The organism is Bradyrhizobium sp. SZCCHNRI2009, from assembly GCF_032485115.1.
Classification (GTDB): domain Bacteria; phylum Pseudomonadota; class Alphaproteobacteria; order Rhizobiales; family Xanthobacteraceae; genus Bradyrhizobium.
The window spans coordinates 567,745-619,674 of the sequence record NZ_JAUEUH010000005.1 but is presented as its reverse complement, the minus strand read 5'-3'; the positions used below and the strand labels follow the sequence as shown (position 1 = coordinate 619,674).

The following is a 51,930-nucleotide window of genomic DNA, read 5'->3' as shown; positions in this document are numbered from 1 at the left end:
CTTCAGTCCTGCCCACTAGACAGACTGAATCACCGATATCTCTGCGTCGCAACTGCTGACTTTTTCAACGAAATCGGCCAATAGGCGACATGCCGATTGCCGACCTTTTTGGCTAGACGGACATTTGACCCGGGAAAGTGGTCACATTCTACGCCAGCAAAGTACTTCAGCAACGAGATGCTTCTGCTTCAATGTAATCTCGTTAGCGGTGCTTAGAGCCACACCAGCACCGAGGATGTGAGTCCCAGCACCGCTAGCGGCACGGCGTACAGGTAGAAAACGTAGATGTGAGTCCGCTGTTGTCTCTCGAAGTAGAACAAAAGCTCCGTTGCCCTTTTGCTGCCTCGTGTCGCCCAGACGAGCGCCAAGAAGATCAACATGATCAGAAATGGCAGGCCGAAAATAACCCCGGTTAACCAGGCGTTGCGCCACGGCGCGTCCTCACTCCCTATGGCAAGAGCCAACAAGGGAGTGGCAAACCCCAAGCAGCCACTAGCCAACAGGTAACGATAAAGCCGGCGGTTCTGCCGCTGGAGTGTTTCAGCCGGAACTTCGGCAAATTCGCCACCCTGTCGCGCAGGAGCAATCTTAGAAGCGACCTCTGCTGCGAGGCTTCCGAGAATGCCGCTCAGCAATTCATGAGGCATGTGCGGTTACCAGGGTCATACGGACACTGATTAGTGTGCTAAAGTTGCTGCCCGATTAAGCGTTCGGCTCAATTCTGATTAAGTCGGCTTCGGGTCACAAGCAGCCTATCGGTCCTCGGATGCAGATTTCCGGCCCTACCCCGAGAGGGGACATCATCGGCGCCCTCGGGAAGGTCCGGAACGGGCCACAAGCCGACCTGGGCCTTCAAAGGGAGCCGTGCAATCATCCAGATGATCCGGGCATCAGAGGGGAACGATGGCATGAGGATAGTGGCCCGCTTGGCGGCCTATTTTGCCGCGAGCGCAACGTCATCAGCGGTCTTCACCGTTTGGATGGCCTGTCGCGACTCCCGCGATCCGGCAGGAAAAGGGCTGAACCTCATTGAAGTTGGGAGCGAGACCTTGCAGGTTTGGCCCTATGTCTTTGCGTTGGCGCTTTTGCTGATGTTCTTGCCTTGGTGCTTGATCACGGGGATGTCGCGATGGTTGCCTTTTGGAGGACCAGTCTACAGCGCCAGCGGTTCGGCTCTCGCAGCGATCCTCGCTTGGGGTTGCTTGGGAGGCCTATTCCCCGCGCGCGGCCATCCAAGCTTCACGGAAGGCTTCGCGCTGGCCCTAGAGGCAAACGGACTCCCAGTTCTGATTTCTGGCGCGATCGGAGGCTTGATCTATTGGCTGGTCCGCGAACGCGCCGAACACCTCAAAAATACGATGCGATCCGTCGAGCATATTGAGGCTGATGCAAAGGTCCATTGAGTGCTATCAGTCCGCATCTGACCGGGATGTCTGCTCAGGGTCGATTCTGTTGAAAAAGTCAGCAGTTGCGACGCAGAGATATCGGTGATTCAGTCTGTCTAGTGGGCAGGACTGAAGGTCATGATGGGGCATCGGCAAGTCGAACAGGCTGCGTTGTTCTATGAGTTCTCGCTGGAAAGGCACATCCCAGCCGACCACCTCGTGCGGTCGATCGATAGGTTCGTCGACCTTGAGGACTTACGGCGGGAGCTGGCGCCGTTCTACAGCAACATCGGGCGGCCCTCGATCGATCCGGAGCTGATGATCAGGATGCTCTTGATCGGCTATTGCTTCGGCATCCGATCGGAACGGCGCCTCTGCGATGAAGTCCATCTCAATCTGGCATACCGCTGGTTTTGCCGGCTGGGTCTGGATGGAGCTGTCCCCGATCACTCGACGTTCTCGAAGAACAGGCACGGCCGCTTCCGTGAGAGCGATCTCTTCCGTCGCGTGTTCGAGACCGTCTTGCGCCGCTGCATCCGGGAGCGCCTGATCGGCGGCGAAGGGTTCGCAGTCGACGCGAGCCTGATCAAGGCGGATGCCAATCGGCAGAAGGGAATCGAAGGCGATAAGAGGCTTCCGCCGGAGGCTGCGGGTCGAGCGATCGACGAGTATCTTGCCGTTCTTGATGATGCCGCGTTCGGTGCCGCGACGGAGGTCACGCCCAAGTTTGTATCGCCCTCCGACCCGGCGGCGCGCTGGACGGGAGCGCACGGCGGCCAAGCCTTCTTCGCCTACTCGACGAACTATCTGGTCGACGTCGAGAATGCGATCATCGTCGATGTCGAAGCGACCACGGCGATCCGCCAGGCAGAAGTATTGGCCGCCAAGCGCATGATTGAGCGTTCAATCGAAAGGTTCGATCTTTATCCAAGCCGGCTTCTCGGCGACAGCGCCTATGGCTCCGCTGAGATGCTCGGGTGGCTGGTCTACGAGCACGGGATCGAGCCGCACGTGACCGTCTTCGACAAGTCGGCCCGCACCGACGGGACCTTCTCGCGTGAGGCCTTCACCTACGACCATACCAGGGACGTCTATCGCTGCCCCGCTGGCAACCCCCTCACCACTACAGGGACGCTGGTGAACAACGACACGACGGTCCTCTACCGTGCGAGCAAGCGCGATTGTCAAGCATGCTCTCTAAGAAGCAGGTGTTGCCCCAACACCCCGGCTCGAAAAGTGCCGCGCTCGATCTACGAGGGCGCTCGCGACATGGCACGCGAGATCGCAAGCTCATGGGAAGGCCGCACTTCACGCCGGCTCCGCAAGAAGATTGAGATGCTGTTCGCGCATCTCAAGCGCATCCTCAAGCTAGATCGGCTGCGACTAAGAGGGCCGAACGGCGCACGCGACGAGTTCACCCTCGCTGCAGCCGCTCAGAACCTTCGTAAGATGGCCAAGCTGATCCCGATGCCCGCGCTGACGCCCGCGTGAACCACAACGCGCCAATTCGTCCTCGAAACAGATGGCGTTCACGACGAAACTACTGCCGACTTTTTCAACGGAATCGGTCAAAAGCCACCTTCCGGTCGGCCAGTAACTTACGTCCGGTTGTATCCAGCAGTAGGCGTTCCAGGCGCCGGCCCGAAGGTCCCAGATGGGACAACATCAGACGTCGGGCGGGTTCGTATTAGCGGATCAAGCCTTCGCCCGCCGGATCGAAGTCGGTGGACGCTTGTATACCTCAGCAAACACACTGTTGAAACGCCGTAGGCTGCAGAATCCTGATCTAAGTGCGACCTCGGTCATCGGAAGCTTCGTCTCGTCCAAGAGACGCTTTGCTCGTTGAACACGCCCCGTTCGCGCGACTTGGGCGGGACTTGCGCCGACATATTTTTTGAATAGGCGTGATAGATGCCGCGGTCCGATGCCGAGACGTTCTGCGAGTGTTTCGATGTTCGCATCGTCTAGTGCACCACTGCTAATCAGACGTAGGGCGCGCTCAACTGTCGTCCGTGAGCCCTTCCAAGCTGGAGAGAACGGTGCCGTTTCGGGGCGGCATCTGAGGCATGGTCGAAATCCCTCCTGCTCAGCTGCAGCTGCCGAAAGATAAAACGTCACGTTTTCGGCCTTGGCGGGGCGCACCGGGCACACCGGCCTGCAATAGATCCTCGTGGTTCGGACGCCTGAGAAGAACAGGCCGTCATAGCTCTTGTCGCGACTCACTCGGGCACGTTCGCATACAACGGGATCAAGCCTCCCGATGTCCGTTAAAGCCGACGACGGAGTCCGATTCCGGCGAGCCACAACACGCTCCAATTGCTACGACGCCATCAACCTATCAGCATGAGTGAGCGAGACAATGGGTGACGAGCAGCATTTCGTTGGTTGGTCGGTGGCATGGGCTGCCTTTACCTTGGCGGTGCTCGCCTGGGGCATCGGCTTCTATGGTCCTTCGGTCTTTCTTCCGACTCTGCACTCCTCGCGCGGATGGTCCATCTCGGAAATCTCGGCTGCCATTACCTTTCATTTCGTGCTGAGTGCGCTCCTGGTCGCGTATTTGCCCGACATTCATCGCAGAATTGGGATTGCCGGGACGACACTGGGCGGTGCTCTTCTGATGGCCATCGGGTTGATCGGATGGTCCAGATCGTGGGAGCCGTGGCAACTCTTCTTAGCGGCCATTCCGAGTGCGGGAGGTTGGGCCGCTACAAGTGGTGCTGCCCTAAACGCCATTGTCGCCAGATGGTTCGAGCGCGATCGCCCGAAGGCGATGAGTCTGGCGTTCAATGGCGCAAGTGTCGGGGGGGTTCTGTTCGTGCCTTTGTGGCTCTTCTTGATCGATTGGCTCGGCTTTCAAACCGCGGCGCTGGCCGTGTCCATTGTTGCCCTCGGCGTTATGGGTTGGATTTCTATTCGATACTTCAGGCTGTCCCCCACCAGCCTTGGTCTCTCTCCCGATGGCAACGGAGTGCCTACGGTTGTCGCGAAACCGACAACGAGACTATCTCGCTCTAGCATTATTCGTATGCCGGGATTCCTTACGCTTTCGGCGGCGTTTGCGCTTGGCTTGTTTGCGCAGATCGGCCTTCTGTCACACTTGGTCTCCCGCCTCACTCCCGATGTTGGTGCGACAACTGCGGGCCTGCTTCTCAGCCTAGCGACGGCATGTGCAGTAATCGGACGGACTCTGACGGGATGGTGGATCGGAGATCACGACCGGCGGATCGCCGCAGCCATTAACTTCGCGGTTCAGACCGTAGGAGTTCTGCTGCTCATCTTCGGCAACGGATGGATCGTACTGACATTTGGCTGCGTCATCTTCGGATTTGGCATCGGGAATCTTACGACTTTGCCGCCATTGATCGCGCAGAAGGAGTTCGATCGTAAGGATGTGGTGGCGGTGGTTGCGCTGATCGTTGCCATCAATCAGGCAGTATTTGCGTTCGCGCCAGCCATTGTTGGTGCTCTCCGCGATGCGACTTCGGGTTATGGAACGGCGTTCGGGATTGTCGCTTGCATCCAGCTTTTGGCTGCGATGGTTGTGCTCCTTGGGCGTAAGGCCGTGGTCCCGCCGGCGAGGTCAGCTTAGGGTCATTCGCGTCGGCATTGCCATGTCCGCCTCCTGGTCCGCTATCGACAATACCCAACCTTACCGACCGAGTAGGTGTGGATCTCGACCGATTAGGACTGCCGTCCGTTATCGGCCTGACCGTCCGTCAGCTGACGCGACAGCGGCGGCCATGCAGAATGAGCGCTCTCGACCACACAGGAGGCGCGCAATGGAGTTCTTCTGCGGGCTGGATGTCGGCATGGATCGAACCACGATTTGCGTGGTCGACGACAAGGGCGAAGTGCTGCTGGAGGTCGCGGTGATGACCGACCCGAATGCGGTCAGGGGAGCACTGGCGCCATATCTCGGCCGCTTAAGGCGGGTCGGCCACGAGGCCGGGGCGCTGTTGCCGTGGCTGCATCCCGAGTTGCTCAAGCTTCGCCTGCCGGCGATCTGCCTGGAGACCCAGCATGTGCGGGCGGCGCTGAAGGCGCAGCGCAACAAGAGCCCGCGCTGGCGCAGAGCAGGCTGAGGGTGCGCTGGATCGGGCTGGGCCGAGCATCACACCCCAGGCAATCAAAACCTCGCCAGCCAGGCCCGCAAACGCATGAGGACTGACTCGAAGAGCTACCGGCGCGACTACCTCCGCGCGCTCGCCCAACGCGTCGAAGTGGACGCGAAAGAGCTTCGCATCATGGGATCGAAAGCGCGCTCCTGCGCACGCTGGTCGGTGCCTCGGGCGCAAAGACGGCCCAGTTTGGTACCGAAGTGGCGCACGCGACACGATTCGAACGTCTGGCCTTCGCCTTCGGAGCGCACCCGGCATCGGTGTTCAATCCGCCACACGCACGCGCAGCGACAAATCTGCGCGGCGGTCGGGATCGTTCGGCCGTGGCCGCGAAAAATGTTGGCCTTTTCGTTGGCTTTCGTTGAAATCGCACAAAAATACATAAGCTAAGTCAGTAGGATGCGCCTATAGCGAGGCGCCCTCTTGCGGCACCAGCCTCTCCTTCCGTCCCCATCTCTCCTTTCCTGACGCGCCCGCTCGCCGCGCTCCATTTGCGGGTTAAGAATTGCTTAACCCAAATCGCGCCATCGTTCGGCGCGAGCGGCGGGATGAATGCCCGCACTGGCGGCTGGCGGCGATCCGGACGAGCGCGTCCGTCGCGTTCGAATCCCGCAGGTGCCGGTTGCGCTCGGGCGTACGCCAGCGGCCAAGCCGGTGGCGATCAGTATCCAGAGGTCGTGGTGGGACGTCTCTCGCGAGGGCATGGCGCCTGTGCGCGTGACGATTCGACCGGCACTGGCGATGCACCGGCTGCCGGCAGCGGCGCCGGACCAACGGCCGAAGACGCAACGCGAGACAAAGGCGAACCCGCGACATGAGCACGACTGCCCTCGACAGCCACACCCAGTTTCAATCCATCGTCGGCCAGATCCGGACGCTCGCCTACAAATACATCGAGGACAAGGACTTCGTCAGCGCCCAGCTCGCGTTCCAGAAGCTGCTCGAGCTCGACCCCAAGGACATCAACGCGCGCTTCATCTATGCGCAGCTGATCGATGACGGCTCGCACAAGAAGCGCGCCGAGGCGCGCGACATGATGCTGGCGATCCTCGACGAGAACCCTGAGATCTTTGAGCAGGCCACCGAAGGCAATCTGCACCTGATCCGCAGCGCGGCCGTGCGCTGCAGCCATGTCGGCCCGTTCACGCGCTCGATGGAGCTGTTCCGCAAGCTCGCCCGCGCCTCCAACCAGGCCGCCGACTATTTCTCGCTCAGCGAGATCCTGACCCAGGGCAACGAATTCGAGGAAGCGGTCGCGGCGCTGGAAAAGGCGATCAAGCTCAACCCGGCCTATGACAACCCGATCAACCGCGAGACGCTGGAGCTCGCGCGGTCGAGCGCCAAGAAGGGCAAGGCCAAGGAGGCCAAGGGCCGCGCCAAGGTCGGACGCTATCCGGAGACCAAGGACTTCCTCGGCGACCTGCAGACGCTGATCACCAGCCACATCGCGGTGAACCTCGCCGCCGCGCCGAAATTCCTCGACAAGAGCACCCGCTTCTTCACCATGGGCTCGTGCTTCGCGCGCAACCTCTCCAAGAGCCTCACCGACAGCGGCTATGCCAGCCACCACATGGAGATCTCGGAGTACATCAACACGACCTTCGCCAACCGCGTGTTCGTCGACTGGCTGCGCGACGCCCAGATCGATCCGGAGATCCGCGAGCGCATCGTCGAGTTGCTGCCGCCGGGATCGAGCAAGGAGAATACGCTCGCCGTCATCAAGCAGGCCGACGTCTTCATCCTGACGCTCGGCGTCGCCGCGGCGTTCTTCGACCGCGAGACCGGCGCCTTCGTGCTGCCGCGGCCGACCGCGCTGAACTCGCGGGCGCTGGCCGAGAAGTACAAGTTCCGCACCGCCAGCGTGCAGGAGAACGTCGACAACGTGCTCTATCTGATCGAGTTCATCCGCAGCATCCGGCCTGGCATCAAGGTGATCGTCACCGTGTCGCCGGTGCCGCTGCTCACCTCGTTCGAATATGAATCGGTGGTGCAGGCCGACTGCCTGTCGAAGAGCACGATGCGGCTGGTCGCGCATGAGGTCGTCAACAATTCGAACCTCGAGGACATCTGGTACTGGCCGTCATTCGAGGTGTTCCGCTGGGCCGGCTCCAACGCCTCCAGCTTCTTCGCCGCCGATGACGGCGCCGCCTGGCACGTCTCGGAGGACAAGGTGTCCGCGACGGTGCGCGCCTTCGTGCAGACCTTCTCGCCGGCCTGAGCGCGCGAACGGCTGCCTCAGGGCAGCCGCTTCTTCCAGAGGCGGATGACCAGGATGCCTGCCTGGGCGTAGCCCGGCGGCGAACTTTCAGTGCCGAACGGCGTCTTCGAATACAGCGAGCTCGAAACCAGGAAGCCGCCGACATACGGCTCAGGCAGGCCCGACAGCGCCAGGAAGCAGCGGTGCGTGAGCAGGCCGTCCTCCGGCAGATTGCCACGCACCAGCCGGCAATCGCCGATGCCGGTGAATGCGATGCCGTTGAGCTGGCCCTCGGTGTAGGTGCCGAGCAGGGTCGGATCCATCGCCTGGCCGACGCAGACCCGCATCTCGCCGATGCTCTTGTCGCCGGTCTCGGTCATGCGGCCGTCAGCCGGCCGGACCCCGACGGAGTGGATCGAGAGCTGATCCTCCAGCGCCGGCGCGAAGCCGGTCTTGGTCGGCGCGCAGAAATCCGACGGCACGACGCGGCCCTGGCGCACGCTCCGCGCAATGTAGATCTCTTCGACGTTGTCGTCGCCGGACTGCGCCCGGCCCGGCCCGCTGGCGGCCAGCAGCGTCACGGCCGCCAAGAACACTGCAACGATCACCCGGCGCATGCGCGCATCCTTCCCCCGAATCGATCGGTCTCCCTATCGGATTCGGCGAAGCTTCTGAACAGCACCAACGAACAGTACACGTACATACGATCATACCTCAACCCCGGATCTCACCGGCAGCATGGAACACCGCGTCGCTAGGCGGAGCGTGACGCGGGTCACATCGGACGGTCGCACCGGCGCCTAAACCTTCCCGCAGCCAACAAAGGGGAGCTTACTCGATGCGCAAGATGATCCTGATCGGAGCCATGGTGCTCGCATCCGCCACAGTCGCGCAGGCCGAGGGCACACGCAGCCTGTCGCTGTCGTCGAACGACGCCGCCGCGCGGGCGCCGCGTCCGACCTACGTCCAGCAAGCCGGCGAGGTCACCGTCACCCCGGCGCCGGTGCCGGCCGTCGCGGCCGAGGTCCAGCCCGCTGCGCAACCGGTTGCGCCAGCGGCCCCTGCCGCCGCACCGCCGCCGCCGCAGCCCGCCGCCGCTGCGGCGCCGGCACCGCAGCCGGGCTCTGTGCAGCAATCATCGCGGCGGTCGAAATCGGCGCGCTCCGACCGGACGCGCCGCAAGAGCTGGACCGAAGCCCGCATCGTCCGCGAGCTGCATCGCCACGGCATCTATTGGTGAGCATCCGCCAATCGGCGACAAACGAAGAAGGCCGGGCGAATGCCCGGCCTTTCGCGCGAGGAGACCCTGCAGCGAGGCATCACTGCGAGATGGTCTGGATCACGCTCGAGATCGGCCGCGCATTGGTCATCGTCGTCGGCAGCTTCGGATCCTGACCGATCATCGCGTCATATTCCGGCAGCGTGTCGAGCGTGCCCTTCGGCTTCATCGCGACCACCTTGTAGCCGCCGGCCTTGAGCCGCCGCAGCAGGGTCGGCAGCGCCAGCGCAGTGTTTTTCTGGAAGTCGTGCATCAGGATGATGCCCTTGCCCTTCTTGTCGAGCCCGGTCATCACGGTGTTGACGACCTGGTCGGCATCCTTGGAGCGGAAGTCGAAGCTGTCGACGTCGCAGGAGAACATCGCGACATTGCGGCTGCCGAGATAGGCCACGGCAGAGGACCGGTGCTGCAGTTGCGGGAAGCGGAAGAACGGCGCCGGGTTGGTGCCGAGCGCGAACTTGACAGCGCTGAAACCCTTCTCGAGCTCCTCCTTGGCCGTCTCGTCGGTCATCTTCTTGCCGTTCAGATTGGCGTGCGACCAGGTATGAACGCCGACGACATGCCCGGCGGCCAGCACCTGGCGCAGGATCTCCGGATGATAGGTCGCATGCTTGCCGATCGTGAAGAAGATGCCGGTGGTGCATTCGTCGGCCAGCGCCTTCAGCACCGCCGGCGTGTTGACCGGCCACGGGCCGTCGTCGAAGGTCAGCACCACCTCGTGGTCGGCGAGGAAGTCGAACTGCTTGAAATGGTCGAGGCCGAAACCGGGGCCGCCGGTGGTGTCGACCATGACGGTGCGGGAGATGCCGAGCGCGTCCGGATTGGCGCAGGTCGATTTGGGCTGCACGGGCGCCGGCGCGCTTGCCGCCATACGCGTGGAGACGGTACCGGTCGTCTCGACATCGTCCTTCGAGCTGGCCTTGGCGGCGACGCGCGCCGGAGGCGGCGCCGGCTCGGACGGCTTCGCCGCTGCGCTCTGCGCGGCGGCCTTGGCGGCGCTGGGCTTCGATACGTAGTACCAGACACCGGTGATCGCCAACGCCGCGACGACGGTGGCCAGCAGCAAGCCTAACGCATTACGCATGGTTACTCTTCCCGAAAACGCGAGACACTCGATGGCGGACGCAACGCTGTCCGCCTCCTTCAATTAGCTTCCATTAGTGCCAACGATTCCTTAACGCGGTGCCAACACGACCAGGATCGGACAAGATTTCCAGGATGATGCCCGCACCGAAGCGGCCGTTCACCGGAGCGACATGGCGCCGCAGCCATCGGCCTGCCGAAACTGCCGACCAGGTTTGGATCTGGCGTGACCCGCATCACGGTTGCCAACAGGGCATCCCGCCATGATGGGCGCATTGAAACACGCGGCCCCGCCAACGTGCGGCGCCAATGGGAGCCAGCCATGACGAAGTCGACCAACATTCTGGGCAGGGCCGTTCTGACGGCCGCCAGCCTTGCCGCCCTCTCGACCTTCTCCTCGACGGCAAGCTTCGCCTTCAGCGCCGAGGCGCAGCAGATGTGCACCGGCGACGCGTTCCGCCTGTGCAGCAGCGAGATCCCGAACATCCCGGCGATCACCGCCTGCATGATCAAGAACCGCTCGTCGCTCAGTTCCGGCTGCCGCGTCGTGCTCGACCGCGAGATGTCCAAGCGCAGCGGCAAGGTCGCGGATGCCAACGAGGCCAATTGAGAGCGCTTCCGGCTCCCGCCTGCGCACCCCGGCTGCGACCGAGGCGCTTGCGACGGCCGGTTGCGACCACTAAAAGCGCCGCCAAACGTTCAGTCCCGGGAGCGAGGCGCCAGTCATGAACAAACTCTCTCTGATTATCCCTCTGGTCCTGATCGCGTCGAGCGCCTCAGCCCAGCAGCAACCCGGTCAGGACGCGTGCGCGCGCGACGTGTCGCGGTATTGCCGCGCGGTGATGAACAACGGCGATCAGGCGGTGCTGGCCTGTCTCAAGGAGCATCGGGCCAAGCTGTCGAAGGCTTGCGAGAAGGTGCTGACCGAGCACGGGCAGTAAGCGCCTGCTCAGTGCAGATGGTCCGAAGCTACGGCCCGCTGCGAGCCGCCGAGGCGACAGCAGGCGCCTGCTCGGCGGTGCGGTCGATGTCGTCCCTGGCCCGGACCGAGCCGAACGGGCGTTCCAGCATGCGGCGGATGCGCACCGGGTCGGTGCCGATGTGGAAGTCGATCGCGCGCTTGTGCAGCTCGCGCTCGGCGCGGGTCGAGCGGTTGCGCTGACGCAGATAGTCGATCCAGGTCGGGCAGTGATAGCGCTCGGTCCATAATTCGGGGTCGGCGATGTCGCGCGCGATCGACCAGCCATAGGCGCCGTTGCGCTGGCGGCTGAGCTGCACGTCCTGCATCAGGTCGTGAAACGCGCGGGCATTGTCTTCAGCGACGCGGTACTCGATCTCGACCACCAGCGGCCCCGAGCGCGGCGTCAGCTCGAGCTGCACCTCCGGATCGGCCAAGGTCTCGCCGTCCTCGTTGCGGGCCCCGATCGGCGGCATCCGCAGCCACAGGCCGAGCAGCGGCGACACCATCATCAGCGCTCCCGACGCGAGCAGCGCGACCTCGACGCCGGCGGCGTCGGTGAGACGTCCCCAGCCCCAACTGCCGATCGCGATGCCGCCGGAGATCGCGGCCTGAAATGCCGCCAGTGCGCGGCCCGCGACCCAGCGGGGTGCCGAAAGCTGCACGCCGATGTTGAACAGCGCCACCGCCAGCATCCACACCGCACCGGCGATGACGAGCGCCGCCGCCGTCAGGACCGGCGCGGTGCTGAGCGCGACGGCCGCGGTGGCCGCGCCCAAGGTGAGCGCGCAGGTGCGGATCGCGGCCTCGCCAGACAGCCGCTTCCTGATCTCGCCGATGTTGAGCGCGCCGACCACCGCGCCCATGCCGAAGGCGCCGAGCATGATGCCGTAGGTCTGCGCGCCGCCATGCAGCAGGTCGCGCGCGACCAGCGGCATCAGCGCCGAGATCGAGCCGCCGATGATGCCGGTGACCAGCGTGCGGATCAGCACGATCCGGATCGACGGCGAATGGACGATGTAGCGGACGCCGGAGACGATGGCGCGGTTGAGCGGCTCGCGCGGCAGCCGGCTCGGCTCGACCACGCGCCGCCACAGGAACAGCGCCGCGAGCAGCGGCAGATACAGCAGCGCATTGGCCGCGAACGCGGCGACCGCGCCGGCGGCCGCGACCACGACGCCGCCGATCGCCGGACCGAAGCTGCGCGCGATGTTGTAGCTGATGCCGTTCAGCGCGACCGCGGCCGGCAGCGTCTCCGGCGGCACCTGCTCGCTGACGGAGGATTGCCAGGCCGGCCCCATCAGCGCCATGCCGCTGCCGATGACGAAGCACAGCGCGAGCAGGCGCTCCGGCGTCACCAAGCCGTACCATGCCAGCACCGTCAGCGTGGTGGCGCCGCCGAGCGCCACGGCGAGCGCGACCAGCGCGACGATGCGCCGGTCATACATGTCGGCGATGGCGCCGGCCGGCATCGAGATGAACATTACCGGCAGCATCAAGGCGGTCTGCACCAGCGCAACCTTGTCGGCCGACGACGTCATCTGCGTCATCGCCCAGGCGGCGCCGACCGCCTGGATCAGCAGGCCCAGGTTCGACAGCAGGCTCGCCAGCCAGATGCGGCGGAACACCACGTGCCGCAGCGGCGCGGCGATGCTTTCGGCGGCGAACAGCTCACGTTTCTGCGGCGCATTCATGCGGGTCCGTCCACGTCGCCAGTTCGCCTTGAAGCTCGCATCGAACTATCGCTTGATTCCAGCTGGACCTATGTGATGCCTGCGAATGTCCGCCGCTGTCCAGTGCTGCCTGCAAAGGCCGGCATCGGGGATCGCGGCCAACGAACACAAATGAATGAGACCAAAGGGAGACCGCCGATGAAGCTGACGCGCCGCAACATTCTGCAGGGAATGGGAACCCTTCCCTTGCTCACCAGCGGTCTGCCCTTACCGGTACGCGCCCAGAGCGCGGCGGCAACGACGGTGGGCGACATCCCTCCGGTCCTGTTCGTGCACGGCAATGGCGACCACGCGGCATTGTGGATGACCACGCTGTGGCGGATGGAATCCAACGGCGTGCCGCGCACGCGTCTCGCTGCGCTCAACTTCACCGACCCGCTGGCGCGCAACGACGACGCCGTGGCGCAGCCGAACCGCTCGTCGACCGACGATCAGCGCCGCGAACTCGCCGAGGCCATCAAGGCACTGAAGGAGCGCACGGGCGCTGCGCGCGTCGCGCTGGTCGGCAGCTCGCGTGGCGGCAATGCGATCCGCAACGTCGTGAAGAACGGCGGCGGCGCCGATGTCAGCCACGCCGTGCTGTGCGGAACGCCCAATCATGGCGTGTTCGACTGGGAGGACAGTCCCGGCAGCGAGTTCAACGGCCGTGGCCCGTTCCTGCGCGGACTGAATGCCGGCGACACCGAGGTGACCGAGGGCACCGCCTTCCTGACGCTGCGCAGCGACGGGCTCGACAAATACGCCCAGGCCGACGGCCGCCTGGTCGGCAAGCCCGGCGTGCCGACCGGGATCACCCCCGAAGGGCCGGCGCTGAAGGGCGCGACCAATCTCGTGATCGGCGCGCTCGACCATCGCGAGGTCGCGTTCCACCCGCGCGCGTTCCGCGAGATCTACAAATTCATCGCCGGCCGTGAGCCGACGCAGATCGCGATCCAGCCGGAGCAGCAGGTGCGGCTCAGCGGTCTGGTGACGGGAACGCCGGGCGGCGCGCCGACCAATCGCCCGGTCGCGGGCGCAAGCGTGGAGGTCTATCGCGTCTCGAGCGAGACCGGCGCACGCAATGGCGAGCCTGTCTATCGCGGCCAGACCGGCGCCGACGGGCGCTGGGGTCCCGCGGAGGTCGATCCGACGTCCTATCTCGAGATCGTCCTGACCTCGCCGGGCGCGCCGGTCACGCACTTCTACCGCTCGCCGTTCCCGCGCTCGTCCGACGTCGTGCATCTGCGCGCGGCGCGGCCGCTCGGCCAGGCCGATGCCGGCGCCGGAGCGATTCTCATCATGATCAGGCCGCGCGGCTATTTCGGCCTGCCCCGCGACATCGTGCTGCTCGACGGCAAGGAACCAACCGACGTACAGAAGGGAATACCGACCGATGCGGCAACGACATTGCGGCTGCCTGCGGGCGACGTCGGACGCAGCGTCATCGGACTGTTCAACGAGGAACGCATCACCGCCCGTCTTTGGCCAGCATCGGAGAGCAGGATTGCGGTGATCGAGCTGACTAATTAGTTGCTGGAGTATGATGATACATCATAGCCTCGGAGAGGGCGGAAGCGCGCCCCTCTCGCTTGTGAGCGGGACGACAGAGTTACCTCTGGCAGAAGGCCGTCGTTGCGCGACGGCCCGTTGCGGCCCCGCAACCGAGGCTCGGTTGCTCGCGATGCAGCCGATCGGTGGTTCCAGGCTCGTGACAGCGTCGAGAGGCCGTGAATGAGTACCGCCGACGTCCATTATCTGCCGCAGGCACGATTGCCGCTGATACCGCCGACACCGCCGCGGGCGCCTGACAGCATGGGCGCGCTGCGCCGCGTGCTGATGATGGGCGACAACGCGATCGCGACCTGGAGCCAGCGCGCCTATGAGGACGACATCATTCGCGGCCGCTTCTTCGGCAGCTCCAGCTACATTCTCAATACGCCCGACACGATCAAGCACGTGCTGGTCGACAATTGGGAGAACTACGCCCGCACCGTCGGCGCCATCCGCGTGCTGCGTCCGGTGCTCGGCGAGGGGCTGCTGATCGCGGAAGGCAAGGCGTGGAAGCACCAGCGCCGGACGCTCGCGCCGGCGTTCACGCCACGCGCCGTTTCCGGCCTCATCCCGCACATGGTCGCGGTGAGCGACGAGACCGTCGCCAGGCTGAAGCAGCAATGCGGGCAGGCGCTCGACCTGCGCGAGATCATGCAGCGCATGACGCTCGACATCGCCGGCCGCACGATGTTCTCGTTCGAGATGGGCCGCCATGGTGCCACCCTGCGCGATTTCGTCTACGAGTATGGCGCGCGGCTGGCCAGCCCGCATCTGCTGGACATCGTGCTGCCGCTGTCCTGGCCGACGCCGCGCGACTTCGCGCGCCGGCGGTTCCGCAAGCGCTGGACCCGTTTCGTCGCCATGCTGATGGCCGAGCGCCGCGCCGCCGGCAAGCTGGAGGACGCACCGCCGCGCGACCTGTTCGACCTGATGGGCGCGGCACGCGATCCCGAGACCGGCGCGGCGTTCACCGATGCACAACTCGCCGACGAGGTCGCTACCATGATCCTCGCCGGCCACGAGACCACGGCAACGGCGCTGTTCTGGGCGCTGTATCTGATCGCGCTCGACCCGGCCAATCAGGACAAGCTCGCGCAGGAGGCCCGCGCCGCAACCGATCTCAGCGATCCGGATCAACTGCCGTTCACGCGCGCCGTGCTGGACGAGACATTGCGGCTCTATCCGCCCGCGTTCCTGATCGCGCGCGCAGCCAGCGGCCCCGACCGGATCGCCGCGTTCCAGGTGAGGCGCGGCGACGTCGTGCTGATCTCGCCGTGGCTGCTGCACCGGCACGAGAAGCTGTGGGATGCGCCCAACGCCTTCAAGCCCGAACGATTCATGCCGGGTGCGCCGCCGCCGGAGCGCTTCGCCTATCTGCCGTTCGGAGCGGGCGCGCGGGTCTGCATCGGGGCTCATTTCGCCCTGACCGAGGCGGTGCTGGCGCTGGCACGGCTGGTGGCGGCCTTCGACATCGAAATGCTCGACGCCGCACCCGTGATGCCGGTCGGCGTGGTCACGACCCAGCCGGATCGCTCGCCGCTGTTCAAGCTCACGCCCAGGGCGGGCGTCTGATCCCGGCGGCGGCCGGGCCATCGCTTCGTCTCTTGCTTGTGGGTTTGCTAGGCACCATCTTAGCACGCCATGAGCGACATCCAGGCCCAGCTTTCGGTTCTGAAGCAGACCGCCGATCCGGCCGTTGCGGACGCGATCACACGGTTGATTGAGGCGGGTGAAGATCACGAACTCAACCGTATCAATGCCCTGGAGTTCTCGGCGCGCGCCGGTCTCGATGAAGAACGGGTTATTTCCGGGTTCCTGCATGCTGCACGGATCGGCTTGTTCGATCTGACCTGGAACGTGCTCTGTCCTGGCTGCAGCGGCGTGCTGGATGCGCACGCCACGCTGAAATCTCTCCGCCATGACGATTACCATTGCGGACTATGCGCTTGCGGCTACGAGCCTTCCATCGACGAGCAGGTCGAAGTTGCTTTCACCGTGAGCTCCAAGGTCAGGAGCATCGCCGCTCACGATCCGAACACGCTGCCGCTCTGGGAGTATTACAAGCAGGTCTTCTGGAGTTCCGGGATCGACCTCGACCGGGAGACTTTTGCCTCGCTCAGCGAAGAAGTGACGCTTGATGCGCTCGAGCTGCCAGCCGGTGAAAAAGCCGTGCTCTCGCTGCAGCTCCCATCCGATTTCATCATCATCTTCGAACCGGTGACGCATTCTGCGCATTTCATCGACGTTCAGGGCGAGCCCACCAGGGAGCGCCAGCAGCTCGGACTCCTATTCAACAGGGCACATCCTCCGACCGGATCGATCACGTTGCGTCCAGGCCCGCTGCGACTGGCGCTCGACAATCAGGCCGGCGTACGGACGCTGCCGACCGTCTTCGTTGCCGGCGATGCGCTCCACCATCTCCTTGGCAAGCGCCGGCCTTTCCTGACCGCCAAGCGCATATTATCCAACCAGACCTTTCGCGACGTGTTCAAGGCGGACAATCTCAACATCGACCAGCGGCTGAAGATCACCTCGCTGACCTTCCTGTTCACCGACCTCAAGAGCTCGACCGCGCTGTATGAGCGCGTCGGCGATCTCGCGGCCTTCGACCTGGTGCGCGCCCATTTCCGCGCGCTGCTGGAGATCATCAACGCCGAGAAGGGCGCGGTGGTGAAGACGATCGGCGACGCCGTGATGGCGACCTTCGTCAAGCCCGAGCATGCGCTCGCCGCCGGCCTGCGCATGCGCGCGGCGATGCAGCGGCTCAATGCCGAGCGCGGCACCGAGGACCTCGTGGTCAAGATCGGCATCCACGAGGGGCCGTGTCTCGCGGTGATGCTGAACGACCGCCAGGACTATTTCGGCCAGACCGTCAACATCGCCGCCCGCGTGCAGAGCCTGTCGACCGCGCAGGAGATCCATCTCACCGCGCCCGTGATCGAGAGCCCCGGCGTCGCCGACATCCTGCGGGGCGCGAAGATCGCGCCAATTCAGAAGCACGCGGCGCTGCGCGGCATCGCCGACCGCATGATGGTGTACGAAATCCCCTGAGCCTTACCGAAATGTCATGCAGCCCGAAGGTCGCAGCGGATTGCCGGCGCAGCGTGGCATTCGCATATAATGAGCAGTCGCCGGCCGGTTTGCGGTCCACTACGGATCTGACAACGAAAGGACGCCATGCTCGAAGGATTGCGCCAATTCATCGCCGACGTCGTTTCGCCGCACGAGACCCCGGCGTTCGACGACAATGGCTATCAGCTCGCGGCGACGGCGCTGCTGATCCACGTCATCTCGCTGGACGGCGAGCCGAGCGAGATCGAACGGCGCAAGCTGCACGGCCTGATCGAGCTGCGCTTCGGGCTCGACCCCGGCAGCGCCGACCGGCTGATCGCCCAGGCCATGCTGGCGGAGGGCGACGCTGTCGATCTCTATCGCTTCACCAGCGTGATCATGCGCGAGGTCGATGAAGCCGGCCGCCTGCGCATCGTGGAGATGATGTGGGAGCTGGTCTTTGCCGACGGCAAGGTGACGGAGTTCGAGGACAATGTGGTCTGGCGCGCCTCCGAGCTGCTCGGCATCTCCACGCATGACCGCGTCGACCTCAAGCACCGGGTGGCGTCGCGGAAGTCCGGCGCCCCTGCTTGAACCGCCTGGCTCCGGGCGGAACCGACTTCATGCGGAGATGAACAAACTTTAATTTTGTTTCCGACCCCCCCGTTCATGTAAACCCATGTGAATCTGAGGCTATTGCCGCAATCCCGCGCAAGGCCATGGAGCACGGTGTCTTGCATGTTCCCGTCCCGCTATGCTCTCGTCCGCCGCGATTGGATGATGTGCGGATTGTGATCGAAGAGCAGGATCGTGGGTGAACGTGTCACGCTCGTAACAGGTGCCTCGGCCGGGATCGGCAGCGAGTTGGCGCGCGTATTTGCCGCGAACGGGCACCGGCTCGCATTGACGGCCCGGCGCGAAGACCGGCTCGCGGCGCTGGCCCAGGAGATCGCCGCCAAGGGCGGCCCGGCGCCGCTGGTGATCCCCTGTGACCTCACCTCCTCCGACGCCGGCGCGACCATCGAGGCTGCGCTGTCGGCTGCCGGCCTGGAGCTGGAATATCTCGTCAACAACGCCGGCTTCGGCCTGTTCGGCAAGGCGGTACAGCTCGACCGCGCCGAGCAGCTCGACATGATTTCCGTGAACGTTCGCGCCCTGACCGAGCTGTCGCTGCGCTTTTCCGGGCAGCTGATCCGCAACAAGGGCGGCATCCTCAATCTGGGCTCTGTGGCCGGGTTCCTGCCGGGTCCCGGCATGGCCGTCTATTACGCCTCCAAGGCGTATGTGATCTCGTTCACCGAGGCGCTGCGCAAGGAGCTGGCGCCGCATGGCGTCCGGGTCACGGTGCTATGTCCCGGTCCGGTGCCGTCGGAATTCCAGGACCGCGCCGGCTTCAAGCCGGGCGTGGATTCGGTGATCCTCAACGTCTCGCCCAAGGCGGTGGCGGAAGCGGGCTATCGCGGCTTGATGGCCGACAAGCGCGTGGTGCTGCCCGGGCTCGGCATCAAGATCGTGCCGTTCATGCTGCGCTGGTTCCCGCGTGGCTTCATCCTCGCCGCGGTCGGCCGGCTGCAGCTGAAGCGGACCTGATCGCGCTGGCCCGGCGCTTGCTTTGGAATGTGCGCTCGCTCACGCGCCGTTAACCTTTGCTTAGCTATGATCGCCAGGTGATGCTCAGGCAAGACCCTTCGCTCCATCCGAACGGGCCCCAGGCCGACGTTCGGCAGCTCCATCCGAAGCCGGCCATGGCGGCTGCGCCGCAGCGGCCCGTCCTCATCATCCTGCACCAGGAAACGTCGAGCCCCGGCCGGGTCGGCAATGCGCTGCGCGCCCGCGGCTATCCGCTCGACATCCGCCGGCCGCGGTTCGGCGATCCGCTGCCGGAGACGCTCGATGGGCATGCGGGTGCCGTAATTTTCGGCGGTCCGATGAGCGCGAACGATCCGGACGACTTCGTCCGCCGCGAGATCGACTGGATCGAGGTGCCGCTGCGGGAGCAGCGTCCGTTTCTCGGGATCTGCCTGGGCGCGCAGATGCTGGCGATCCAGCTCGGCGCCCCGGTTGCGCCGCATCCAGAGGGGCGCGCCGAGATCGGCTATTATCCGATCCGCCCGACCCGGGCCGGGCGCAAGCTGTGCCCGCATTGGCCCGATCACGTCTATCACTGGCACCGCGAGGGCTTCGATCTGCCCGATGGCGCCGAGCTGCTCGCCGAGGGTGGCGACTTTCCGGTGCAGGCCTATCAATACCAGAACGCGACCGGGCTACAGTTCCACCCCGACGTGACCTACGCGATGATGTGCCGCTGGACCACGCGCGGTCATGCCCGGCTGGACACGCCCGGCGCCCGTCTGCGCCACCATCATTTCGAGGGCCGCGCCGTGCACGATGCGGCCGAGCGGGCGTGGCTGGCGCAGTTTCTGGATGGCTGGCTGATGCGCGAGCCGGTGGCGGCGATGGCCGAGGCGGCGGAGTAGGACGGGCGTCCTGGTCAGTCCAGTGGCTTGGAATGTTCAGACTTCAGCCCGGCTTCGCCAAGAGGCTACGCCGGGCACCACGCTTCGCCTTTCAGGCATTGCGTGGCTGCGCTACGCGTAGCCTGAAAGGCGAAGCGTGGTGGAGCCAGGCGGGATCGAACCGCCGACCTCGTCATTGCGAACGACGCGCTCTCCCAGCTGAGCTATGGCCCCGTAACACGACCGCCTCGATGTTGGGAAAAGGCAGCCGGCAGATCGGGCGCCATTTACAGTGGGTGCCGAGGTCAAGTCAAGAACGGTCACATCGCCCGTTAGCCTTGACGGGCACCGTCCCTTGTTTGCGCGGGAGGGAACAGATATCTAACCGGGTGATATCTCGTTCCAGGAACCCCGGATGATACGCCTCTTAGACTTCGTTGACTGGCTTCTCGGCCTGTACGTGTTCATCCTGGTCGTTGCGGCAATCATGTCCTGGCTGGTCGCGTTCAGCGTCATCAACGTCCGGAACGACTTGGTCCGACAGGTGCTTTACACGCTTGATGCTCTGACAGAGCCCGCGCTCCGACAGATTCGGCGCTTCGTGCCTCCTGCCGGAGCGCTGGACCTTTCGTTTCTCGTTCTCTTCATCCTCATCCAGTTCATCCGGTTCGTGATCATCCCGGCGCTTCAGGGTCTGTTTGTCTAGCGCCTGCGCGCACTGACGTAGACGCGCGGGATTCAAGGGTGCTGCTTGCGTCAACTCAGGTCTGCTGCTGATTCGGATCGAGGGTCCCTATCGATGGTCCCTTGGCGATGTTCGAAGGGCGGCGTCACCCTCGCATTGCGGGTGACCCCACGCGGCGGCCGGGACGCCTTCGATGGCGTCGAGACGCTGTCCGACGGCCGCGATGTGCTGAAGGTCCGGGTGCGCGCGATCGCCGATGGCGGCGAGGCGAATCGCGCGGTAACAGAGCTGCTGGCCAAGGCGATCGGCGTCACCAAGGCCTCGGTGCGAATCACCTCTGGCACCACCTCACGGCTGAAACAGGTCGCCATCGACGGCGATCCGTCCGCGCTCGATCAGGCCTTGCGCGACCTCCTTGCAGCCCATAAGCCGACCGGGAAACAACGATAATAGACGCAAGAAGCGCGAGCCGAGGCCTTTCGGCTTCGGAAGCGGCGATCTTCACCCTCCCCTGGAGGGGGAGGGTCGCCTCACGGTGAGCGAAGCGAGCGTGAGGCGGGGTGGGGTGATCTCTCCACCGGTACCGGCATCCGTGGCTTCACCCCACCCGGCTCGCCCGCTTCGCGTGCGATCGACCCTCCCCCTCCAGGGGAGGGTGGGAGCACGCGGCCAGCGTCTTGCTCGATGAACAGCCTTTGAACCGAGGATAGAGCAAAATGACCGCGCGCATCATCGACGGAAAGATCATTGCAGCCGACCTGCGCGCGCAGGTCGCCCGTGAGGTCGAGCGGGTCAAGCGCGACCATGGCCTGACACCAGGCCTCGCCGTGGTGCTGGTCGGCAACGATCCGGCGTCCGAGGTCTATGTCCGCAGCAAGCATACCCAGACCCAGGCGGCCGGCATGGCCTCGTTCGAACACAAGCTGCCGGCCGACGTGTCGCAGGACGAGCTGCTGGCCTTGATCGGCAAGCTCAACCGCGATCCCGCCGTACACGGCATCCTGGTGCAGCTGCCGCTGCCGAAGGGGCTGGAGACCGAAGTCGTGATCAATGCGATCGATCCGGCCAAGGACGTCGACGGGCTGCATCCGCACAATGCCGGCCGTCTCGCCGGCGGCCAGCCGGCGCTGGCGCCGTGCACGCCGCTCGGCTGCATCATCCTCAGCAAGACCGTGCATGGCTCGCTGGAGGGCATGAACGCGATCGTGATCGGCCGCTCGAACCTGGTCGGCCGTCCGCTGGTCCAGCTCCTGCTGAACGAGAACGCCACGGTGACGATCGCGCATTCGCGCTCGCGCGACCTGCCGGCGCTGACCGCGCGCGCCGATCTGGTCTACGCCGCCGTGGGCCGCCCGGAGATGGTGAAGCGCGACTGGATCAAGCCGGGCGCGACCGTGATCGACGTCGGCATCAACCGTATCCCGACGGCGGAGGGGAAGACGAAGCTGGTCGGCGACGTCGCCTATGCCGAGGTGGCGGAGGTCGCCGGCGCGATCACGCCGGTGCCCGGCGGCGTCGGCCAGATGACGGTGGCCTGCCTTCTGGTGAACACGCTGCGCGCCGCCTGCGCGATCGCCGGGCTGCCGAAGCCGGCCGTCTAGGCCTTAGCCCGCGGCGGCTTCCAGCAGCCGCCGATAGAAGCGGATCATGTCGGCATAGCCCTCGACCGACAGCCGCTCATTGGTGCCGTGGAAGCGCTTGAGATCCTCCGTCGTCGCGCGCAGCGGCGAGAAGCGGAAGATGCTGTCGGCAATGCCCGCATAGTGGCTCGAATCGGTGCCGGCGACCATCAGGCCGGGCGCCACCACCGCGTCGCTGAAGATCTCGCGAATGGTCCGGTTCACGAGCTGATAGGACGGTCCGGCGGTCGAGGTGACCGGCGGGGGCTCGCGGTTGCCGCGCAAGGACGTGATCGAGATGCGGTCGTTGGCCACGGTCTGCCTGACGTGGTCGATGATGCCCGCCTCGGTGTCCCCCGGCAGCAGCCGGAAATTCACGGTGGCGGAGGCGTTGCCCGGCAGCACGTTGTCCTTGTCGCCCGCGTTGAAGATGGTCAGCGCGGTCGTCGTACGGACCATCGCTTCGGCCGGACCGCTCTTGGCGAACTCGCCGAACAGCAGCGGTTTGATCAGCCAGAGATTGGACAGCACGGCGCGGTTGATGCCGCTCATTTCCGGCGCCAGCGTATCGAACATCTCGCCGACCGTGCCGTCGATGCGCATCGGCAGCCGGTTGGCCTCGAGCTTCGCCAGCGCCGCACTCATCATGCCGATCGCGGTGTCCCGCGGCGGCATCGAGGAATGCCCCGGGGTGGCCCTGGCCGTCAGCACCAGGCTCGCATAGCCCTTCTCGGCAACACCGACCAGTGCCGCCGGCTTGTCGAGGCCCCTGATGCCGCCCTCCGAGATCAGCAGGCCCTCATCGATGACGAAGTCCAGCCGGACGTTGCGGGCGGCGAGGACGGCCGAGATGGCCTTGGCCCCCCGGGTGCCGCCGACCTCCTCGTCGTGACCGAAGGCGAAATAGATCGTGCGCTTCGGCTTGAAGCCGGCCTTGATCAGCGCCTCGGCCGCCTCCAGTATCGCGTACAGATTGCCCTTGTCGTCCCAGGCGCCGCGGCCCCAGACGAAGCCGTCTTTGACGACGCCGGCAAACGGCGGCACGGCCCAGTCGGGCTCGGTGCCCGGCGCGACCGGCACCACATCCTGATGGGCCAGCAGCGCTATCGGCTTGGCCGCCGCATCCGAGCCTTTCCACAGGTACAGCAGGCTGTGCCCGGCCACGACCTCCTGTGTCGCGGCCACATGAAAGGCCGGGAAGCTCGCCTCGATATGGGCCTTGAGCGCCGCGAAGGCATCGGCATTCAGCTCGGGATCGTCGGAGCTCGAAATCGTGCGAAAACGAACCGCCGCCGCGAGCCGCTGCGCCGCGGCCTCGGCATCGATGCTGATCTTCGGCAGCGCCGCGACATCGAGCTGCCGGGAGCCATGGCGAAACATGTTGACCAGCACGACCGCGACGAGCGCCGCGCCTGCCGCCAGGATGAGAAGACCAAGGTATCGAAGGGACCTGAGCAGGCGGCGCATTGCAGAACGCTCCAAGACGAGACGGCGCCGCAGATCCTATCTGCGACGCCGTGAAACTGCTCGGAGCAGACTCGAAAGTCCATCGCCTGGAGCCGCGAAGCGCTGCGTTTGGAGCTTCCGCGCGCCCTACTTCTTCGCGGCCTTGGCGCGCGCGATGCCCTCGGCGATCAGCTGATGGGCGTCGTCGGCGTTGCCCCAGCGCAGCACCTTGACCCACTTGCCGGGCTCGAGATCCTTGTAGTGCTCGTAGAAGTGCCGGATCTGCTGCAGCGTGATGTCCGGCAGGTCCGAATAGGTGCGGACCTTGTCGTAGCGCTGGGTCAGCTTCGACGACGGCACCGCGATGATCTTCTCATCGCCGCCAGCCTCGTCCTCCATCAGCAGCACGCCGACCGGGCGCACGCTCATGACCGCGCCGGGCACGATCGCACGCGTATTGGCGACCAGCACGTCGCAGGGGTCGCCGTCATTGGACAGCGTGTGCGGGATGAAGCCGTAATTGCCGGGGTAGCGCATCGCCGTATAGAGGAAGCGGTCGACGAACAGCGTGCCGGCTTCCTTGTCGAGCTCGTACTTGATCGGCTCGCCGCCGACCGGCACTTCGATGACGACGTTGACCTCGCGCGGCGGATCTTTCCCGATCGGGATGGCGTCGATGCGCATGGATGCTCCGTAGAACTTGAACGTTTGAGAACTTGAACGTTGAGGGTCGGACGCTCGACAGGCGAGCGCTGGCATTCGCAGTCGCAAAAAAAACGCGGCTGCGCAACAGCTACCTCAAGCCAACACTTTCAGTTCAATTCCAGTTCAATTCGCTGGCGCGTTAACGTTTAACGCGCCCGGAGCACGGCCGGCCCAGGCTCAGTTGGTCCAGGCAAAGGCAACCTTGTCGAGCGACTTCGGCCCGAAGCGCTCCGACGACCGCGCGACCATCCGGCCGCCCAAGGCGCGGTAGAACTCGGTGGCGGGATCGTTGTCGGACAACGCCCACACCACCATGCTCTTCAGGCCGCTCTGCGCGAGGTCGCGCTTGGCGGACTGGAAGAGCCGGCGACCGAACCCCAGCCCCTGAAATTCCGGTCGCAGATAAAGCTCGTAGACTTCACCGTCGAAGTGCAGGCTGCGGGCGCGATTGCGGCCGTAATTCGCATAGCCTGCGACCTTGTCGTTGAACACCAGCACGCTGACGCGGCTGCCTTTGCGGATCGCGCTGTCCCACCATTGGGGGCCGCGCCGGTTGATCAGCTTCTCCAGCTCTGCGCCAGGGATGATCCCCTGGTAGGCGGAACGCCAGGCTTCATCATGGGCTGACGCCACCGCAGCCGCATCTGCAGCCTTGGCCGGACGGACTTCGATCAGGGTTGTGCTCATGAGCGGATCAAAGCAAGTCGGCGGTCCGCCTTCAAGGTGCCACGTTAAAGATCGGTTAACCTGTGGACTTTCGGCATCACCGTGGCGGAAAGCTGTGCCGAAAAGGGACAATTTCGCAACATTGTTGGGGGTCGACGGTGCCCTGTCACCGCAGCCTCACGCCGCGTAGGAAAAATCGCATCGGACGGGCCGCGGCCTCGGCTAGTGTGGCGCAGGCTCAACATCCTCCCGTTCGGCTGAATGGTGCTGCTTCGCTGCGTCTCATGGTTGCTCGCGCTGGTCGTCCTGTCGGTCGCAGCCGGCGCAACGGCACAGCCGTTCGGTCCCGCGTCGCCCGAAGCCGAGCCGGCGCGCCGGCAGCAATGGCTGATTCCGTCGATCGAGACCGAAATTCCCGCGCATGCGATCCTCTATCGGCCTGCTGGCGGTGGACCGTTTCCGCTGGCGGTGATCGCGCATGCCTCGACGCAGAATCCGCTGTGGCGGGCACAGCTGCCGCAGCCCACCTACACGGCGCTGGCGCGTCTCCTGGTCGGGCGGGGCTATGCCGTGCTGGTCCCGGAGCGGCTCGGGCACGGCCGCACCGGCGGTCCCTATGTCGAAGACCAGGGCGGCTGCGCCGACGCGGACTACGAGAAAGCGGGACGCGCGACCGCGGCGCAGATTTCGCGCGCGCTTGCCTACATGCGCGAGCAGCCGTTCGCGGCGAAGGGCGGCGCCGTCATCGTCGGCCATTCGGCCGGCGGCTGGGGCGCGCTGGCACTCGCCGATCAACCGCCGCAGATCGTCTCGGCAATCATCGTGTTCGCGCCCGGCCGTGGCGGCCATGCCGACGACATGCCAGGGCGCGTCTGTGCAGAGGCGCGCCTGCTTGATACGGCCCGCGCGTTCGGACGCGGCGCGCGCGTGCCGGTCACGTGGCTGGTCGCGGCCAATGACAGCTACTTTCCACCGCCGCTTTCGCGTCGGCTTGCGGAGGCCTTCGGCTTGGCCGGAGGCCAGGCGGACTTCAAGCTGTTGCCAGCGTCCGGCGAGGAGGGGCATTGGATGATCGAGCACGACGACGGCGTGGCACTGGCGGCGGATTTGCTGTCGCGGGCGCTGACAACGACACGTCGATCGACGCATCCGATGCCGCCGAACTAGCAGGACACGATGACGCTGTATTTCCTGGTCAAATATCTCCACGTGCTCGGCGCCATCGTCATTCTCGGCACCGGCACGGGGATCGCATTCTTCATGCTGATGGCGCATCTGAGCGGCGAGGCCGCGTTCATCGCGCGCACCGCAGGCGTCGTCGTCATTGCCGACATGCTGTTCACGCTCTCGGCGGTGCTGCTGCAACCGGTCACCGGCGGCACGTTGATGTGGCTGTCGTCCACGGCCGTGAGCGAACGCTGGCTGCTCACCTCGCTCGCACTCTACGCCGTCGCCGGCCTGTTCTGGGTCCCCGTGATCTTCATGCAGATCGAACTGCGCGACCTCGCCCGTGCTGCTGATATCAGCGCACAGGCGCTGCCGCCGCGCTACTTCATCGTCTTCCGCCGCTGGTTCCTGTGCGGCATCCCCGGTTTCGGCGCGGTCATGGCCATTCTCTGGCTGATGATCGCAAAGCCGTTCTGACGAGACGCGCATGATCACGTCGACCACCCCCCGCATCCTCGTGCTTGGCGCCTCCGGCCTGATCGGACGCTTCATCACCGACGATCTGCGCCGACGTCGCTGTGCGACGGTCGGCGTCGCGCGCGCGTTCTCGCCATCGCAACGCGCGTCGCCGTTCGACATCGAGCTGCCGATCATGGCGCTCGACGCGCCGGCTTTGGCGAGTCTGATCCGCGCCCACGAGATCGATGTCGTCGTCAACTGCCTCGGCGTGCTGCAGGATGGTCCGGGCAGCGATACCGCTGCCGTGCATCGTGAGTTCGTCGCGCGCCTACTCGCAGCGATCACGGCCTGCGGCCGTCGCGTGCGCTTCATCCACATCTCGATCCCCGGCGCGGCCGATCAGGATCGCACCGCCTTCGCCACCACCAAGCGCGAGGCGGAGCAGTTGATTGCATCCTCAGACATTCCCTACGCCATCCTGCGCCCGGGCTTCGTGATCGCGCCATCGGCCTATGGCGGCAGCGCGATGGTCCGCGCGCTCGCGGCGCTTCCGGTCGACCTGCCGGCGAGGGATGCGGCGACGCCGTTCCAGCCGGTGGCGGTGGCGGACATCGCCGCGACCATCGCCTGGCTCGCGATGCGGCCGATCGATGACGAGGCGACGCGCGCGGTGAGCTGGGACCTGATGCAGCCCGAGGCGGTGACGCTTGGCGACGTCGTCGATGCGTTTCGGCGCAGTTTCGGCACGACGGATTGGCCGCGCGTTGCCGCGCCCGCACCACTGATCAATCTCGGCGCTTTCGCCGGTGACCTCTGCAGCCGGCTCGGCTGGATGCCGCCGATGCGCACCACCGCGATCGCCGAGCTTCGCCGCGGGGTGCACGGCGATCCCGCACCATGGGTCGCGGCAACCGGCATCACACCCACGACGCTGGACGCCGTCGGCGTGCGTGGCGCCACCATTCAGGACAAATGGTTCGCGCGGCTGTTCCTGATCAAGGCACTGATCATCGCGAGCCTCGTGCTGTTCTGGGTCACATCGGGGTCGATTGCACTGTTCGTCTCGTTCCCGGCGACCACGGCGGTCCTGACCACGCGCGGCTGGCCGGAAGGCTTTGCGATTCCGTTCGCGGCGATCACCAGCATGATGGACATTTCGGTCGGCCTATTGATCGCGTTCCGCAGAACCGCAACATTCGGGCTCGCCGCCGGCATCCTCGTCTCGCTCGGCTACATGCTCGGCTGCGCGATCCTCACGCCCGATCTCTGGCTCGAGCCGCTCGGCGCCCTGGTGAAGACGGGACCTGCGATCGTGCTGATGCTGGTCGCGCTGCTCATGATGGACAATCGCTGATGACCAACTGGCCCGACGATGACGTGATCCTCTACGACGGCGTCTGCGTGTTCTGCTCCCGCTGGGTGCAGTTCGTGATCGCGCGCGACACCGCCAGGCGCTTCCGCTTCACGCCGATCCAGTCGCCCTACGGCACCCGGCTGGCACAGGCCTTCGGCATCGATCCCCAGGACCCCGACACCAACGCGGTCGTGCATGGCGGCAAGGCGCATCTGAAATCCGATGCTGCGCTGACCGTATTGTCGAACCTGCCGGGCTGGGGCTGGACGCGCGCGCTGCGCGCCATTCCGAAGCCGCTGCGCGATGCGGTCTATGGCGTGGTCGCACGCAACCGCTACCACATCTTCGGCAAATACGAATCCTGCTTCGTGCCGGATGCCGAGCTGCGCAAGCGGGTGCTGGAGTCGTGATCCGGTCGGCGGCGAGATGCGGCAGTGGGCGATTAATCGATTGAATCGAATGATACGTGCGATATAATCTGTTGGATCGATTGTTCACAGCATGAAATTCTCTTCCTCGCACTTGGTTTGGGAGAGATTTCCATGGCTGCCCCCTCGCACGATCTGATCGCCGATGCGCCCGTTGCCATTCATCATCGACCTGCGCACGCGCCCGCGACGCCGGCGGCACCGACGCTGCTGCCCGGGCTCGCGCTGTCCGCGGCGCTCGCGGCCGGCGCCTTCGGGCTGCGCCTGCTGCCGGGCCTCGGCCTGTTCAGCCCGATGATCCTGGCGATCGTGGCAGGGATGGCGCTGCACAACGTGGTCGGCACACCGGCGCGGGCCAAGCCCGGCGTCGCCTTCTCCATGCGTCGCGTACTGCGGCTGGCGATCATCCTGCTGGGCCTGCAACTGACGGCGACGCAGATCGTCGAGGTCGGCGCGCGTGGTCTCGCCGTGATCGCGCTGAGCCTCACCGGCACCTTCCTGTTCACGGTGTGGATGGGACAGCTGCTCGGCGTCAATCGCAAGCTGGCTGAGCTGATCGCCGCGGGCACCTCGATCTGCGGTGCGTCCGCCGTGATCGCGACCAACACGGTCACGCGCGCTCATGACGAGGACGTCGCCTATGCGGTGGCCTGCGTCACGGTGTTCGGCTCGATCGCAATGTTCATCTATCCGCTGCTTCCGGCGCTGCTGCATCTCGACGCGCACGCCTTCGGCCTGTGGAGCGGCGCCTCCATTCACGAGATCGCCCAGGTGGTCGCGGCCGCGTTTCAGCAGGGCCAGCAGGCCGGCGAGTTCGGCACCATCGCCAAGCTGGCCCGCGTGATGCTGCTGGCGCCGGTCGTGCTCACGCTCGGCCTGCTGGCAACGCGGCGTGCGCGCCATGGCGGCGAGACCCGAGGCAATGCGCAGCCGCCACTGCCCTGGTTCGTGTTCGGCTTCATCGCGCTGGTTGGCCTCAACAGCGTGATCAGCATTCCCGCCGAGATGAAGACGGTGATCGTGACGGCGACCACGTTCCTGCTGTCGATGGCACTGGCCGCGATGGGACTGGAAACGGATTTCGCCAAGCTCAAGGCCAAGGGCCTGCGGCCGCTGGCGCTGGGCCTGCTCGCCTTCCTGTTCATCGCAGGCTTCAGCCTGGCCCTGGTGAAGCTCACCACATAGGACGCTTGTGACGCTCGAACAGCTCAGGATCTTCGTTGCGGTCGCGACCCGCGAGCACGTCACCCAGGCGGCGCGCGACCTCAATTTAACCCAGTCGGCGACATCGGCGGCCGTGGCCGCGCTCGAAGCGCGCTACGAGACCAGGCTGTTCGATCGAGTCGGACGCCGCATCGTGCTCACGGCGACCGGGAAGGCGTTTCTCGTCGAAGCGAAGGCGGTGCTGGCGCGCGCGGCCGCCGCCGAGACCGTGCTGAACGATCTCGCCGGCCTGAAGCGGGGGCAGCTGGCGCTGGCGGCCAGCCAGACCATCGCGGGCTATTGGCTGCCGGCCTTCATTCACCGCTTCAGTGCCGCGCATCCGGCGATCAGGCTGCAGCTGTCGATCGGCAATACCGAGCAGGTCGCGACCCAGGTCCGCGAGGGCTCTGCCGATCTCGGCTTCATCGAGGGCGATGTCGACGATCCCGTGCTCACGGCTCAGCCGGTCGCGGAGGACAACATGGTGCTGGTCGGTCCGATCGATCATCCGCTGTGCCGCGGAAGGTCAGTGACAACCAGCGACCTGAAGACGGCGCGCTGGGTGTTGCGCGAGCAGGGCTCCGGCACGCGCGCCGCGCTCGAAACAGCGCTTGGCCGCTTCGGAATCACTCCGGCCGAGCTCGATGTGGTGTTCGACCTGCCGTCCAACGAGGCCGTGCGCGGCGCCGTCGAAGCCGGCGCCGGCGTCACGGTGCTGTCGCGCCTCGTGGTCATGCGCGCCGTCAAGGCCGGGCTGCTCGCCGTCGCCAACATCGAGCTGCCCAAGCGGCACTTCTACAGCCTGCGCCACAAAGAGCATCACCAGACGCAGGCCGCACGGGAGTTTCTGCGGATGGTGGAGGAGACGTATTGATCGGCACGTCATCGCGAGCGCAGCGAAAGCGACCCGGAAATCCCACCGCGGTGACAGTCTGGACTGCTTCGCTGGGCTCGCAATGACGATCGATGGACTAGCGCCTGGTTAATGACGCCAGAGCTTCCCGCGCCGCGCGCTCGCCGCTGTCACGCGCGCCATGGGCGGTCGAAAAGAAATCCGGGGGCGTCGCCTCGCCGGCGAAGAACAGCCGATCATCAACCGGCGCGGCCAGCACGGCGCGCTTGTCGGCATGTCCGGGCAGTGCATGCGAATAGGCGCCGCGCGCGAACGGGTCGGCGCCCCAGCGGGACTCGGCGAGCGGACGGAGGCTGTTGCGGATGTCGTTGCCGAGCAGGGCCGCGATGTCGTCGATCGCCTGCGCCGCCAAGGCCCCCTCGCCCGCCGCCTCGATGTCGCGGGCGAAGCTGCCGCCATAAAAACCTTCGATGCAGGGCTGGCCGAACGGGCGCAGCTGGAAGCTGCCGACCCGCGCGGTGTGGCTGCGGCCGCGCATGCCCGAATCCCTCGGCAGGTGCTCCCAGCCGTCGAGCGCCAGCGTCACCTTGTTGTCGAGACCGAGCGGCAGGCCAGCGGCGGCTTCGACCTTGGCATGCAGCGCCGGCGTGAAACGGAGCGCTTCGTCGGCGATGAGATTGGTCGGCACGGTCACGATGACCTTGTCGGCCGTCAGCGTGCCCTGTGACGTCGTCAGGCGGATGCGCCTGTCGCCACGGTCGATCAGCGTCACGTTGCAGTCGAGCACGATCGGCAGGTCCGCACCGTAGGCTGCAACGAGGGCGCCATAGCCGCGGCGGATCCGCCAGTTCAGCTCGGTGTCCTCATAGGCCTCGAAGTCGAGCAGCGACATCTGGTCGAGCTCGCAGCCGTTGAGATAGGTGCAGATCGCATCGATCATGCCGTTCCAGCGATTGCCAGGCTCCAGGCAGATGCTCGCCGGGGCATCTCGGCCACTCTTGGCGGCCTCTGCGGTGCGCGTAAAGAACGCCTCCAGCGCCCGCAAGAACTCCTCACGCTCGTCGCGCGGAAATGCCGCGTCATAGGCCTGGTCACGCCAGGGCGGCCGACTGGTGTCGATAGTGAAAGCAAGCCGCTCGGCGATGCCGACGAAGGAGTTGCGATCAGCCGAATGCAGCCAGCCGCAGCCGAGATCGAAGGTGACATCAGGCGAAGCCATGATGGTGTGAGCGCGGCCGCCGATGCGGTCGCGGGCCTCCAGGACGATGAACGAGACGCCCTTGTCCTGCAGCGCATGTGCGGCGCCGAGGCCCGCGGCACCCGCGCCGATGATGGCGATGTCGATGGAGGATGGGAAAGACATTGGCTCATCCAACTCCGTCGTCATGCCCGGCCTTGTGCCGGGCATCCACGTCGTCCTCGCAAGCCCCAAAACGTGGATGGCCGGGACAAGCCCGGCCATGACGCATTTGAGAATGGAGGGCGGAAATTACGCCACCGCTTCCTTCTGCTTCTCGGCGCGCTTGCGCTCGTTCGGATCGAGATGCTTCTTGCGCAGCCGGATCGACTTCGGCGTGACCTCGACCAGCTCGTCGTCCTCGATATAAGCGAGCGCCTTTTCCAGCGTCATCTTGATCGGCGGCGTCAGGCGGACTGCCTCGTCCTTTGACGTGGTGCGGATGTTGGTGAGCTGCTTGCCCTTCAAGACGTTGATCTCGAGATCGTTGTCACGGGTGTGCTCGCCGACGATCATGCCGCGATAGACCTTCCAGCCCGGCTCGATCATCATCGGGCCGCGGTCCTCCAGCTTGAACATCGCGTAGGCCACCGCCTCGCCCTGGTCATTGGAGATCAAGACGCCGTTGCGGCGGCCGGCGATCTCGCCCTTGAACGGGGCATAGCCGTGGAACAGGCGGTTCATGATCGCGGTGCCGCGGGTGTCCGTGAGCAGCTCGCCCTGATAGCCGATCAGGCCGCGGGTCGGCGCGTAGAACACCAGCCGCAGGCGGTTGCCGCCGGAGGGGCGCATCTCGATCATCTCGGACTTGCGCTCGCTCATCTTCTGCACGACGACGCCGGAATGCTCCTCGTCGACGTCGATCACAACCTCCTCGATCGGCTCCAGCCACGCGCCGGTGGCCTCGTCCTTCTGCAGCACCACGCGCGGACGCGACACCGACAGCTCGAAGCCTTCGCGGCGCATGGTCTCGATCAGGATCGCGAGCTGCAATTCGCCGCGGCCCGACACTTCCATGGCGTCCTTGTCGGCGGATTCGACGACGCGCAGCGCGACATTGCCCTCGGCCTCGCGCAGCAGGCGGTCGCGGATCATGCGGCTGGTGACCTTGTCGCCTTCGGTGCCCGCCAGCGGCGAGTTGTTGACGATGAAGGACATCGACACGGTTGGCGGGTCGATCGGCTGCGCCGGGAGCGGAGTCTCGACCGAGGGATCGCAGAACGTGTCGGCGACGGTGCCCTTGGTCAGGCCCGCGATCGCGACGATGTCACCGGCCTCGGCCTCGTCGAGCGGCACGCGCTCGATGCCGCGGAACGCGAGAATCTTGGAAATACGGCCCTGCTCGACGACCTTGCCCTCGGCGTTCAGCACCTTCACGGCCTGGTTGGGCTTGATGCTGCCCGAGGTGATGCGGCCGGTGATGATGCGACCCAGGAAGTTGTTGGCCTCCAGGATGGTCCCGATCATGCGGAACGGCCCCTCTTCGACCGACGGCGCCGGCACATGGCGCAGCACCAGGTCGAACAGCGGCTGCATCCCGGCGTCCTTCGGACCTTCCGGGCTCTCGGCCATCCAGCCCTGCTTGGCCGAGCCGTACAGGATCGGGAAGTCGAGCTGCTCCTCGGACGCGTCGAGCGCGGCGAACAGGTCGAACACCTCGTTGATGACCTCGGTCGGACGGGCGTCGGGACGGTCGACCTTGTTGATGACGACGATCGGCTTGAGGCCGACCTTGAGCGCCTTGGAGACCACGAACTTGGTCTGCGGCAGCGGGCCCTCGGCGGCGTCGACCAGCACCAGGGCGCCGTCCACCATGTTCAGGATGCGCTCGACCTCGCCGCCGAAATCGGCGTGGCCGGGAGTGTCGACGATGTTGATGCGGGTGTCCTTCCACTGCACCGAGGCGGCCTTGGCCAGGATGGTGATGCCGCGCTCGCGCTCCAGATCGTTCGAGTCCATGGCGCGCTCGGCGACCTTCTGGTTCTCGCGGAAGGTACCCGACTGCTGCAGGAGACGGTCAACCAGGGTGGTCTTGCCGTGGTCGACGTGGGCGATGATGGCGATGTTGCGAAGATTCATGGTCGGTGTCTTCTAAGCTTTCTCAAGAGCCCGTGCTCTGTCCCCGGCGGGGCGCGCGCTTTGTTATAGTCGAATCAAGCTGTTAGCTTTGCGACGCGCGCTCGCGAAACTCGTTCGGCGGCAGGGGCCGGCAGCCCCAAATAGGAAGCCCGGCCAATCGACCGGGCAGACCTCACGCGTTGCGGCGCAATATAGGCAGAAAATGCCAAAAAACAATGACTGCTTTCAGGAACGGGGAGCGGTTTCCGAGCGGCTGGCTAACGCCTCCGCCGCCACGCGCCTCCGGGAGGCGCGGGAGAAGACAAGATCAACCACTCCGACCGGCAATCCCACGAGGACCAGCGCTGACAGCCAACGCGGTTGGCTGGAGTCTGTACGCGGGACGTCAATGGCGCCTGCAGGCTCAGCCCGCCGCGGCCTGCTCGGTCGGATAGACGCCGCGCAGGACCTCTTCGAAATGGGTCTTCACGGCCTCGTTGCACAGGCAGGAGCGGCGCTTCAGCGCGTCGAAGTCCCGCACCATGAAGGCGCCGCGGCGGGTTTCGAGAATGCCCTCGGCCCTGAAGGTCTGGACAACCCGGCTGACGTAGCTGCGGCCGACGCCCAGCAGCGTTGCCAGCTGCTCATGCGTCAGCGGCACGATCGGCTCGCCATCGGTACGGTCCATCGCGGCCACGATCCACTTCGCCGTCCGCTGCTCGATCGAATGGATTGCGTTGCAGGCGGTCGACTGGAACATCTGCGCCAGCATGCAATCGGCGTAGCGCGCGAACACGTTGCGCAGCGTCTTGGATTGCAGCTTGGCGGCCGCCAGGCGGGACAGCGGCAGCCGTGCGAACGGGCCGCCGAACTTGACGACGATCCGTGTGTAGGCCGGCAGGAAGCCTTCGCTGACGATCCCGCCGACGGCGCCCTCGCGGCCGACCAGGATGGTCTCGACGTCGCGGCCATCCTCATTGGGAACGAGATAGGACGTCAGCGCCGGCCCGCAGGGAAAATGCACGATCTGGACGTCGTCACCCGGACTGTAGAGCAGCTCGTTCGGCGTTGCCTCGTCCTCCACCAGATACGGCGAGATCAGCGCGTAGTCGGCCGGACTGAGCCGCCGCAGCAGGTTGTTGTAGGGCCGCTCCCGGCTCAGCGTGGTCACACCTTGGCTCAGCATCGTCATCCCCGTGCGCAACGCATGTGCGTGATCCGTGCACCTTGTGTTCACAAGTGCACCGACACAGGAACTCTGATATGCTGCCTTGGTTCCAGGAACCCGCCAGCGCGCTCGAGAGGAGGCGCCGGCCGCGGGGTCCATCCCTCATCCTGGAACCCGCAGATCCCATGACCAGCTCGCAATCAGGCGTGCCCGAGTTCTATCAGCATGTGCTGGTCGTCGAAGACGACCCCATCATTGCACTCGGACTGGAAGACACGATCACCGACCTCGGCGTTCCCGACGTCAGGATCGCAGCCGACGTCGCAACCGCGCTCGCCATGATCGCCGAGCGCGTCCCGCAATTCGCGCTGCTCGATGTCGGCCTGGTCCGCGAAAAGAGCTTTGCGATTGCCGAGCGGCTGACGGCGCTCGGCATTCCCTTCGCATTCTCGACCGGCTATGGCGCCGACCGCGTGCCACCCGCATTCGCCGACCGGCCGCGGCTGCCGAAGCCTTGCCCGACCGAGGCGCTGGAGGCGGCGCTGCGGCGACGCGATTAGTTGCCGTCGCCGCACGCGGTCGTCTTGCCGCCGAACAACGAGACCTCAGCCCAGCTTCGGATCGAGCGTGGTCGACCACAGCGCGACGTCGGCGCGATCCCGCAGGGTCACGGTCATCTGGCCCGTGGCGCCTTCGATCTTGACGTGGCCGAAGAACTGCATGCCGGCCGACGGCGGCAGATTCTGCTTGTCGAGGCCGGGCGCCTTGATGAAGCGCACCTCGGGGCCGAAGGTGTTGTCGAGCTCGTTCGGACCGAACGTGCCGGCATGCAGCGGACCGGAGACGAACTCCCAGAACGGCTCGAAATCCTGAAACTGCGCCTTGTTCGGATCGTAATAATGCGCGGCCGCGTAGTGCACGTCCGCCGTCAGCCACACCGTGTTCTGGATCGGCGCGGTCTTGATGAAGCGCAGGACCTCGGCAATCTCGAGCTCGCGGCCGCGCGCCGGGCCGTCACCCTGGGCGATGGCTTCCGAGCCCTTCTTGTTGGCCGCGTCGTCATAGACGATGATGCTGAGCGGCATGTCGGAGGCGATCACCTTCCAGGTCGCGCGGGAATTGAGCAGCGCCTGCTTCAACCAGCGCATCTGCTCCGGCCCGATGAAGTAGGACGCCGGACCATACTTGTCCTCGAGATTGGGACCGTTGGCGCCGCGGTAGCTGCGCTCGTCGAGCACGAACACGTCGAGATGCGGGCCATAGTTGATGGTGCGATAGACTCGGCCCGGCTCGATGATGCTCTCGCGCATCGGATACATCTCGTGGAAGGCGCGCGCCGCGCGGGCCGCGAGCAACTGGATGTTGCGCTCCTTGTAGGCGGCGGGCAGCTCCTTGGAGGCCGACCAGTTGTTGGTGACCTCGTGATCGTCCCACTGCACGAAGATCGGCACCTCGGCATTGAAGGCGCGAACGTTCTCGTCGAGGAAATTGTATTTGTGGGCGGCACGGAATTCGTCGAGCGTCTCGGCGACCTTGGCCTTCTCTTCCACGGTGAGGTTCTTCCACACCTTGTTGTCCGGCAGCTTCACCTCGGACTTGATCGGACCGTCGGCGTAGATGGTGTCGCCGGAGTGCAGGAAGAAGTCCGGGCGGTGCTTCTTCATCGTCGAGAAGGTGAACATGCCGCCATCATCGGGATTGATGCCCCAGCCCTGCCCAGCCACGTCGCCGCCCCAGACGAACGAGACGTCGCGCTTGTTGCCTGGCGCGGTGCGGAAGCGGCCGGCCACGGCCTCGCTTTCGACGGCGGTATGCGACAAGTCCCGGAACTTGACACGGTAGAAGATGTCCTGGCCGCTCGGAAGGCCGTCGATCAGCATCTTGGCCGTGAAGTCGCTTTCCGGAAGCGCGGCAATCGGAGGCAGCGTACGCGCGTCCTTGAACGATTCGGTGGTCGCCACCTCGACCAGCATCTGCGACGGCCGGTCCGCGCGCGCCCAGACCACGCCACCATCCATGCCGACGTCGCCGGACTGCACGCCATGCGTGATCTGCGGCCGGTCGGCGGCGCGGCTCAGATAGGGCATCGCCAGCGTCGTGACGCCGGCTGCGGCGGCCGTCGACAGGAAGCGGCGGCGGGACAGGGCTGTGTGCGATCGAGGAATGCGAAGCGTCATGCGGATCTCCTGGTCGGATCGCGCGTGGGAGCCGGCGCGAGCCACGGCCCGGCAGACCTAGAAAAGATTGATGACGCTGGAATTACAATCGCGCCGTGGACAGCGCGTGACGCGGCCGCAGGGCGAACATGGTCCGCCCTCAGGTGCCGGCGGCACGCAACTGCGCGCCGGTTCGCTGCAGATTGGCGGGCATGCTCATCAGGATGAGCTTGCGATCGGCCACCGCGTTGTGGAACTGCTCGAGCGCGATGTTGAACGCGGTCAACGCCGCGTGCTCGATTGCACCGTCCTCGAAGCAGGTCAGCGTGTTGCGCAGGATCTCGTCGGCCTCGCTCTGCAGCTGGTCGAGCTCCTCGGTCGAATCGCTCTTGCGCGCGATCGTGATCATCTCCAGCAGACGATCGCGCAGCGAGGTGTTGATGGTGCGTTCGTCGCGCTTGAGATAGCCGGCGAACCACGCACCGGCCGAACCCATCGCCGAAAGCGCCATCAGGCCCCACCAGATGTAGTCGCTGTAGCGGTCGAGGAAGGTCTTCTCCTCGCCGTTGATGAACGCCGCCGCGCCGGGATGCGCCGGAATCGCGGCGTCCTTGTCGGTGTCGGGGGTCTCGATCTTGGCAGCCAGCGGGAACTCCGACAGCAATTGCTGGCGCACCGAAAACAGCTGATGGGTGAACGCGGACACTGTCGAATCCGACAGGCCTTTGCGCGCCACGATGTGGTGGTTGAAGCTGATGGTCTTCACCTCGTCCTCGGGACGATCGGGCGAGCCGCCAAACGCGCCGGCGGGAATTTCGGTCGATTCATATTCGGGGTGGTTCTGCGCGATCGCTTCGGCCGAATCGATCGCCAGGAAGGTCGGCGTGCCGCCGTCCTTGGTGGCAGCGGCGATCGCATCCGCCGTGATCTTGCTATTGATGGGTCCGGCCGCAAGATAGACGTCCGCCCGCTGGTTGCGCACGGCTTCGGCGGCCTCGGTGATCGGGACTTGGACGATCTCGACCTTGCTGGCGTCGACGCCGTACTGATGCAGGATCACCTTCAGCAAATTGGCGTTCGCCGGGGTCCGACCGATGATGCCGACCTTGTGGCCCGCGAGCTGGGAGATCTTGGTGATCTTGGCGCCCTTGCGACCCTTGCCCTTGCCGCCCGGAGGCACCCAGAGCACGGCGACGTTCTTGCGCAGCGTCGCCACGGCCTGCGCGTTCTTTGGGACCTCGAGGTCACCCCGGACGATCGCGAGATCAACCTTGCCTGCGGCCAGCGCCTGCGCGCTCTGTGCGGCGCCCTCGGTCGGAACCGGCCGCAGCCTGACGGAGGCGTGCGACTGGGAAAAGGCCTGGGTCAGGGCCTGGACGACCTTCAGGTCGTCGCTGTTGGGCGGACCGACCGCGATCTTGAGCACCACGGGACGCATCGCAAAATAGTAGGCCCCCGTCAAAGCGCCGACGACCGCAAGGATCCCGGCGATGACGATGAACACGGCAGGGCGCATCCGTGAGCGCTGCGCTGGCGTGGTCTGAGTATCTACCAGATCCCGTCCTCCGGTGGTCCCAGGCCCGGGCGATGCCACAGGCGGCTTCGTCTGGCCACGTCGTCCTTCAATAGAGCCGAACTGTAGCAAATTTCTTGTCCGCCCGGGGTGACATCTGCGTCATGGTTACCATCGCACCAGTCGCCGGAGGATCGGGGCAGTTCCAAGCGCCTCCGGCATCGCGCCTGTGACAAGGCTCTGATCGGGATGCGTTTTCGGTTAGTCTTGGCAACCGGACACCAGCGCGATCCAGCCGGAGGTAGCCCCGCAATCACCCGGATGCCGCCACGTGTCCGGTCGATTGCAGCACAAGAGGAGATCGAGATGCCGCAACCATTGTCGACGGAGGCACGCGCCACCGCCTTGCGGGAGCTTCCCGGCTGGTCTGAGGCGCAAGGCCGTGAGGCCATCGCCCGCACGTTCACATTCACAGACTTCAACGAAGCCTTTGGCTTCATGACCCGCGTCGCCCTGGCCGCTGAAAAGGCTGACCACCATCCCGAGTGGCGCAACGTCTACCGCACCGTCGAGGTGGTCCTCACGACCCATGACGCAGGCGGCGTGACCATGCGCGACATCGCGCTCGCCAAGGCAATGAATGCGATCGCCGCGACGATGCGCGGCTGAGACCTTGGCGACGACGGCACGCGCCTTGCGGCCGGCGTCGCCATCACCACATCCGAGGGCGAGGACCGCGCCCCCAGCGCCGTCGGGAACCGGAGATCGGACATCATGTCGGATGCGACCGACTACAGCGTTGGCTTCGAGCCCGCGGAGCGGCTGGCCCGGGATCGCGAGACCCTTCGCCGTCGTTTCTGGATCAAGTTCAAGAAGGTTGTCGCGCGGCTGCCATTCGCCGAGGAGCTGCTTGCGGCGTATTACTGCGCCTTCGACAAGGAGACACCCCGGCACGTACAGGTCGCCCTGCTCGGCGCCATCGCCTACTTCGTCGTGCCGTTCGACTTCATGCCTGACGTGTTGCCCATCCTCGGCTTCACCGACGACGCGGCGGTGCTCGCCACCGCCATCCGCATGGTCGCTTCGCACATCACGCCCGACCATCATGCGGCAGCCCGCGCCGTACTCGCGCGGCTGGCGGCAGACAAGAACGCTGACGGCGAGAATATCGGCTGACGGCGGCTCCGGCCGGCAAGCCGGGCGCCCGCAGTCAGCGCATCGGAAGGGCACAACAGCAAAAAGCCCCGCATCCGCGGGGCTTTTCTCTTGATGGGACTTCGTCGAACGCTACGAGCTCAGCGCTGGCCGCGCGCCTGGGCGCGGGCGCTGCCGGTCTTCTCGGCCTCCCAGGCCTGGTACTGCTTGAACAGCGCCTCGCGGTCGGCCTCGCTCGGCATCGCCCTGCCGGCGCTGCTCTGCTTCAGGAAGTCATCGAAGCGGTCGCGCTGTGCGCCTTCCATGGCGTGGCTCTCCAGCCATTTGCTGGCGGACGGCAGCCGCTGCCAGCCGGCGAGCGGCGCCGACAGCGAAACCTCCTTCCACTTCGGATGGAACGGCGGATTCTGGAATGCCGGGAATTTGGTGAAGAAGGCGTCGACGAAGGTCGCGAGCTTGCGATAGCGGTCGGTGTTCGGCGCCCAATTATAGGCGGCGAGCACGGCCGGCACCGCGATCGTGTCGACCTTCTCGCCCTCGGCGATCAGGTTCGGGTAGTCCTTCGCCGTCAGGGTCGCCGGCAGATAGTCGGTCTGCAGCGGTCGATCGTAGTCGACGTTGACGAGATGGAAGCGGCCGTCGTTCACGAAGGTCGAGACCGACTTGTAGGGCTTGCCGCCAACCACGATGACGGCATCGAGCTCGCCGCGCTTCAGCTTCTCCATCGCGATGCGCTGCTCGATGTAGGCGAAGTTGGCGCGCAGGCCAAGCCGCTCGAACACCGTCAGCGCCGTGACGAAGGTGCCGCCATTCGGCAGATCGACGCTGACGCGGCGGCCCTCGAGATCACGCAGGTTGCGCACCGCGCGCGGCGCGATCACCTGCATCTCTTCATTGTAGAGCTTGGTGACGTAGGTGAACTGCCGCTTGATGTCCTTGGCGAAACCCTTGCGCTCGAGGTAGTCGAGCGTATCGGCGCGGACGACGCCGAGATCGACGCCCTGCAGGAACAGGATGTCGGCCACGCTCTGCACCGAGCCGCGGCCGACGATCGGCAGGACGCGCAGATTGTTGCCGTCGTCGAGCAGCGAGGCCAGATCGGCGCCGAACTGCACATAGGTGCCGCCAATGGTGCCGGTGATGAGCGTCACCGTGTTGGCGTTCAGCGCCTGCTTGGTCTGCACCGAGCCGAACTGGAAGATCGCCTTGAGGCTGTCGCTCACCTTGGCGGGGTCGAACTCGCCTTCCTCGGCGTGGGCAGCGAAACCGCACGCAATCATCATTGCGGCCAGGGCCGCTCCAACAAGACGTCGCATCTGTCCCCCTTGATCTAAGGCTGGCACATGTTTGCGAGCCGGAACGCGGGCAGCGCCAGGTCTCGCCTGGCATCGCCCATGAACAGACTCGAAAATCACGCGTGAAACAAAAAAATGAAACGAGGCGGCATCGCTGCCGCCACGAGCGTTCAGTTCTGCAGTTGATCGAGCCTGCGCTGCGCTTCAGCCGAGCCGAGCTGGGCGGCGCGGCGGTACCAGTTGCGAGCCGCAGCCGGATCGGCATTGATGTTGCGGATGTCCTTCGTCCCCAGCACGTGGGGATCGTAGGTCTGCGCAAGCATCAGCGCCGCGGCCGGTTCTTGCGCCTCGGCCGCGCGCTCCAGCAGCAGTCGGGCCGGCGGGATGTCGCCCGCGGCCAGCAGGCTCTTGGCGCGTTTCATGATGCCCGCGAGTTCGTCGGGATCGAGCCGGCGGACCTGCGCGGGCGGCGGAGCGGCGGTCACGGCGCCGAGGCCGGGTGCGACGATTGCCGATCCGGCGCCCGGCGAATTGATCGAGGATGGCTCCATCGCGCTCGGGGCCGGCGCGGACGGTGCCGTGGCGAAGCTCGGTGGTGCTGCAACCGGCGCGGGCTGCGTCACACTGCGATTCTGCAGCGCTGTCTGGTAGGCGTTGGCGATGTCGTCACGCGTCGGGGCCACGGCTGCCGTCTGCACCGGCGCCGCCGCAGCCGGCGGCTCGGCGGGCGGCAGTCGCGCCGGCTCGTTCAGCTGCATGTCGCGCGCGGTGAGCTGCGTGTTGGTGGCCTGCGGCGGGGCCGTCGGGTCCGGCGTGGCGCCGATGATGGAAGCCTTGGCACTGGCGATCAGGTCGCGCGTCGCATCCGAGGTGACAAGCGCGAAGAGCACCGCGACGCCGGCCGCAGCCACCACGGCGAGAAGAATCCGGGACGAGACCGAGACGCGGCGGGTCCGCTCCGGCCACTGGTCCTCGAAATGCGTGCTGTCGATCTGGTTGCCGCTCTCATACTCAGAGAGGAACATCGGCATCGATTCGTCGTTTGGATAGTTATCCTGGGTCGACCGGCCGAAACGATAGCTCGGGGGGCGCTCCTGAGGGAGTTCGTCGGGGAAAGGCCTGAAGTCAGGCTCCGAAGGAGTTCTGTTGTTGAAACGCCCGCGCGTCGTCCGCTCAGCCATGGCCTTCATCCCCATCTCAACTTCACGCAACATACTTTTGGTCCCAAGCCCGTCAGAAGCTCGAGACACGTCACGATTGCCAGAGGCACCCCACTGCCGACAACTAATTGACTAATTGAATCCGACTAAAAGTGGACGAGAGCCGGCATGATTCTGGAAACATTTTGATCTGATTGTGGCAACGCACGTGCGACATCGCACGGCACCAAATCTAGAAACGTCGTGATAACAACGGCCAAGCCTCAAATTAACCACGCCATAATGTGGCGCGGTTGCGTTAACCAAGAAACGCTCGTTTTCGGATTTTCTGCTTCCGGTTGCGAATCCGTGGCGCCGGCGCGGCAGCCCGCCGAACAAATTTGCGACCGCCGCGCAGCGCGCGGATGTCACAGCGACGCCGGGCCGGCTCGAGCATTCCATCGGCACAACAGCCGGGGCACTGCTCGGTTTGGTTGCACGGATCAGGGCGAGGCTATCCCGGGGAGTACAGCCCCCCGGGGGCCTTCATTGCGCGACGTCCTCAGGGGTGCAGGATCACCTTGCCCATCGCCTGGCGGCCGGCCAGCACCTTCAAGGCATCGGCGGTCTGAGCCAGCGGGAAGGTGCGGTCGACGTGCGACGACAGCTTGCCCTCCGCGGTCCACTGCACGAGCTTTTCGAGGTTGGCGCGGTTCTTGGCGGGGTTGAGTCGGGTCCAGGCGCCCCAGAACACGCCGCGGATATCACAGCCCTTCAGAAGCGCGAGGTTCAGCGGCATCTTCGGGATGTCGCCGGCGGCGAAGCCGATCACCAGGAATCGGCCCTCCCATGCGATGGAGCGCAGCGCTGCCTCGGCGTAGGCGCCTCCGACGGGATCGAAGATGATGTCGGCACCCTTGCCGTCGGTGAGCCGCCGCAGTCCCTCCTTGAGATCCTCCTTGGCGTAGTTCAACGTCAGCGTCGCGCCGTGCTGCCTGGCAAATTCGAGCTTCTCGTCCGAAGAGGCACAGGCGATGACCTTCAACCCCATCAGCTTGCCGAGCTCGCAAGCCGCCAGGCCGGTGCCGCCGGCGGCGCCAAGCACGGCCAGCGTCTCGCCCGGTTTCGGACTGGCACGATCCTCCAGCGCATGCAGCGCAGTGCCGTAGATGATGATGATGCCGGCGGCGCGATCGAAATCGAGATTGTCCGGAATCTTGACGATCGACGCGGCCGGCAGCGCGATCTTTTCGCGCGCGCCGTTGTGGCCGCAGGAGGCAACGACACGGTCGCCGACCTTCAGTTCGGTGACGCCATCGCCGACGCTCTCGATGACACCCGCGACCTCCGCACCCGGCGAGAACGGGAACGGCGGCTTGATCTGGTACTTGCCTTGGATCATCAGGATGTCGAAGAAGTTCAGCGCCGCCGCCTTGATCGCAATCACGGCCTCGCCGGGACCGGCCACCGGATCTGGCACCTCGGTGAGGACGAGATCGTCGGGCTGACAGAATTGCGAGCAGAGAATGGCTTTCATAGGCGCTCCTTGGTCGTTGCCGCCGGATCGAGGTCCGGCTTTGGGAACGTCATGCCGGATTTGCCGCCGCGCCACAATCATCATCAGGCCGCGGCAGGTGCGCGGCGCCGCGCCAGGGACGCGGAGCGCCGGACAATCCGGCTCTGCGGCCTTTGCAAGCGGTGCATTTAGCCGCTATCCATCGCGACCACGGTCAGCGATTCCGGGCCATTATCCAGTCACAATATTGGTGGAACGAAGTCGCGGGGGAACTCAACGTATCATGTTGTTCGGGCGATTGTTGACAACGCTGGTCGGCGGCGTGCTGCTGTTCGGAGCTCCGAGCCTCGTAGCGGCACAGAGCGCCGCGCCAAAGGCCGCAGCTCCGCATCCGAAGGCCGCACCGAAATCGGAATCGAAGCCGGCCGTTCCCAACATCGGCGGCGCGGAACCGACGCTGATCGGACAGTTCGGCGGCTGGGGCGCCTATACCGCGATGCCCGGCGGCAAGAAGGTCTGCTTCGCGCTGGCCAAGCCGACATCCTCCAAGACCAATCCGCCCAACCGTCCGCGCGATCCCGCCTATGCCTTCGTGTCGACCCGGCCCTCCGAGAAGGTCTTCAACGAGGTCTCGATCATGATCGGCTATGCGCTGAAGCCGGGATCCGACGCCACGGTAGAGGTCGGCGGAGCCTCCTATGCCATGTATACCCAGGGCGACGGACTTTGGATCAAGAACGCCGCGGAGGAAGAGCGGATGGTCGATGCCATGCGCAAGGCGCCCGAGGCCGTGGTCAAGGGCGTCTCGGCCAAGGGCACGGAGACCACCGACGTGTTCTCACTGAAGGGCCTCGCCCAGGCGCTCGACCGCATCGCGCAGGATTGCCGCCGGTAGACGGCGGCCGCCGGTACCGCTCGTCAGGCGGGTCGCATTTGCCGGCCGGATCGTTATATAAACCCGCTGAACGCCTTCGGCCGCCGCGGCCGGGCAGCACTTTGGGCCCATCGACATGGCAACGACTGCCGGGCTGCGCGACTCCTCTGCGCCCCTCGAAAAGACTCCGCTCGAAACCTACGTCCCGCCGGCGAAGCCCTCGCTGATCGGCCTGTCACGCGCGGAGCTGGCAGCAAGGCTCGGCCAGGTCGGAGTGCCAGAGCGCCAGCAGAAGATGCGGGTGCAGCAGTTGTGGCACTGGATCTATTTCCGGGGCGCCAGGTCGTTCGACGAGATGACATCGGTATCGAAGGACACACGCACCGCGCTGGCCGAACATTTCACGGTCGACCGTCCCGAGGTCGTGGCCGAGCAGATCTCCAACGACGGCACCCGCAAATGGCTGCTGCGGCTGCCGAGCGGCGACAATCTGCAGAAGGCCCACGAGGTCGAGTGCGTCTACATCCCCGAGACCGATCGCGGCACGCTCTGCGTCTCCTCCCAGGTCGGCTGCACGCTCAACTGTTCGTTCTGCCACACCGGCACGCAGCGGCTGGTGCGCAACCTGACGGCCGGCGAGATCGTCGGCCAGGTCATGGTGGCGCGCGACCGGCTGAACGACTGGGCCGACCGCGAGACCCCGCTCGGCAACCGGCTCATCACCAACATCGTCATGATGGGAATGGGCGAGCCGCTGTACAATTTCGACGCGGTGCGCGACGCGCTGCTGATCGTCTCGGACAACGAGGGCATCGGCATCTCCCGCCGCCGCATCACGCTGTCGACCTCCGGCGTGGTGCCGAACATCAAGCGCGCCGGCGAGGAGATCGGCGTGATGCTGGCGATCTCACTGCATGCGGTGCGCGACGAGCTGCGCAACGAGCTGGTGCCGCTCAACCGCAAATATCCGATCGCCGAGCTGCTGCAGGCCTGCCGCGACTATCCCGGCGCATCCAACGCGCGCCGCATCACCTTCGAATATGTGATGCTCAAGGGCGTCAATGATTCGCTCGACGACGCCCGGCTGCTGGTCAAGCTGCTGAAGGGCATTCCGGCCAAGATCAACCTGATCCCGTTCAATCCCTGGCCCGGCTCGGCGTATGAGTGCTCGGACTGGGAGCAGATCGAGAAGTTTTCGGAATACGTCTTCAACGCGGGCTATTCGTCGCCGGTGCGCACGCCGCGCGGCCGCGACATCCTCGCCGCCTGCGGCCAGTTGAAGTCGGAGACGGAGAAGCTGTCCGCGCGGGAGCGTCAGGCACTGCGCGCGATGGCGATGACGGATTGATGATTGATCGCGCCTGCATCTCCGAACGAGATCGTCATGCCCGGGCTTGACCCGGGCAGCCATCGATTCATCGACCGAGAGATGGATGGCCGGCTCATGCCGGGCCATGACGAGCGAAGAAAGCGGGGCCTCGCTTGGGTAACACGGGTCTAAAGCCATGGCGCTGATCGGTCGTCTCGTCGTGATCGCGCTCGCGTTTCTTGCCGCGTGCTTCCTCGCGGGGCTGATCGTGGTGACCGCGGTCCTGTTTCCGGAGTTCTCCGATCTCGGCAATGGCCCGATCGATCAGGGCGCGTTCGAGGTCATCATCGGCTTCGGCTTCATCTTCGTGTCGGGCTTCGCGCTGATCCCGGCGCTGCTGATCGCACTGATCACCGAGGCTTTCTCGATCCGCAGCGTGCTCGCCTACGCGATCGGCGGCGGCGTGGTCGGCGCAGCCTGCTATCTCGGCCTGGTCCCGTTCGATCCCGAGACCTTCCGGTTCGAGGGCATCGTGCGTCGCCATCTCGAGATCCTGACCGGGGCCGGCATCGTCGGCGGACTGGTCTATTGGCTGATTGCCGGCCGCAACGCCGGCCGCTGGCGCGAGCCGTCGCCGCGCCTGCCGCCACCGCCGCCATTGCCGTCGGGATCGCCACGTTGAGCCGCCGGCCTTTCCATCGCCATCCGCTTTCGCTAAACCGCGCGCCATGAACCGGACCGGCCTCTTCATCGCATTGTCGCTCGCGCTCGTCATCGGCGTGCTGTTCGGCGTCTATCCCGAGCTCGACCTCAAGCTGGCCGCGCTGTTCTACGATCCGCGCACGCACAGCTTCCCCGTGAAGCTCGACGGCTATGCTGCGTTCGCGCGCGATGCCGCGATGTGGGTCGCCTGGGGCATCGCGCTGCCGTCCATCGTTGCGCTGGTCGTGAAGCTCGTCCGTCCCGACCGGCCGCTGCTGGTGAAGGGCCGCACCGTGGCGTTCCTGCTGCTGACCTTGTCGCTCTCGGCCGGCGTGCTCACCAACTTCACCTTCAAATCCTATTGGGGCCGGCCGCGCCCGGTTGTGGTGGCCGAGTTCGGCGGCGACATGCAGTTCGTGCCGTGGTGGGATCCGCGCGGCGGCTGCGGCCGCAACTGCTCGTTCTTCTCCGGAGAGGGAGCCACCGCATTCTGGACCCTGGCGCCGGCCGCGCTGACGCCGCCCGCGATACGGCCCGTCGCCTACGGCGCCGCCGTCCTGTTCGGCATCGCCACCTCGGTGTTGCGGATGGCGTTTGGCGGACATTTCTTCACCGACATCGCCGCGGCCGGCCTCGTCACCTTCATCGTGATCTGGCTGCTGCACGGCTACATCTACCGCTGGCCGTCCACCCGCCTCACCGACGCCGGCATCGACGCAGCCCTGACCCGCTTCGCCTGGCCGGGCTTCCGCCTGATGCGCCGGCTGTTCGGCCGCCGTACCGCGGATACCAGCCCCGCGGCCTGAGCGCGGGCCGGTCACCCTCAGTCGCCATTAAAGGCGTGCCCAGCAACGCAAAATCTGTTATTCGCGCCCGAATTTCTGAACGGCGCAGCCACAAACACGGTTGGACTCTCCCATGACCACGATCCTGAAAAGCCTGCCCAGGGGCGAGAAGGTCGGCATCGCCTTTTCCGGCGGTCTCGACACCAGCGCCGCGCTGCTTTGGATGAAGCAGAAGGGCGCGCGTTGCTTTGCCTACACGGCAAATCTCGGGCAACCCGACGAGTCCGACTACGACGAGATCCCGCGCAAGGCGGTGAGCTTCGGGGCCGAGAAGGCGCGCCTCGTGGATTGCCGCACTCAGCTGGTGCATGAGGGCATCGCCGCGATTCAGTCGGGCGCCTTCCACATCTCGACCGGCGGCATCACCTATTTCAACACCACCCCGCTCGGCCGCGCCGTCACCGGCACCATGCTGGTCGCCGCGATGAAGGAGGATGGCGTCAACATCTGGGGCGACGGCTCGACCTACAAGGGCAACGACATCGAGCGCTTCTACCGCTACGGCCTGCTGACCAATCCGAGCCTCAAGATCTACAAGCCCTGGCTCGACCAGCAGTTCATCGACGAGCTCGGCGGCCGCGCCGAGATGTCGGCCTTCCTCACGGCCAACGGCTTCGACTACAAGATGAGCGCCGAGAAGGCGTATTCGACCGACAGCAATCTGCTCGGCGCCACCCACGAGGCCAAGGATCTCGAGAGCCTGAGCAGCGGCATCCGCATCGTCAATCCGATCATGGGCGTGCCGTTCTGGCGCGAGGATTGCTCCGTGAAGCCGGAGACGGTCGTCGTCCGCTTCGAGGAGGGTCAGCCGGTCGCGCTGAACGGCCAGAGCTTCAGCGATCCCGTGGCGCTGTTCCTGGAGGCCAACGCGATCGGCGGCCGTCATGGTCTCGGCATGAGCGACCAGATCGAGAACCGCATCATCGAGGCCAAGAGCCGCGGCATCTACGAGGCGCCGGGCATGGCGCTGCTGCACATCGCCTATGAGCGGCTCGTCACTGGCATCCACAACGAGGATACGATCGAGCAGTACCGCATCAGCGGCATGCGCCTCGGTCGCCTGCTCTATCAGGGCCGGTGGTTCGATTCGCAGGCGCTGATGCTGCGCGAGACCGCGCAGCGCTGGGTGGCGCGCGCCGTCACCGGTGAGGTGACCCTGGAGCTGCGCCGCGGCAACGACTACTCGATCCTCAACACCGAGAGCCCCAATCTGACCTACCAGCCGGAGCGGCTGAGCATGGAGAAGGTCGAGGACGCCGCGTTCACGCCTGCCGACCGCATCGGCCAGCTGACGATGCGCAATCTCGACATCACCGACACCCGCTCCAAGCTGAAGCTCTATTCGGACACGGGGCTGCTGTCGGGCGCGGACGGCGCTCAGATCTTCCAGCTCGGCCACGACAAGGGCTGAGTTGGAGCTGTCGAGCGCAATCCGCGCCGTCTCCACCGCTGTCGTCCCTGCGAACGCAGGGACCCATATCCACCGACTGACACGGTGAGAGCCGGCTGCGGCTCCAGCCATCGCAAAACTGGATCCTGTGAGTATGGGTCCCCGCGTTCGCGGGGACGACACCGAACAGGACGGAACGGATTGCCACCAACAAAAAATGGCCGGGATCGCTCCCGGCCATTTTCATTGTCGCTCAGTCGCGTCTCACCGCGGCGGCGCGACGCCCGGAGGTGGCGGCGGCAGGGCGGCCTGGCCGCCATTGAGCAGCGGCGTGATGCGGCGGACCGTGACGCGGCGGTTGATGCGGCTCGGCCCCTGCGTCTGCTCCTTCAGGTACTGCGCGCCGTAACCCTGCGAGGTCAGGTTCTCGGCGGGCACGCCGAACTGCTGCGTGAGCAAGGTGGCGGCCGACTCGGCGCGGCGATCCGAGAGCGACAGATTGTCGGTGTCGTTGCCGACCGCGTCGGTGTGGCCCTCGATCAGGAAGACCTCGCGCGGGTTGCGCTGGATCGCCTGGTTGAGGCCGTCGGCGATGACCTGCAGCTTCGCCACCTGGTCGGGACTGATCTCCCACGATCCGGTCTCGAAGGTAATCGTGTTGAGATCGATCGACGGCATCAGCTGTCGCACCGATGGGGAGTAGCGGACCTCGTCGAGCGAGTAGCGGCGCTGGACGCGTTCCACCGGCGGCGCGATCAGCGTGTCGTAGATGACATCCGGCTCGGCCTCATCCGCGTCGACGATGTAGCGGTTGTAGGGGATGCGGATCTCCGGCGGCGGCAGGTCGACGTAGAAGCCGCCGACCGCCTGGGGATCGCGGTAGGTGTTGTCGATGATGATGATCTCGCGGCCACCGATGTCGCGGCGGATGCGGCGCAGCAGCCGGCCGTCCGGCGCGGTGATCGTGACGATCTGGCTACCGTCGGGACGGATCACCACTGTGCGCGTCTCTCCCCGCTCCTGCTGGACGCGGATGTCCCGCGCGCCGTAGCGGAAGCGCTCAAGCTCGTCATGACGCACGAACTCCTGACCGCTCGGATCGCGCACGATGACGCGGCCCGGCTCGTAGATCAGCGTGCGACCGCCCTCCTGGACCTCGCGGCGCTGGCCGCGGAAATCGTCCAGCCGCTGCGGCCCCGCCAACGGCGCGCCGGGCGCGATCGGCGTGAGCTGCTGTGCCGTCGGCGGCGGCGGCGCCGGGATGGGCGCAGTGACCTGCGGCGGCGGCCGATTGGACATGGCCGGGGGGCCGGCGGGCGGCACAGCGCCAGGACCGGCCTGCGGCGCGCCGGCGGGTCCCGGACCGGGTCCGGCAGCACCAGGACCTGCCGCCGGAGGCGGACCACCCGGGGCTCCTGGGGGCGTCCCCGGACGTCCGCCGGGCGGGCTCCCGGCTGCGGGCGGCGTGCCTTGCTGCGACGGCGTCTGGGTGGCCGGAGGCGCGGGTGGCGCCGGCGGAGTTCCCGGAGCAGGCGCGACGGTTCCGGCCGGCGGCGTCGGCGCGCCGCGTGGCGGGGGTGCTCCCTGGGGAGCACCAGGCGGCGGGACGCCGGCACCTGGCTGTGTCGGCGGCCGCTGCCCGGGGCCAACCGGAGGAGTCGGAGCCGGCGTCGGCTGCGGAGACGGCGCCGCGGACGGAGCCGGCGAGTGCGCAGGCGGCGACGCGTTCCCGGCCGCTGGCGACGAAGGCGGGGGTGTCACGGCTGACGGCGGCGTTCCCGGCCGCAGGTTCGGTGCCGGACTCGGCGGAGGTGGCGGGGCGGGCGTGGCCACGGGCGGCGTGGGCGGCGTTGGACGCGCGGGAGCAGCCGTCGGCGGGGGCGCAGGCGGAGTCGCAGGACGTGCCGGCTCACGCGGCGGCCCCGGCGGAGGTGCTGGAGGCGGCGGCGTATGCACCGGCGGAGCCGCAACAGGTGGCGCTGGACGCGCCGGCGGAGGTGCAGGCGGCTCAGCCCGTGGAGGCGGCGGTGCCGAATGTGGCGGCTCAGCCCGCGGCGGCGGTGGGGGCGGCGGCGGAGCAGCCGGACGTGGTGGCTCGGCCCGTGGCGGAGGGGGCGGTGGGGGCGCCGGACGCGGCGGCTCGGCCCGCGGCGGAGCAGGCGGTGGTGGAGGGGGTGCGGGACGCGGGGCCGCTGCCGGTGGCGGCGCGGGCGGTGGAGGCGCTGGGCGTGGAGCAGCGGCCGGCGGCGGCGCGGGAGGCGGCGGAGGCGCAGCCTGATGCGGTGGCGGCGCGCCTGGGCCAGGTCGCTGCGGCTGCCCCTGCGGCTGCTGTTTCGGCCGGCCGTCTGGACCGACTTCGCCGCCGCCCGGGCCTTGGGCGACGATCATCGGCGCCCCCTGCGCATGGGAGCCGGAGCTCATTAGTTGCATCGCCGACAGCGCAGTCGTCGCCAGCAGCAGGACGCGAAGTTTGCTCATGTGTCTTGTTTTCCCGGAACGATCTTTTTCAAGCACGGAGAGATCAACAAGTATGCGTTAGGCCGGATTGTGGCGCAGTTCAAATCCGCAGGGGGATTTATTTCGACGCGAAGCCACCCCCGCAGGGCCGCCATTCAGGTTTCATTCAGCCTTGATTTTCAAGGGCTTGGCGCAGCCGCAGGGCTGCGGGACAGGCCCGCGACCAAGCCCCTGGCGGGCGATCATCATGACCGTCCAATCGCGGTCAATCCGTGGCCGGATTCGGTGTGGTGGGACCGAGCGGCCCCCGGCCGGGGATTTCGTCCGGCGTCTGCCCTGGCAGCTCGCGCGGCGGCGCCGGCGCATCGGGTTCGTAGACCGGCGGCGGAATGTCGGGCTGCGGATTGCCGACGGGATCCTCCGGCGGCGGTTCGACCGGGCGGCCCGGCGTCGCCGGCGGAATCTCTGGCGGTTCGATCGGCATCACATCGCGACCTTTCGATTGTCGCCGAGGTCGGGACGCGTGCCTGTCACCGCGGCCGCCGCCATCTTGACGTAGCTCACGACCGTGCCGGGCGAATCCCAGAATTCGGCGTCGTCGGGCGTGATCTTCAAGAGGCGGATGTTCGGATCCTCGGCGCTGTCCCACCAGGCCTTGGCCGGCGTCGAGAACAGCTCCCGGATCTTGCCGCGATCGTTGGAAATGGCCGCCGTACCCGTGAGCGACACGTACTTCTGGTT

Annotated in this window: 49 protein-coding genes, 1 tRNA gene and 1 pseudogene (1 of these 51 only partly in view); 31 read left to right on the top strand and 20 right to left on the bottom strand. The window is 65.9% G+C overall.

Translation table 11 applies throughout. The features are described 5' to 3' along the window. Nucleotides 1-212: 212 nt before the first annotated feature. A complete protein-coding gene (locus QX041_RS21210) occupies nucleotides 213-647 on the bottom strand; it encodes a hypothetical protein (protein WP_315715829.1) in 435 nt (144 codons plus the stop codon). 279 nt (nucleotides 648-926) lie between these two features. Here QX041_RS21210 and QX041_RS21205 point away from each other — a divergent pair, with 279 nt between their 5' ends. Both QX041_RS21205 and QX041_RS21200 read left to right on the top strand, forming a co-directional pair. Beyond that, entirely contained in the window at nucleotides 927-1,403 is a 477-nt protein-coding gene (locus tag QX041_RS21205) for a hypothetical protein (RefSeq protein ID WP_315723447.1), read from the top strand. A 120-nt stretch (nucleotides 1,404-1,523) separates the two neighbouring features. Beyond that, entirely contained in the window at nucleotides 1,524-2,876 is a 1,353-nt protein-coding gene (locus QX041_RS21200; protein WP_316166449.1) for an IS1182 family transposase, read from the top strand. Between the two features lie 204 nt (nucleotides 2,877-3,080). On the opposite strand, the gene QX041_RS21195 is transcribed toward QX041_RS21200, so the two are convergent. Further along, nucleotides 3,081-3,608, bottom strand: a complete 528-nt coding sequence (locus QX041_RS21195; RefSeq protein WP_409977906.1) for a bifunctional transcriptional activator/DNA repair enzyme AdaA — start codon at nucleotides 3,606-3,608, stop codon at nucleotides 3,081-3,083. A gap of 136 nt (nucleotides 3,609-3,744) precedes the next feature. Between QX041_RS21195 and QX041_RS21190 the strand changes: the two genes are divergently transcribed. From QX041_RS21190 to QX041_RS21180, 3 genes and pseudogenes are all read left to right on the top strand, one after another. Continuing rightward, nucleotides 3,745-4,974, top strand: a complete 1,230-nt coding sequence (locus QX041_RS21190) for an MFS transporter (RefSeq protein WP_315718668.1) — start codon at nucleotides 3,745-3,747, stop codon at nucleotides 4,972-4,974. 190 nt (nucleotides 4,975-5,164) lie between these two features. Next, a pseudogene (locus QX041_RS21185) lies at nucleotides 5,165-5,449 on the top strand (IS110 family transposase); the annotation flags it as partial. A gap of 868 nt (nucleotides 5,450-6,317) precedes the next feature. Then, nucleotides 6,318-7,721, top strand: a complete 1,404-nt coding sequence (locus QX041_RS21180) for a GSCFA domain-containing protein (protein WP_316166448.1) — start codon at nucleotides 6,318-6,320, stop codon at nucleotides 7,719-7,721. A gap of 17 nt (nucleotides 7,722-7,738) precedes the next feature. On the opposite strand, the gene QX041_RS21175 is transcribed toward QX041_RS21180, so the two are convergent. Further along, nucleotides 7,739-8,317, bottom strand: coding sequence for a hypothetical protein (locus QX041_RS21175; RefSeq protein ID WP_315716722.1), 579 nt, complete (start codon nucleotides 8,315-8,317; stop codon nucleotides 7,739-7,741). A gap of 221 nt (nucleotides 8,318-8,538) precedes the next feature. On the opposite strand from QX041_RS21175, the gene QX041_RS21170 reads away from it, so the two are divergent. Next, nucleotides 8,539-8,940 carry a hypothetical protein gene (locus QX041_RS21170; RefSeq protein ID WP_316166446.1) on the top strand — a complete coding sequence of 134 codons (402 nt, stop codon included), beginning with the start codon at nucleotides 8,539-8,541 and terminating at the stop codon, nucleotides 8,938-8,940. Between the two features lie 79 nt (nucleotides 8,941-9,019). On the opposite strand, the gene QX041_RS21165 is transcribed toward QX041_RS21170, so the two are convergent. Further along, nucleotides 9,020-10,063, bottom strand: coding sequence for a polysaccharide deacetylase family protein (locus QX041_RS21165; RefSeq protein WP_315716724.1), 1,044 nt, complete (start codon nucleotides 10,061-10,063; stop codon nucleotides 9,020-9,022). A gap of 321 nt (nucleotides 10,064-10,384) precedes the next feature. Here QX041_RS21165 and QX041_RS21160 point away from each other — a divergent pair, with 321 nt between their 5' ends. Then, the gene (locus tag QX041_RS21160) at nucleotides 10,385-10,672 is read left to right on the top strand and encodes a hypothetical protein (protein WP_316166445.1); all 288 of its coding nucleotides are present in this window, start codon (nucleotides 10,385-10,387) and stop codon (nucleotides 10,670-10,672) included. A gap of 115 nt (nucleotides 10,673-10,787) precedes the next feature. After that, complete coding sequence (locus QX041_RS21155; RefSeq protein ID WP_316166443.1) at nucleotides 10,788-11,003, top strand: hypothetical protein; 216 nt, start codon at nucleotides 10,788-10,790, stop codon at nucleotides 11,001-11,003. Between the two features lie 28 nt (nucleotides 11,004-11,031). Here the strand turns inward: QX041_RS21155 and QX041_RS21150 are convergent, their stop codons facing one another. Next, a complete protein-coding gene (locus tag QX041_RS21150) occupies nucleotides 11,032-12,714 on the bottom strand; it encodes an MFS transporter (RefSeq protein WP_316166441.1) in 1,683 nt (560 codons plus the stop codon). A 177-nt stretch (nucleotides 12,715-12,891) separates the two neighbouring features. On the opposite strand from QX041_RS21150, the gene QX041_RS21145 reads away from it, so the two are divergent. The 6 genes from QX041_RS21145 (at nucleotide 12,892) to QX041_RS21120 (ending at nucleotide 19,811) form a co-directional block, all read left to right on the top strand. Further along, nucleotides 12,892-14,262 carry a hydrolase gene (locus QX041_RS21145; protein WP_316166439.1) on the top strand — a complete coding sequence of 457 codons (1,371 nt, stop codon included), beginning with the start codon at nucleotides 12,892-12,894 and terminating at the stop codon, nucleotides 14,260-14,262. Between the two features lie 201 nt (nucleotides 14,263-14,463). Beyond that, complete coding sequence (locus QX041_RS21140) at nucleotides 14,464-15,855, top strand: cytochrome P450 (protein WP_316166437.1); 1,392 nt, start codon at nucleotides 14,464-14,466, stop codon at nucleotides 15,853-15,855. A gap of 69 nt (nucleotides 15,856-15,924) precedes the next feature. Further along, nucleotides 15,925-17,334, top strand: coding sequence for an adenylate/guanylate cyclase domain-containing protein (locus QX041_RS21135; protein ID WP_316166436.1), 1,410 nt, complete (start codon nucleotides 15,925-15,927; stop codon nucleotides 17,332-17,334). A gap of 126 nt (nucleotides 17,335-17,460) precedes the next feature. Continuing rightward, a complete protein-coding gene (locus QX041_RS21130) occupies nucleotides 17,461-17,928 on the top strand; it encodes a TerB family tellurite resistance protein (RefSeq protein WP_315716731.1) in 468 nt (155 codons plus the stop codon). Between the two features lie 216 nt (nucleotides 17,929-18,144). Next, nucleotides 18,145-18,924: an SDR family oxidoreductase gene (locus QX041_RS21125; RefSeq protein WP_316166435.1), complete on the top strand. Its 780-nt coding sequence runs from the start codon at nucleotides 18,145-18,147 to the stop codon at nucleotides 18,922-18,924. Nucleotides 18,925-19,004: 80 nt separating this feature from the next. Then, nucleotides 19,005-19,811: a glutamine amidotransferase gene (locus tag QX041_RS21120; RefSeq protein WP_315750557.1), complete on the top strand. Its 807-nt coding sequence runs from the start codon at nucleotides 19,005-19,007 to the stop codon at nucleotides 19,809-19,811. Between the two features lie 137 nt (nucleotides 19,812-19,948). On the opposite strand, the gene QX041_RS21115 is transcribed toward QX041_RS21120, so the two are convergent. Then, nucleotides 19,949-20,024: transfer RNA gene (locus QX041_RS21115), tRNA-Ala, on the bottom strand. Nucleotides 20,025-20,205: 181 nt separating this feature from the next. On the opposite strand from QX041_RS21115, the gene QX041_RS21110 reads away from it, so the two are divergent. The 3 genes from QX041_RS21110 to folD all read left to right on the top strand — a co-directional run bounded on the left by QX041_RS21110 (nucleotide 20,206) and on the right by folD (nucleotide 22,076). Then, a complete protein-coding gene (locus QX041_RS21110) occupies nucleotides 20,206-20,496 on the top strand; it encodes a YggT family protein (protein ID WP_315740475.1) in 291 nt (96 codons plus the stop codon). A gap of 93 nt (nucleotides 20,497-20,589) precedes the next feature. Then, the gene (locus tag QX041_RS21105; RefSeq protein ID WP_316166434.1) at nucleotides 20,590-20,925 is read left to right on the top strand and encodes a DUF167 domain-containing protein; all 336 of its coding nucleotides are present in this window, start codon (nucleotides 20,590-20,592) and stop codon (nucleotides 20,923-20,925) included. 266 nt (nucleotides 20,926-21,191) lie between these two features. Then, nucleotides 21,192-22,076: a bifunctional methylenetetrahydrofolate dehydrogenase/methenyltetrahydrofolate cyclohydrolase FolD gene (folD, locus tag QX041_RS21100; protein ID WP_316166433.1), complete on the top strand. Its 885-nt coding sequence runs from the start codon at nucleotides 21,192-21,194 to the stop codon at nucleotides 22,074-22,076. A gap of 3 nt (nucleotides 22,077-22,079) precedes the next feature. Here the strand turns inward: folD and QX041_RS21095 are convergent, their stop codons facing one another. The 3 genes from QX041_RS21095 to QX041_RS21085 form a co-directional block, all read right to left on the bottom strand. Further along, nucleotides 22,080-23,561: a M20 family peptidase gene (locus QX041_RS21095; protein WP_316166431.1), complete on the bottom strand. Its 1,482-nt coding sequence runs from the start codon at nucleotides 23,559-23,561 to the stop codon at nucleotides 22,080-22,082. Nucleotides 23,562-23,687: 126 nt separating this feature from the next. Then, entirely contained in the window at nucleotides 23,688-24,224 is a 537-nt protein-coding gene (gene ppa / locus QX041_RS21090; protein ID WP_315716738.1) for an inorganic diphosphatase, read from the bottom strand. A 198-nt stretch (nucleotides 24,225-24,422) separates the two neighbouring features. Further along, nucleotides 24,423-24,932 carry a GNAT family N-acetyltransferase gene (locus QX041_RS21085; RefSeq protein WP_006611902.1) on the bottom strand — a complete coding sequence of 170 codons (510 nt, stop codon included), beginning with the start codon at nucleotides 24,930-24,932 and terminating at the stop codon, nucleotides 24,423-24,425. Between the two features lie 240 nt (nucleotides 24,933-25,172). On the opposite strand from QX041_RS21085, the gene QX041_RS21080 reads away from it, so the two are divergent. The 6 genes from QX041_RS21080 to QX041_RS21055 all read left to right on the top strand — a co-directional run bounded on the left by QX041_RS21080 (nucleotide 25,173) and on the right by QX041_RS21055 (nucleotide 30,396). Next, nucleotides 25,173-26,078, top strand: coding sequence for an alpha/beta hydrolase family protein (locus tag QX041_RS21080; protein ID WP_316166430.1), 906 nt, complete (start codon nucleotides 25,173-25,175; stop codon nucleotides 26,076-26,078). Between the two features lie 9 nt (nucleotides 26,079-26,087). Beyond that, nucleotides 26,088-26,555, top strand: coding sequence for a DUF2269 domain-containing protein (locus QX041_RS21075; protein WP_316166429.1), 468 nt, complete (start codon nucleotides 26,088-26,090; stop codon nucleotides 26,553-26,555). Between the two features lie 10 nt (nucleotides 26,556-26,565). Then, nucleotides 26,566-27,891: an SDR family oxidoreductase gene (locus tag QX041_RS21070; protein ID WP_316166428.1), complete on the top strand. Its 1,326-nt coding sequence runs from the start codon at nucleotides 26,566-26,568 to the stop codon at nucleotides 27,889-27,891. Continuing rightward, on the top strand, nucleotides 27,891-28,301 hold the full coding sequence (locus tag QX041_RS21065; RefSeq protein WP_315716742.1) for a thiol-disulfide oxidoreductase DCC family protein: 411 nt from the start codon (nucleotides 27,891-27,893) through the stop codon (nucleotides 28,299-28,301). Before QX041_RS21070 ends, QX041_RS21065 begins: the two co-directional genes overlap by 1 nt. Nucleotides 28,302-28,433: 132 nt before the next feature. Further along, nucleotides 28,434-29,504 (top strand): YeiH family protein, encoded by a 1,071-nt coding sequence (locus QX041_RS21060; protein ID WP_409977905.1) that lies wholly within the window; start codon nucleotides 28,434-28,436, stop codon nucleotides 29,502-29,504. A 7-nt stretch (nucleotides 29,505-29,511) separates the two neighbouring features. After that, on the top strand, nucleotides 29,512-30,396 hold the full coding sequence (locus QX041_RS21055; RefSeq protein ID WP_316166427.1) for a LysR family transcriptional regulator: 885 nt from the start codon (nucleotides 29,512-29,514) through the stop codon (nucleotides 30,394-30,396). Nucleotides 30,397-30,493: 97 nt separating this feature from the next. Here the strand turns inward: QX041_RS21055 and QX041_RS21050 are convergent, their stop codons facing one another. The 3 genes from QX041_RS21050 to QX041_RS21040 form a co-directional block, all read right to left on the bottom strand. After that, a complete protein-coding gene (locus QX041_RS21050; protein ID WP_316166426.1) occupies nucleotides 30,494-31,738 on the bottom strand; it encodes an NAD(P)/FAD-dependent oxidoreductase in 1,245 nt (414 codons plus the stop codon). Nucleotides 31,739-31,864: 126 nt separating this feature from the next. Then, a complete protein-coding gene (typA, locus tag QX041_RS21045; protein ID WP_315716745.1) occupies nucleotides 31,865-33,691 on the bottom strand; it encodes a translational GTPase TypA in 1,827 nt (608 codons plus the stop codon). A gap of 403 nt (nucleotides 33,692-34,094) precedes the next feature. Next, a complete protein-coding gene (locus QX041_RS21040; RefSeq protein WP_315716746.1) occupies nucleotides 34,095-34,856 on the bottom strand; it encodes a Crp/Fnr family transcriptional regulator in 762 nt (253 codons plus the stop codon). A gap of 167 nt (nucleotides 34,857-35,023) precedes the next feature. On the opposite strand from QX041_RS21040, the gene QX041_RS21035 reads away from it, so the two are divergent. After that, entirely contained in the window at nucleotides 35,024-35,398 is a 375-nt protein-coding gene (locus QX041_RS21035) for a response regulator (RefSeq protein WP_316166425.1), read from the top strand. 45 nt (nucleotides 35,399-35,443) lie between these two features. On the opposite strand, the gene QX041_RS21030 is transcribed toward QX041_RS21035, so the two are convergent. Then, a complete protein-coding gene (locus tag QX041_RS21030) occupies nucleotides 35,444-37,015 on the bottom strand; it encodes an alkaline phosphatase D family protein (protein ID WP_315750547.1) in 1,572 nt (523 codons plus the stop codon). A gap of 139 nt (nucleotides 37,016-37,154) precedes the next feature. Beyond that, on the bottom strand, nucleotides 37,155-38,498 hold the full coding sequence (locus QX041_RS21025) for a TAXI family TRAP transporter solute-binding subunit (protein WP_315750546.1): 1,344 nt from the start codon (nucleotides 38,496-38,498) through the stop codon (nucleotides 37,155-37,157). A 330-nt stretch (nucleotides 38,499-38,828) separates the two neighbouring features. On the opposite strand from QX041_RS21025, the gene QX041_RS21020 reads away from it, so the two are divergent. Further along, the gene (locus tag QX041_RS21020) at nucleotides 38,829-39,176 is read left to right on the top strand and encodes a 4a-hydroxytetrahydrobiopterin dehydratase (RefSeq protein ID WP_316166469.1); all 348 of its coding nucleotides are present in this window, start codon (nucleotides 38,829-38,831) and stop codon (nucleotides 39,174-39,176) included. Nucleotides 39,177-39,281: 105 nt separating this feature from the next. Beyond that, nucleotides 39,282-39,683, top strand: a complete 402-nt coding sequence (locus QX041_RS21015; RefSeq protein WP_315716752.1) for a YkvA family protein — start codon at nucleotides 39,282-39,284, stop codon at nucleotides 39,681-39,683. 119 nt (nucleotides 39,684-39,802) lie between these two features. Here the strand turns inward: QX041_RS21015 and QX041_RS21010 are convergent, their stop codons facing one another. The 3 genes from QX041_RS21010 to QX041_RS21000 form a co-directional block, all read right to left on the bottom strand. Next, the gene (locus QX041_RS21010) at nucleotides 39,803-40,978 is read right to left on the bottom strand and encodes a TAXI family TRAP transporter solute-binding subunit (protein WP_315716753.1); all 1,176 of its coding nucleotides are present in this window, start codon (nucleotides 40,976-40,978) and stop codon (nucleotides 39,803-39,805) included. Nucleotides 40,979-41,127: 149 nt separating this feature from the next. Further along, complete coding sequence (locus QX041_RS21005) at nucleotides 41,128-42,138, bottom strand: hypothetical protein (protein WP_315716754.1); 1,011 nt, start codon at nucleotides 42,136-42,138, stop codon at nucleotides 41,128-41,130. A 520-nt stretch (nucleotides 42,139-42,658) separates the two neighbouring features. Then, complete coding sequence (locus tag QX041_RS21000; protein WP_315750543.1) at nucleotides 42,659-43,633, bottom strand: NADPH:quinone oxidoreductase family protein; 975 nt, start codon at nucleotides 43,631-43,633, stop codon at nucleotides 42,659-42,661. A gap of 262 nt (nucleotides 43,634-43,895) precedes the next feature. Between QX041_RS21000 and QX041_RS20995 the strand changes: the two genes are divergently transcribed. The 5 genes from QX041_RS20995 (at nucleotide 43,896) to argG (ending at nucleotide 48,753) form a co-directional block, all read left to right on the top strand. Continuing rightward, nucleotides 43,896-44,507: an invasion associated locus B family protein gene (locus QX041_RS20995; protein ID WP_315716756.1), complete on the top strand. Its 612-nt coding sequence runs from the start codon at nucleotides 43,896-43,898 to the stop codon at nucleotides 44,505-44,507. A 115-nt stretch (nucleotides 44,508-44,622) separates the two neighbouring features. Then, complete coding sequence (gene rlmN / locus QX041_RS20990; RefSeq protein ID WP_315750541.1) at nucleotides 44,623-45,834, top strand: 23S rRNA (adenine(2503)-C(2))-methyltransferase RlmN; 1,212 nt, start codon at nucleotides 44,623-44,625, stop codon at nucleotides 45,832-45,834. 157 nt (nucleotides 45,835-45,991) lie between these two features. Then, nucleotides 45,992-46,477, top strand: a complete 486-nt coding sequence (locus tag QX041_RS20985; RefSeq protein WP_315716758.1) for a hypothetical protein — start codon at nucleotides 45,992-45,994, stop codon at nucleotides 46,475-46,477. A gap of 46 nt (nucleotides 46,478-46,523) precedes the next feature. Further along, nucleotides 46,524-47,303: a phosphatase PAP2 family protein gene (locus QX041_RS20980; protein WP_316166424.1), complete on the top strand. Its 780-nt coding sequence runs from the start codon at nucleotides 46,524-46,526 to the stop codon at nucleotides 47,301-47,303. 112 nt (nucleotides 47,304-47,415) lie between these two features. Then, nucleotides 47,416-48,753: an argininosuccinate synthase gene (gene argG, locus QX041_RS20975; RefSeq protein ID WP_316166423.1), complete on the top strand. Its 1,338-nt coding sequence runs from the start codon at nucleotides 47,416-47,418 to the stop codon at nucleotides 48,751-48,753. Between the two features lie 243 nt (nucleotides 48,754-48,996). Here the strand turns inward: argG and QX041_RS20970 are convergent, their stop codons facing one another. From QX041_RS20970 to QX041_RS20960, 3 genes are all read right to left on the bottom strand, one after another. Continuing rightward, entirely contained in the window at nucleotides 48,997-51,210 is a 2,214-nt protein-coding gene (locus QX041_RS20970; protein ID WP_315825707.1) for an OmpA family protein, read from the bottom strand. 244 nt (nucleotides 51,211-51,454) lie between these two features. Continuing rightward, nucleotides 51,455-51,673, bottom strand: coding sequence for a hypothetical protein (locus tag QX041_RS20965; protein WP_315758646.1), 219 nt, complete (start codon nucleotides 51,671-51,673; stop codon nucleotides 51,455-51,457). Next, on the bottom strand, nucleotides 51,673-51,930 hold the 3' portion of the coding sequence (locus tag QX041_RS20960; protein WP_315825706.1) for a pyridoxamine 5'-phosphate oxidase family protein. The gene runs 228 nt beyond the window's last position; only the last 258 of its 486 coding nucleotides appear in the window; the start codon falls outside the window, past its right edge; the stop codon is at nucleotides 51,673-51,675. The genes QX041_RS20965 and QX041_RS20960 overlap by 1 nt, the downstream gene beginning before the upstream one ends.

What these genes read in the sequence shown, in the direction of transcription:
- QX041_RS21210 (WP_315715829.1), bottom strand. Translation starts at nt 647, where the DNA reads ATGCCTCATGAATTGCTGAGCGGCATTCTCGGAAGCCTCGCAGCAGAG.
- QX041_RS21200 (WP_316166449.1), top strand. Translation starts at nt 1,524, where the DNA reads ATGATGGGGCATCGGCAAGTCGAACAGGCTGCGTTGTTCTATGAGTTC.
- QX041_RS21190 (WP_315718668.1), top strand. Translation starts at nt 3,745, where the DNA reads ATGGGTGACGAGCAGCATTTCGTTGGTTGGTCGGTGGCATGGGCTGCC.
- QX041_RS21180 (WP_316166448.1), top strand. Translation starts at nt 6,318, where the DNA reads ATGAGCACGACTGCCCTCGACAGCCACACCCAGTTTCAATCCATCGTC.
- QX041_RS21175 (WP_315716722.1), bottom strand. Translation starts at nt 8,317, where the DNA reads ATGCGCCGGGTGATCGTTGCAGTGTTCTTGGCGGCCGTGACGCTGCTG.
- QX041_RS21170 (WP_316166446.1), top strand. Translation starts at nt 8,539, where the DNA reads ATGCGCAAGATGATCCTGATCGGAGCCATGGTGCTCGCATCCGCCACA.
- QX041_RS21165 (WP_315716724.1), bottom strand. Translation starts at nt 10,063, where the DNA reads ATGCGTAATGCGTTAGGCTTGCTGCTGGCCACCGTCGTCGCGGCGTTG.
- QX041_RS21160 (WP_316166445.1), top strand. Translation starts at nt 10,385, where the DNA reads ATGACGAAGTCGACCAACATTCTGGGCAGGGCCGTTCTGACGGCCGCC.
- QX041_RS21155 (WP_316166443.1), top strand. Translation starts at nt 10,788, where the DNA reads ATGAACAAACTCTCTCTGATTATCCCTCTGGTCCTGATCGCGTCGAGC.
- QX041_RS21150 (WP_316166441.1), bottom strand. Translation starts at nt 12,714, where the DNA reads ATGAATGCGCCGCAGAAACGTGAGCTGTTCGCCGCCGAAAGCATCGCC.
- QX041_RS21145 (WP_316166439.1), top strand. Translation starts at nt 12,892, where the DNA reads ATGAAGCTGACGCGCCGCAACATTCTGCAGGGAATGGGAACCCTTCCC.
- QX041_RS21140 (WP_316166437.1), top strand. Translation starts at nt 14,464, where the DNA reads ATGAGTACCGCCGACGTCCATTATCTGCCGCAGGCACGATTGCCGCTG.
- QX041_RS21135 (WP_316166436.1), top strand. Translation starts at nt 15,925, where the DNA reads ATGAGCGACATCCAGGCCCAGCTTTCGGTTCTGAAGCAGACCGCCGAT.
- QX041_RS21130 (WP_315716731.1), top strand. Translation starts at nt 17,461, where the DNA reads ATGCTCGAAGGATTGCGCCAATTCATCGCCGACGTCGTTTCGCCGCAC.
- QX041_RS21120 (WP_315750557.1), top strand. Translation starts at nt 19,005, where the DNA reads ATGCTCAGGCAAGACCCTTCGCTCCATCCGAACGGGCCCCAGGCCGAC.
- QX041_RS21110 (WP_315740475.1), top strand. Translation starts at nt 20,206, where the DNA reads ATGATACGCCTCTTAGACTTCGTTGACTGGCTTCTCGGCCTGTACGTG.
- QX041_RS21105 (WP_316166434.1), top strand. Translation starts at nt 20,590, where the DNA reads ATGGTCCCTTGGCGATGTTCGAAGGGCGGCGTCACCCTCGCATTGCGG.
- folD (WP_316166433.1), top strand. Translation starts at nt 21,192, where the DNA reads ATGACCGCGCGCATCATCGACGGAAAGATCATTGCAGCCGACCTGCGC.
- QX041_RS21095 (WP_316166431.1), bottom strand. Translation starts at nt 23,561, where the DNA reads ATGCGCCGCCTGCTCAGGTCCCTTCGATACCTTGGTCTTCTCATCCTG.
- ppa (WP_315716738.1), bottom strand. Translation starts at nt 24,224, where the DNA reads ATGCGCATCGACGCCATCCCGATCGGGAAAGATCCGCCGCGCGAGGTC.
- QX041_RS21085 (WP_006611902.1), bottom strand. Translation starts at nt 24,932, where the DNA reads ATGAGCACAACCCTGATCGAAGTCCGTCCGGCCAAGGCTGCAGATGCG.
- QX041_RS21080 (WP_316166430.1), top strand. Translation starts at nt 25,173, where the DNA reads ATGGTGCTGCTTCGCTGCGTCTCATGGTTGCTCGCGCTGGTCGTCCTG.
- QX041_RS21075 (WP_316166429.1), top strand. Translation starts at nt 26,088, where the DNA reads ATGACGCTGTATTTCCTGGTCAAATATCTCCACGTGCTCGGCGCCATC.
- QX041_RS21070 (WP_316166428.1), top strand. Translation starts at nt 26,566, where the DNA reads ATGATCACGTCGACCACCCCCCGCATCCTCGTGCTTGGCGCCTCCGGC.
- QX041_RS21065 (WP_315716742.1), top strand. Translation starts at nt 27,891, where the DNA reads ATGACCAACTGGCCCGACGATGACGTGATCCTCTACGACGGCGTCTGC.
- QX041_RS21060 (WP_409977905.1), top strand. Translation starts at nt 28,434, where the DNA reads ATGGCTGCCCCCTCGCACGATCTGATCGCCGATGCGCCCGTTGCCATT.
- QX041_RS21050 (WP_316166426.1), bottom strand. Translation starts at nt 31,738, where the DNA reads ATGTCTTTCCCATCCTCCATCGACATCGCCATCATCGGCGCGGGTGCC.
- typA (WP_315716745.1), bottom strand. Translation starts at nt 33,691, where the DNA reads ATGAATCTTCGCAACATCGCCATCATCGCCCACGTCGACCACGGCAAG.
- QX041_RS21040 (WP_315716746.1), bottom strand. Translation starts at nt 34,856, where the DNA reads ATGCTGAGCCAAGGTGTGACCACGCTGAGCCGGGAGCGGCCCTACAAC.
- QX041_RS21035 (WP_316166425.1), top strand. Translation starts at nt 35,024, where the DNA reads ATGACCAGCTCGCAATCAGGCGTGCCCGAGTTCTATCAGCATGTGCTG.
- QX041_RS21030 (WP_315750547.1), bottom strand. Translation starts at nt 37,015, where the DNA reads ATGACGCTTCGCATTCCTCGATCGCACACAGCCCTGTCCCGCCGCCGC.
- QX041_RS21020 (WP_316166469.1), top strand. Translation starts at nt 38,829, where the DNA reads ATGCCGCCACGTGTCCGGTCGATTGCAGCACAAGAGGAGATCGAGATG.
- QX041_RS21015 (WP_315716752.1), top strand. Translation starts at nt 39,282, where the DNA reads ATGTCGGATGCGACCGACTACAGCGTTGGCTTCGAGCCCGCGGAGCGG.
- QX041_RS21010 (WP_315716753.1), bottom strand. Translation starts at nt 40,978, where the DNA reads ATGCGACGTCTTGTTGGAGCGGCCCTGGCCGCAATGATGATTGCGTGC.
- QX041_RS21005 (WP_315716754.1), bottom strand. Translation starts at nt 42,138, where the DNA reads ATGGCTGAGCGGACGACGCGCGGGCGTTTCAACAACAGAACTCCTTCG.
- QX041_RS21000 (WP_315750543.1), bottom strand. Translation starts at nt 43,633, where the DNA reads ATGAAAGCCATTCTCTGCTCGCAATTCTGTCAGCCCGACGATCTCGTC.
- QX041_RS20995 (WP_315716756.1), top strand. Translation starts at nt 43,896, where the DNA reads ATGTTGTTCGGGCGATTGTTGACAACGCTGGTCGGCGGCGTGCTGCTG.
- rlmN (WP_315750541.1), top strand. Translation starts at nt 44,623, where the DNA reads ATGGCAACGACTGCCGGGCTGCGCGACTCCTCTGCGCCCCTCGAAAAG.
- QX041_RS20985 (WP_315716758.1), top strand. Translation starts at nt 45,992, where the DNA reads ATGGCGCTGATCGGTCGTCTCGTCGTGATCGCGCTCGCGTTTCTTGCC.
- QX041_RS20980 (WP_316166424.1), top strand. Translation starts at nt 46,524, where the DNA reads ATGAACCGGACCGGCCTCTTCATCGCATTGTCGCTCGCGCTCGTCATC.
- argG (WP_316166423.1), top strand. Translation starts at nt 47,416, where the DNA reads ATGACCACGATCCTGAAAAGCCTGCCCAGGGGCGAGAAGGTCGGCATC.
- QX041_RS20970 (WP_315825707.1), bottom strand. Translation starts at nt 51,210, where the DNA reads ATGAGCAAACTTCGCGTCCTGCTGCTGGCGACGACTGCGCTGTCGGCG.
- QX041_RS20965 (WP_315758646.1), bottom strand. Translation starts at nt 51,673, where the DNA reads ATGCCGATCGAACCGCCAGAGATTCCGCCGGCGACGCCGGGCCGCCCG.